The organism is Salinibacterium sp. NSLL17, from assembly GCF_015864935.1.
In the GTDB taxonomy this organism is placed as follows: Bacteria; Actinomycetota; Actinomycetes; order Actinomycetales; family Microbacteriaceae; genus Rhodoglobus.
Window position 1 is genome coordinate 513091 of sequence record NZ_JADYWH010000001.1, and the last position, 55841, is coordinate 568931.

The window sequence follows — 55841 nt, forward strand, 5'->3', positions numbered from 1 at the left end:
TCATGATGGGCGAGTGGGCTGCGATTGCGCCGGCACGCAGGTAGTCGCCGTAGCTGAACCCACCGGGCAGAACGATGGCATCCACGTTCTTGAGGTCGTGGTCGCCGTGCCACAGGGCTACCGGCTCACCGCCACCCAGCTTGACCGCGCGCTGAGCGTCACGGTCGTCGAGCGAACCCGGGAAGGTGATGACTCCGACGCGCACTATGCGCCCTGAGCGTCGTCGGCAGGGCGAGCCTCGCCGACATAAATCACGTCTTCGATCACCGTGTTGGCAAGAAGATCGTTGGCGATCTCGCGGGCCTCAGCCAGCAGTTCGTCAGTGATCGGGCCCTCAACGGTGAGCTCAAAACGCTTACCGATGCGCACCGCGCTGAACTCGCTCTTGTCGAGACGGACGAGGGCGCCGGCTACGGCCTTACCCTGAGGATCGAGGATTTCAGCCTTAGGCATTACCTCGACGACAATAATTGGCACCGAATCACTCCATGATTTCGCGCGGGCGGATTGCACCAAGTCTAGCGGAGGCTGGTGGTGCGCCAGACTGTACCCATGGACATTGACCGCGCAGTGCAATCTCGCATCGTCCGTACGCTCGTCGCGGGGCAAGTGCTCGCCGGGCTGGGTCTCGGAGCAACCGTTGCCGTCGGTGCGATTCTGGCTGCCGATCTGGGTGGCGAGACGCTCTCGGGCGCGGCAGCGACATCCAGCACTTTGGGTGCAGCACTCGTGTCGATTCCGCTGGCACGACTTGCTCAGCGCTGGGGGCGGCGGCCTGCGCTGGCTCTGGGCGCGGGCGTTGCGGCCGGCGGTTCGCTCATCACCGTGATCGCGGTGGGCGTCGCGTTCTTCCCGCTCCTCATTCTTGGATTTGCGATGCTCGGTGTCGGAACGGCGGTCGGCCTGCAGGCGCGCTTTGCGGCGACGGATGTCGCGGCTCCGGCACACCGCGGTCGTGACCTCTCGCTCGTTGTCTGGTCGACCACGATCGGTGCCGTCGCCGGCCCCAACCTGATTGGTCCCGGCGAAGCGATTGCGCAGTGGCTGTCGTTGCCCACCAACACCGGATCGTTTGTCTTCGCGATCGCCGCGCAGCTCGCAGCGATGGCGCTCTATCTCGTGGCGCTGCGACCCGATCCGCTCACTCTCGCTCGCAACCGCCCCGTCGATGCTGCGGTTGCTGCGGATGCCGGAATCGTGCGCGGTCGTGGCCCGTTGGTTTTCGCTATCGCTGCTATCGCGATCAGCCATGCGGTGATGGTCTCGATCATGGCAATGACGCCCGTGCACTTGAGCCACCACGGAGCGAGCCTCACAATCATCGGCTTCACCATCAGCCTGCACATCGCCGGTATGTACGCACTCTCGCCCGTATTCGGTTGGGCGAGTGACCGTTTCGGGCGCATCCCGACAATACTTATTGGGCAAGGGTTCTTCGCGGCATCCGTCGTGGTCGTTGCTCTGGGAGAGCTCAGCAACACGGCTGTCACCGTCGGGCTTGTGTTGCTCGGGCTCGGCTGGAGCGCATCAACCGTTGCGGGCTCGGCACTCGTCGCCGACCTTGCGACTGGAAAAACGAAGCTCCGCATTCAGGGTCGCAGTGACACCATCATGAGTCTCGCCGGTGCCTTTGGCGGAGGGTTTGCGGGGCCCATCCTCACTCAGGTTGGCTACGCCGGTCTCGCCTGGGGTGCCGGAATCCTGGTGCTGGTCGTTACGGTGGCCGCGCTCGTCGTCTGGCGAAGCGCTGCTGTTGCCGCAGCCGAAGAAGTATTGCTCGACGACAAAGTCACCTCATAACGAAGGCCTCTCCGCGCAGTGCGCAGAGAGGCCTCGTCAGGAAATCGCGAGAGCGCGACTACTGCTGGAGTGCAGCCTGAAGGTCAAAGGTGAGGGTCACGTCTTCGCCGAGAAGAACGCCGCCGGTTTCGAGAGCTGCGTTGTAGTTCACGCCGAAGTCGGTGCGGTTGATCACAGTGCTGGCGCTTGCCGCCGCAATGGTCTGGCCGTAGGGGTTCTGGGCGATGCCGCCGAACTCGCCCTTCAGGGTGACCGGCTTCGTGACGCCACGGAGGGTGAGGTCACCCTCGATGGTGAGGTCATCACCGTTGATTGCGACCGAGGTCGACGTGAAGGTGGCGGTGGGGAACTGCTCAACGTTGAAGAAGTCGTTGGTGCGCAGGTGACCGTCGCGGTCAGCCTGGTTGGTGTTGATCGTCGCCATGGCGATCTCTGCCGTCACCGAATTCTCGGCGGGCGTTTCGGAGGTGACGATCGTGCCCGAGAAACCATCGAAGGTTCCGCGAACCTTGCTGATCATGAGGTGCTTAACGGTGAAAGAAACCGTCGAGTGAGCGGCGTCAATCTGCCAGGTGCCGGTGGTGAAACTGGGGTGTTCAACGAGAGAAGTAGTCATGTAGATCGGCAACTCTCGGTAGCGTCGATTCATTCCGCGAACGCGGGTCTGTTCGCTGGGAGCGCTACTCGGTAATCATCGAGGCCACCCACAGCATCCGCTGCCCAATTGACGAGCGACAGTAGGTAGGCTCGCACTATGGACACCACGGGACTCGACGAATTTCTTGAGCACAACGACTTCTCTGGCACGGTCCTCATCAAGCGAGGCAACGCCACTATTTACGAGGCTGTCGCCGGCAAGGCCAGCCAGCGCTGGGATGTGCTGAATACGCCAGATACTCGCTTCGACTCGAGCTCGATCACGAAACTCTTCACGAGCGTGGCGGCGCTGCAGCAAGTGTCGAAGAATGACCTCGATCTCGAGACATCCATCCACCACTATGTTGACTTGGCCGACACTGAGATCGACCCGGCCGTGACGCTGTTGCATGTGCTCACCCACACGAGCGGCATTGCGGATGACGTAGATGAAGAGGAGGGCGAAAGCTACGCCGACCTCTGGGCAGAGTTCCCGACCTACACAATTCTAGAGCCCGCCGACCAGCTCCCCACCTTTGTGAACAAGGAGTCACTGGCCGAGCCCGGTGTCGAGTGCGTCTACACCAACGCGGGTTACGTTCTGGCGGGCCTTGCGCTCGAGAAGGTTACGAAGACCGACTACCGCCAGTACATTTTCGACGAGGTTTTCACGCCGGCCGGCATGGTCGACTCGGGGTTCTATGACCGTCGGGATGCCGCACCGCGCGTTGCCGAAGGCTGGGACTACATCGATGGCCGCTGGGTTTCCAATATCTATAGCGCCCCGCCCATTGGTCTGCCCGATGGCGGAGCTCACGTCACCGCCGCCGACCTCATTCGCTTCATTCAGGCTGTGCGCAACGGCGACCTCCTCGACACCGAATTCACGGAAGAGTTTCTCACCCCGCAGGTGCAGTACGACGAAGAGACCTGGTACGGCTTCGGTCTCGAGTTCGACATGAATGAAGACGGCACCGTGCGCAGCTACTTCGCCGACGGTGTGAGCCCCGGCGCCTCCGGAATCGTTCGCCACTACCTTGAGAACGGTCTCGACGTTGTCGTGCTCTCGAACTCCGAAGAGGGCGCGTGGCCGGTCATCCGCGAGATCGACGAACGCCTCGGCGGGTAACCTGTCGGTTCGCTAGCGCGCTACTGCGCGGTGCTGACGCGAATCGTGTTCGCCCACGGGTCATCGAAGCTGAGGGTCTGACCATCGTGGCGTAGCGGGATGCCGTGGTGGGTCATCCGTTCATCTAATGCTCCGAGGTCGTCGGCGCTCGGCACCGCAATGTCGACTTGGGCGAGTCCGAGTGCGGGCAGCCGCGGACCGGCGCCGCTCGAGTTCCACGTGTTCATGGCCATGTGGTGGTGGTAGCCGCCGGCGCTCACGAACACGGCGCTGCCGGGAATTTCGGTGGTCGCCTCGAAGCCGAGTTGGTTGACGTAAAACTCACGCGCGGTGGCAACGTCGCCGACTTGCAGGTGCACGTGGCCGACACGGGCGCCGCCGATCGCGGGCTGTTCGACTGCCGCCTCGGTGAGGTTCTCTTGCAAGAAGCCGTTGGGGTCGAGAAACAGGGTCGCCATTTCGACGGTGCCGTGTGTCCAGCTCCACTGGGTGCGGTCGCGATCCCAGTACAGTTCGACACCATTGCCTTCGGGATCGGTGAAGTAGAACGCCTTGCTCACGAGGTGGTCGGCGCTGCCGGTGAACGTCTTCGGGTAGCGAGTGGCGACCGAATAGACGGATGCCGCCAGGGCTTCTTCGGTGTCGAACAGGATGGCCGTGTGGAACAGCCCGGCATCGCGCGGGCTCGCGTGCTTGAGCGCGGGCGAATGCGTGAGGATCACGACGGGCGTGGTGCCGCGACCGAGAACGACCGTGTCAGAAGACTCGCTGAGCACGGTGAGTGCCACGGCATCCCGGTAGTACGCGGTGAGAGCGTCGAGGTTGGCAACGCTGAGCGTGACAGCGCCCATGGCGGTGTCGGCGGCGAGGAGATCGGTCATGACCGGTACAACCTTGCCGCCAACAGCGGTATTCCGAAAGCTCTGGGGGAGCGGGCGGGCAGAGCTAGGCGGCGGCGCTCACACCTTTAAATTCTGCAAGCTCGCGCAGGCCAGCAGCCAAGCGCGAGACGCCTTCCCGGAAGATTTCGTCGCGGCCGTTCGAGCCGTACATGACGCGAATGTAGCCTTCGCCGACGTTGCCGAACCAGTTGCCGGGCGAGACGCCGAGCTGCTGGGTCTCGACGAGGTGCTTGACGACTTCGAGCGAGGTGCCGAGTTCGGAGATGTTGACCCAGTGGTAGAAACCACCGGCCGGCATCGTGACGCCCACGCCGGGGATGCCCTGGAGTGCATCGAAGATGGCGTGGCGACGCTGGTCGTAGATCGTGAACCACTCATCCGTGTAGGCGGGGTTCTCGTAGGCGGCGGCAACACCGTATTGAGCGAAGGTGTTGGTGGGGCCGACGTAGTTGAACGTCGCGATCTTGAGCAGCGGCATGATCTCGGCCGGGGCTACAAGGTAACCAACACGGAAGCCGGTGAGCCCGAGGTCTTTCGAGGTGCCGAAGACGGTGAGGGTGCGTTCGCGCATTCCGGGCAGAGTCGCGAAGTTCACATACTCAGCTCCGTCGTAAACCTGGCGTTCGAAGTCCTGGTCAACGATCACTCCCAGGTCGAACTCTTCAGCCAACGCGGCGAGTTCCATCAGGTTCTCGCGGGTGTAGACGGTGCCGGTCGGGTTGTTGGGGTTGGTGATGACGATGGCGCGAGTGCGTTCCGTGATGCGCGAGCGGAACTCATCCATCCGCAGGGCGAAGCCATCCTCTTCGTAGGTCGGAACTTGCACGCACACCGCACCCATCTGGTGGATGTCGTTGATGTTCTCTGCGAAGCCGGGGCTTGTGACGAGAACCTCATCGCCCTGACCGGGGCGGATGCAGATGCGAATCGAGAGGAAGAGGGTGAATGCCGAGCTGGGGCCAACCATCAACTCCGTTTCGGGGTCGATCTCCATCCCGTTGAAGTCCCACAGCTTGTTGACGAGCGCCGTCTTCAGGCGAGGCTCGGCGTACCCGTTGTCGAGCGAGTAGTGCGTTTTGCCGTCATCGAGGGCTTGCTTGGTGGCATCGATCACGTGGTCGGGCAGGCACTTATCTGGCGCGAACGGATCCGCGCCCATCATCATGATCCGACGCTCGGGATCGAGCCCTGCATAGAGGGAAAAATCGGGAGCGGCGAGGTCTCGCCACGAATCATCAATGCGCACGGAGCTACTTTCTGTTGGAGCGGTTATTCGTCAATGCCAAGAATGTGAGTGAGCGGTGACGTGTCGTTGACCCGGCCGAGACTGATCATCGCTTCGACGCGCTGAAGGCCAGCGACGGCTCCCAGTTTTTCGAGTAGAAGGGTCTGCAGCTCGGCATGATCTTTCAGGCGGAAGCGCGCCATCATGTCGTAGGTACCGCTCAGGATAAGAATCTCAGTGAGGGAAGGAATTGCCTGCAGGGCCTCGATGACGGTCAGCATTTTGGCATCCGACGTGATCTTGATGGGGATCACGACGAGCATCGGGCGGCCCATCGCTGACCAGTCCATCTCGATGCTGCGGCGGCGAATGACACCCGTGCGTTCGAGGCGGGCAACGCGCTCGCCGACGCTCGGCGCCGACATCCCGACCAGCGCGCCGAGGCTGCGCAGCGAAACGCTGGCGTCTTCGTGCAGATGGCGGATCAGCTGAAGGTCAACCGTGTCGAGCTCGACCTTGGGTGTGCTCTCTTCGAGCAGGTCAATGATCGTGGAGGCTTCGGCTGCTGCGACGGGATCAGTCATTGTTCGCGAACCCGTTGGCCTCAAGGTTATTGAGCAGGTCGAGCGTGAACTGGATGTGGGTGAGGTAGTCCTCGAGGTAGCCGTGTTCGTTGTAGCCGTGCATGTTGCCCTCCGGTCGCAAAGTTCCGGTGGGTGAGATCAGGGGAGCCCCGAGATGTTCAAGGAAGAATGCTCCCGGTCCGGAACCAGTCATCACATCGTAGATGACGGGTTCTGCTTCGAAAGCTTTTGTTGCAGCTTCGAGAACCGAGACCGCGAACGGAGTGTCGACCGGAGAGAATGCAGGCTGCATGGTGCGGATGAGGTTGACTTGAATATCGGGAGCGGTGTCGCCGAGGAAGGTCTTCACGGCATCGAAGCACGCGTGCGGGTCCATTCCCGGAACGAGCCCGAAGCGCACCTTCGCGGTGCCCTTCGCCGGAACGCTGTGGCTGACGCTGGGATCGATATCGAAGCCCGAGAGGCTCATCGACGGGGTGAAGATAAAGCGTTCCTTCAGCTCTGCCTCGGGCAGATCCTTCAGCGGGCTGATGCCGGGGAGGCTGATGGCATCGCCGGGAAGCGAAAGCTCCTGCGTGCGAGCCTTGGCTGCGGCATCCGGACGCAACGCAGAATCCGTGAAACCGGGAACGGCGATGAGGCCGTCCTCGGTGACGAGAGACGTGATCGCCCGCATCAGCTCGAGCGGTGCGGAACGCAGAATCTGCGAGTACGAGGGGTGCTGATTGGAGGCCAGGATGTTCAGGCTCAGGCCGATCTCCATGCCGCCACGGCATCCGAAGCCGACGGCGGGGCGACCATCGTCTTCACGAAGGTAGCTCTCCCACAGCACTGCGTCGGAGCTGAGGCGTTCGGCATTCTCGGCCAAGACGGTTTCGAGTCCGGGGCTACCGATCTCTTCACAGGGGTCGGCGAGGTAGATCATGCTGTACGGCAAGCCGCCCGGGTGATCTTCGATGAACAGTTCGAGCGCGCGCAAGCGGCTCGTGACATCGGCCTTGTCGTCGCACGCACCGCGGGCCCACATGGCGCCGTCGCGGATTTCTGAGTCGAAGGGGCCAGAGACCCACTGCTCGAGGTCGCCGACGGGCTGCACGTCGTAGTGGTTGTAGAGCATGAGCGTTTTGTCGCTCGCTCCGGGGAAGTAGGCGACAACGACCGGCCCGTAAGCGGGAATCTCGATGCGTTCGACGCGCTCGCTGAGCCGGCGAAGCTTCTGCTCCAACCAGTCAGCGGCAGCCTCAATTGCAACACGATCACTCGCCACAGAGGGAAAGCGACAAAATTCCTGCCATTCGCGGATGCTCTGCTCGCGCTCGGCATCAATGCGGGGGTCGCGCACGATTAGACTCCTCGGGAAATCGCGACGGGGGTGAGCTCGTACGGGTAGTCCGTAATGCGCTCGGCGCCGTCTTCGGTCACGAGAACGATGTCTTCGAGGCGCACGCCGCCGAAGCCCTGGCGGTAGCAGCCGGGCTCGATCGCGATGACGTCACCGGCAACAAGCACGGCGTCGTTCTGGCCGAGGCCGGGAGCTTCGTGAACTTCGAGGCCGATTCCGTGGCCGAGGCTGTGGAAGTAGCCCTCGTTGAGAACCTCACCCGGCTTCTTGGTGAGCTGCGTGGGGTAACCAGCGTTGCTGATTGGCTCGCACGAAATGCGGTGCAGTTCGGCAACGGGGAGACCGGGGCGGATGGCCGCGAGTGTGTTGTCGAAGGATTCCTTCACGATGCGCCAGTACGTTGCGAGCTCTTCGTTGATCTCGCCCTTGACGAAGGTGCGGGTCATGTCGGAGTTTCCACCGGACTCGGTGTCGCGGGGGCAGATGTCGACCGTGACGGGCTCTTTCTCAAAGATTTGGCCCGAGCCAGCGTGGTGGCCGATGCAGGTTTGCTCGCCGTGAGCCACGATGAGGCCGGCGTCTTCGCAGCCGTTGCGCAAGAAGGCGGCGCGGATGCCCGTCTTCAAGTCTTCACACGTGAGGGGCTTGCCGTCGACGAGTAGTCCGCCATCGGTGTCGATCGTTGCGGCTTCCATCTGGGTGGCGACGTGGGCGACGCCTGCTTCGGCAGCGATCTGAGCGCGGCGCATGCCGGCGAGTTCGGCCGGCGACTTCACGCGGCGGCGCATCTCGAAGAGGTGGTTGTCGACGTTCAGCTCGATGCCAGCAGCACGCAAGTGATCGGCGACGCCGAGCGGGAAAGTGGAAGGAACGCTGGCGCTCGTCACGCCGGTGCGGGTGCAAGCCTCAACCAAGCAGTTGAGTTCGGCGAGGTCGGGGCCCTGTCCAGCGGCGCGGAAGTCATCGAAGCCGAGCTCTTCGAGCGGGAAGACGGTCATGTTGTCGACGTCGCGCATCCGGGCCGCTTCAAGCGACTTGATGGCGGTGTAACGCTTGCCATCAACCTCGATGTAGAGGAAGGGGTCGTGCACCTCGTGGGTGATTACGTGCCGCATGTCTGCGGACATCGTGCTCGAAAACATGAGGATAGGAGCGCTCGTCATCGTCTCTACTTCTTTCTTTGCTCGGTGCGGCTGAACGCCGTCATGGCGAAACCTTACGGTATCCGCATAAAGGCAATGATAGGCCATGTGACGGTTTTGTAAATTGTTTGTAAGGCAACTAGTCAATACAACCTAACAACGAGATAACATTATGACACTTTACGTTAGGTCGCTGTTTCATAGCCCTAAAGTAAATCCAACGCCCGGAGCCACTCACTGTTGGCACCGTAGGCGCTCACTGCACAGGAGGAAGCATGAAGACATCACGTTTCGGGTTGGGCGCTGTCGCGCTCGCCTCGGCGGTCTCGCTCACTCTCGCCGGCTGCGCTAGCAGCGATGGCGGAGATTCAGGCGACGTCAACCAGATCATCACCACCAATGGAAGCGAGCCGCTGGGCCCGCTCATCACCACGGGAACCACCGAAGTGGGTGGCGGCAAGATTCTGACCAACATCTACGCGGGTCTCGTTTCCTACAACGCCGATGGCAGCATCAGCAACGACGTCGCCGAGTCGATCGAATCGGAAGACGGCCAAAACTGGACCGTCACGCTCAACGACGGCTGGACCTTCACTAACGGTGAAGCAGTCACCTCACAGTCGTTCATTGATGCATGGAACTACGGCGCGACCTTCAGCAACGCGCAGGCGTCCTCCTACTTCTTCGACAACATCGAAGGCTTCAACTACGAAGAAGACGCGGAGCTCACCGGCCTCACCGCCGTTGATGACCTCACGTTCGAGGTTGCGCTCAACTCTCCTGAAGCTGACTGGCCGCTGCGCCTCGGCTACACCGCCTTCATGCCGCTGCCGACCGTAGCGTTCGAAGACATGGATGCGTACGGCGAAAGTCCCGTCGGTAACGGTCCGTACATGTTGGACGGTGACGACGCGTGGGAGCACGACGTTCAGATCGCTCTCGTCACTAACCCTGACTACGACGGTGTGCGCACCCCCGCCAATGGCGGAGTTACGTTCAAGTTCTACACCTCGCAAGAATCCGCTTACGCGGACGTTCTTGGTGGCAACCTCGACATCCTCGACGCTGTACCCGACTCGGCATTCGGAATCTTCGAAGACGAGTTCGGCGACCGCGCCATCAACCAGCCTGCAGCCATCTTCCAGGGCTTCAACATTCCCTTCTACCTCGAGCACTTCAGTGGGGAAGAGGGAGAGCTGCGTCGCGCCGCAATCTCGATGTCGATCAACCGTGACGAGATCACCGACGTGATCTTCCAAGGAACCCGCACTCCCGCAACCGACTTCACGTCGCCTGTTGTCGACGGCTACTCGGACTCGCTCGCCGGTGCTGAGGTGCTCCAATTCAACCCCGAAGAAGCTCAGAAGCTGTGGGCCGAAGCCGACGCCATCTCGCCCTACGGCGACACCGTGTTCGACATCGCCTACAACGCTGATGGTGGACACCAAGGTTGGGTGGATGCTGTAGCTAACAGCATCAAGAACACGCTCGACATTGAGGCTGTTGGAAAGTCGTACCCCGACTTCAAGTCGTCGCTCGAAGACCGTGTAGCGGGCACGCTTACCGGTGGAACTCGCGCCGGATGGCAGGCTGACTACCCGTCGCTGTACAACTTCCTTGCTCCCCTGTACCAGACCGGTGCCGGCTCGAACTTCGAGGGCTACAGCAGCGCCGAGTTCGATGCACTCATGAAGGAGGGTGCAGCAGCGGACTCGGTCGATGACGCAACTGCTCTCTACCAGCAGGCTCAGGAAGTTCTGCTCACGGATCTGCCCAGCATTCCGTTGTGGTACTCCAACGCCACTGGCGTCTCGGCTGACACCGTCGAGAACGTTGAGTTCGGCTGGGATTCAGTTCCGCTGTACTACGAAGTCACCAAGGGCTAATAGCTCTCACGTGAACTAGCACCAGGGATCAAGCCCGGGTCGACTTCGGTCGGCCCGGGCTTTCTTGTTGCCCGGGGCCGTTTCCCGGGCGCGCGCGGGGCGCGGGAGCTGTTTTCTGGGAGTGTGCTGGTGCGCTTGACCTAGAGTGCGCTCCAACTCTTAGAGTCACAAGCATGATCTCCCTCGAAGAAATGACCGCCCGCCAACAACCTCTCGAATCGATGTTTGGCTACCGCAGCACAGCATCCGAAGTGATTGCCGGATTCGACCTCGCCGGCAAAACCGCCGTCGTCACCGGTGGCTACTCGGGGCTCGGCTTCGAAACAGTGAAGGCGCTCGCCGAAGCGGGCATGACCGTGATTGTTCCCGCTCGTCGTCCAGACAAGGCCGCCGAAGTGCTCGCCGGTGTCACTGGTGTGCAGATTGAGGCGATGGACCTCGGCGACCTCGACTCCGTTGCCGCTTTCACCGCCGGGATGCGCGACGCTGGCACTCCCGTTGACCTCATGATCAATGCCGCCGGGGTCATGGCAACACCCGAGCTGCGCACGCCGCAGGGCTGGGACCTGCAGTTCGGCACCAACGTGCTCGGCCACTTTGCGCTCGTCGCCGGCCTCGAATCCCTGCTTCAGGATGGCGCGCGAATCGTGTCGTACTCGTCGGTTGGCCACTGGCGTTCGCCGGTGAACTTCGACGACATCAACTTCGACTCCACCGAGTACGAGCCCTGGGTCGCCTATGGTCAGTCGAAGTCAGCGGATGCCCTGCTCGCTGTTGCCCTGGATGCTCGCTTGGCTGGCCGCGGCATCCACGCGTTCTCGGTGCATCCCGGTGGCATCATGACCGACCTGCAGCGCAACATGCCCCGCGAAGAACTGCTTGCTCGTCAGTGGATTGACGAAGAAGGCAACCCCAACCCGCTCTTCAAAACGCCTGCTGAAGGTGCATCGACCGGACTCTGGGCGGCTACCGCTCCCGAACTGGCCGAGCGCGGCGGCGCATATTGCGAAGACTGCTCCATCAAGGGCATCGTTGCGGATGACCACGCCGACATGACGACCGGCGGCGCCAAGCAGTGGGCGGTTGACCCTGCTGCGGCCGAGAAGCTCTGGGCCGTAGCGGTGAAGGCGACCGGGCTGGAGCCGTTCACTAGCTAAGGCCGAAGGGTCTTTCGCATCTGTTGGGTGGTGACGGTGTAGCCCGACGACCCATAGAGCTCGACGGCGGGGGTGTTATGTCCGAAGACGTTCAGTTCTAAGGCGGGCACGCCGGCCTCCAACACAGCGGCTTCGACTGCGGCCAGAAGTGCGCGACCGAGACCGGTGCCTCGGCGACCTTCCACCACTTGGATGTCGAACAAAAATGCCAAGTCGGGTGACCCCTGCGGGTGGTCGAGGCTGACCCACGCGTGACCGATGGTCACGCCAGCGGCATCCATTCCTTGGAGGAACAGCATGCGTGGGGTGTCGAATCCCTCGGGCAGTAGCCGGGCATTGTCTTCGATCGCGCGGTCAACGGAGCCCTCGAGAGCCCAGCGCCCAATCGCCACTTGCTCAGCGGCAAACTCTGCCGTTGTTGCACGTTGCCAGGCCGCGAACTCGCTCGCAGTCATGGCGCGAACATTCACTGTCGTCATGTCTTCATGATCGCAGGATATCGGTGTGCAGCACAGCGGCGCTCGGTGTTTCGTCGTGGTTGTGGCCGAGCACCGCTGTGGCGACGCGCTAGCTCGGCTCGAAGGTCGGGTAGTCCGTGTAACCCTCGGGGCCGGAGCCGTAGAAGGTGGCGGCGTCGGGGGTGTTCAACGGCAGGTTTTCTTGCCAGCGGTAGACCAGGTCGGGGTTTGCGAGGGCCGGGCGGCCCACGACGACACCCTCGGCGTGACCGTCGCGCACGAGGCTGAGGGCCTCATCGCGAGTTGTCATCTGCTGGAAGCCACTGTTGAGCAATACCGGTCCGCCAAAGCGCGTGCGTAGTTCTTGCACGAAGGCGCCGGTGGGTTCGGCGTTCAGCACGCTGAGGTACGCAAGCCCTAGTGGGGCAAGGCCGTCGGCTAGCGCGCCGTAGGTCGCGAGGGCGTCTGCGTTGTCTGTCTCGAGGGCGTCTTGGATGTTGTGTTGCGGCGAGATGCGCAGGCCAACGCGGCCAGCCCCGATCGCCTCCGCTACCGCGGTTGCGACCTCGATCACGAAGCGAGCGCGGGTCTCGGGGGAGCCGCCGTACTGGCCCTCGCGCTGGTTGGAGGCGGGGGAGAGAAACTCGTGCAGCAGGTAGCCGTTGGCGGAGTGAAGCTCCACGCCGTCGAATCCCGCCGCGATGGCGTTGCGGGATGCTGTCACGAACTCGTCAATCACGCCGGTGAGTTCGCCGTCGGTGAGCGCATGCGGCACCGGGTAGGGCTGCTTACCGTCGTAAGTATGGGTCTGGCCGTTGATCGCGATCGCGCTCGGGGCTACGACGGTGTGTCCGCCGTTGGTGGCTTCGTGGGTCACTCGCCCGGCGTGCATCACTTGCGCGACGATCTGGCCGCCCGCCGCGTGCACCGCGTCGGTAACGTGCTTCCAGCCCTCGAGCTGCTCGGGCTCGACCAGACCGGGCTGGCCGGGGAAGCCCTGCCCGGCATGGCTCGGGTAGGTGCCCTCAGAAACGATCAGACCGAGCGAAGCGCGCTGGGCATAGTGTTCGGCAACCATCGGGCCGGGAACGCCGGCTTGGCCCGATCGGGTACGCGTGAGCGGTGCCATCACCAAGCGGTTGGTCAGGCTTAGCTCGCCGAGGGTCGTGGGGGAAAACAAGTTCACAGCAGATCTCTTTCTGTCGGTCGTATCAACTTCAACATCGACCGGCACGCACTATTCCTCCCTGAGAATGTGCTCGGTTTGCTGGCGGAACCTGCCCGCGCGTGGCTACAGCAACGGAGCTGCAGTTCGTTCACCGGCTAGGGCAGTCGACTCCAATCGGTCGGGATTCGGCGGCTGCCTCCCTGGGGCAGTTCGCGGATGGTGCCCACAATGGCGAGGGCTGAGACGGTGGCGATAATGATTGCGGTTAACATGGCACCAACGCTACGATCGTATAAATAGTGCCAACAGTGGCAGCCATGCCATCTATCTAACGAATACTGCCAACTTCGCATGCGGCGTATTCAGCGAAGAGTTGAGGTTCTCATGGAACGAGTAGCGGTCATCGTGCACGACGGGTTCACTCCGTTTGAGTTCGGGCTCGCCTGCGAAGCGTTCGGTCTCGATCGCACCGATGAGGGCATCCAGTCGTTCGATTTTCGGGTGCTCGCCGCAGACCCGGGCGCGATCCGCAGCAGCATCGGTTACACGATGAACGTCGACAACGACCTGTCGTTCGCTGATGAGGCAGACGTGATTGTGCTCACCCCGATTCCTCGTGCCATGTGGGGAACCGTGGATGCGCGGGTCTCCGCAGCGCTCGAACGGGCGGTCGCGCGCGGAGCCTGGGTGCTGGCCATCTGTAGCGGCTCGTTTACTTTGGCGGCATCCGGATTGCTGGATGGACGCCGTGCAACCACGCACTGGATGTACTCGCAAACCCTTGCCGAGATGTATCCCAAGATCGACGTCGACCCCGACGTTCTTTATGTGCAGGATGACCGCATCATCACGAGTGCCGGCACCGCCGCCGGCATCGACGCCTGCCTGCACCTCTTGCGGCAAGAACTCGGGGCTGAGGTGACGAATCGCATCGCGCGACGCATGGTGATTGCGCCGCAACGTGATGGCGGACAGGCGCAGTTCATCAGCAAGCCGCTGCCGGTCGTTCGGTCAGAGTCGTTCGCGGCCGTGACCGAGTGGATGTTGGAGAACCTGCGCGATGAACTTCCGGTGGATGAACTCGCGCGTCGAGCCCAAATGTCGCCGCGCACCTTCGCCCGTCGCTTCAAAACGGATCTCGGCACCACCCCCGCAGCCTGGCTCGCCCGCCAACGACTGCTGCACGCGCAACGGCTTCTCGAAGAGACCGAGCTCGATCTTGAGCAAGTGGCGGGAGAGAGCGGATTCGGCTCTGCCGCTGTGCTGCGCCAAAACTTTGCGCGCACGCTGGGAGTCACGCCCAGCGCCTATCGCAGCCACTTCAGTTGCGGAACGCACGAGCCTGTTTCGGCTTAGCGCAGCTGCTCTCCCCGATTCACCGCCAAATCTTACGGTTTTGACTCATCTCGAACCCTGCCGCCGTCTACACAGCAGCCGCGTCTAGGGTTAGTTGTGACTCCTGTTCCGGCGGTTCTGGAAGAGGATGTTCAAAGTCCAGCCCGGCGTCTAGACCCACGGTCTCTCGTCTTACTTAGGAAGAAGCGATTCGCCTGTGACCTCCACGACGAAGACTGCCCCGCCCACCGAACTGAGCGTGAAACGAATCCGCACCTGGTCGGCACTTCTTGGCGTGCTCAGTGCCGCCGTCGTGCTTGCTGTCGCCGAGTTCTTTGCTGTCTTCATCTCGCCCGCAAGCAGCCCCGTGCTTGCTGTCGGCTCCCTCGTCATCGACCTCGCACCGTCATGGTTGAAAGACCTCACTATTGCGCTGTTCGGAACCAACGACAAGATCGTGCTGTTGCTGTGTGTCGGGCTCCTGGTGCTGGTTCTCGCTGTGGCCATCGGTCTTGTTGAATATGCTCGGCCCAGCTGGGGCGTCATCCTGCTCGTCTTCGTTGGGGTGGTCGCGACGATCGCCGTCACGACGCGCGCCCAAGCGACCGCAAGCTGGCCGATGCCCACCGTTCTCGGCGTCGTCGCCGGCGTTCTCGTGTTGCGCCTCACCATGATTCGCTTGCGACGCTGGGTGAGTTCTGCCCCGGTCACGCCTGCTAAGACGCCCGCCGGTACCGCAGCGGCCGCGCGTGCCGCTAGCGCTCAACGTTCATCCGCCACTCCCAACCGTGTGCCGGCCGCTTCGCGCCGCGACTTCCTGCGCATCGTGGGGGTGGCATCCGTCGGTGCTGTTCTTGTCGGCGTTGGTGCGCGCGTCGTCAACGCCAGTGCCAGTGTCGTGGATGCCGTGCGCACGGCTCTCACGCTGCCGGCCGCGGCGTTCCCCGCTCCGGCAATCCCCGCCGGCGCGAGTCTCGATGTCGCAGGCATCTCGCCGATCATCACCCCCAACGCTGACTTCTATCGCATCGACACAGCGCTCGTCGTGCCCAACATCGATGCGGATGAGTGGAGCCTCAAGATCACCGGAATGGTCGAGAACGAGGTCGAAATCACGTTCGCCGAGCTGCTCGCCCTGCCCTTGGTCGAGACCGCCGCAACGCTGTCGTGCGTGTCGAATGTGGTGGGCGGCGACCTCGTCGACAACGCCATGTGGCTTGGCTACCCCATCCGTGAACTGCTCGCCCAAGCGAAGCCGCTCGCCGGGGCTGACATGGTGCTGTCGCGCAGCATCGACGGCTTTACCGCGAGCACCCCGATCGAGGCGTTGCAGGAAGAGTCTCGCGAGAGCATCCTTGCCGTCGGGATGAATGGAGAGCCGCTTCCGCGCGAACACGGCTTCCCGGTGCGCATGGTGGTTCCCGGACTCTACGGCTACGTCTCGGCAACCAAATGGGTTGTCGAGATGGAAGTCACCCGCTTCGCCGACGCCACGGCCTACTGGACCGATCGCGGATGGTCGGCAATCGGCCCCGTCAAGGTGCAGTCACGCATTGATGTTCCGTCCTCAGACGCATCGGTTGAGGCGGGCACTGTCGCCGTTGCTGGCGTCGCGTGGGCGCCTAACACCGGAATTGCCGGCGTCGAAGTGCGCGTCGATAGCGGCGACTGGGAAGCCGCAGAACTCGCCACCGCGATCTCCGCTGACACCTGGGTTCAGTGGGTTTATCAGTGGGAAGCCACGAGCGGCAACCACATCATCGAGGTGCGAGCAACGGATACCGAAGGCACAACGCAATCCGGTGACCCCGTGCCGGTCGTGCCCGACGGCGCCGAGGGCTGGCACCGAATCGGCGTGCAGGTCTCGTAGCTGACAAGTATCGAGGCTATCCAGCGCGGATCAGCGCTTATCAAGGCCTGCCCGCGCGCTACGCGCGATCGTGGAGCGTGATCTGGTAGCCGTCGAGGTCGGCGAACGTGAAGGTGCGCCCGAAGGGACCATCGACGGGAGCTGAGGTGATGATTATGCCATCGGCAGCGAGGGTGTCGTGGATAGCTTGGGCGTCGGGAGCGTGCATCCAAATGCCGACCCCGAGTCCGAGTTGTGTGACCGAGTCGAGGTCAACGCCGGGAGCTGCGGAGCGCACCGCGAATGCAGCCGGGGTCGTGCCGAAAACGATCGCGTGGGGTGGGCCTGGCTGGCGGGTCAAGCCGAGGTACTTTTCGTAGAAAGCGCCCGCGGCGTCGAAGTCGCGAACCTGCAGTGAGATGAAGCCGGGGCCGGATGCGCTGGTCATTATTTCTCCTCAATCGTCATGTCAATTAGTTGACATCCCACACTCTATGTCAGAATATTGACATGACGCAACGGCCGGCCGGAATCGATCTCGAAACCTCGCTGGGCTACCTTCTGAAGGAAGCCTCCAGCGCACTCCGGTCGTCGATGGAAGCCGTGCTGCGTCCGCTCGGGATGAACATCACGCACTACTCGTGCCTCGAACTGTTGGCCCAACGACCCGGCCTCTCGAACTCTGAGCTTGCCCGCGGAGCCTTCGTTACTCGCCAAGCCATGAACGTCTTGCTGCAATCCCTCGAGCGTGATGGTCTCATTACGCGGCCCGAGCAGCCCGTCGCTGGCCGCGTGCTCCCCGCCGAACTCACTGCGAGCGGGCGGCGCCAGTTGGCCTCCGCCAGCGCTGCGGTCAAAGACGTCGAGGACCGGATGAAGTCCACCCTCAGCGTGGGCGAGCAAGTGATGCTCGGCGATCTGCTGTCGCGGTGCGTGACGTCGCTGAGTGAGCCGAGTGCTGGGGTTGCCGGCGCCGCCGGTGGTGAGGAGCCCAGCCTGCCGGCGACCGAGCATCCGGCATCCACACGTCAGCAGGCGCAAGAGCAGGTGCAATCGTGACCGAGTCGGTCTACCGGCGAGTGCTCGGCGCCTCGCTCGATCTGCTGTCTCCCGAGCTTCGCCCCTACTTTGACGGTGGTGACCGCGTCGGCGTAGGCAGCGGGGTGTTCGACGTGGCGGGGTCACCGCTGCGCATCCTGAAACCGGTGCTGGCGTTTATGGCGTGGCAGCGCATCCTCTTTCCGGAGTACGCGCGCAACGTGCCCTTCGACGTCATCAATACCCCCACCGCGGATGGCGACCTCGGCGCTGTGCGCACCTTCCACTTCCCCGGTCGCGACCGCGCCTTGCAGGATGAGATGCGCGTCGTCGACGGCCGCCTGCACGACTTCTTGGGCAGGCGCGGCGGCTTCGAGGTGCGCCTGGAGCTCACGGTCACGGATGGCCGCATGCGGTTGCGCTCCGACCGCCAATGGCTGCATCTGGCTGGCCTCCGCCTCCGCATCCCCGCGCTCGCCACAGTCACCGTCGACGAGTCGTGGGCCGACGGACGACAGCACGTGGACGTTCGGCTCCACACTCCGCTACTCGGCGACTGGTTCCGCTACGTCGGGTACTTCGCTTACGGCTACAACTAGCTCCGCCGCAGGGTTCCCCTGACGACCCGTTTACAACGGCGCGCTTGAGGCGCACTATGGGACGCATGAACGCACAACGCGAGTTGCTCCGTATCGAAGTCGAAGACGTCGAAATCTCAAAACTGGCGAGATTGCTTACCTCGTACACAACAGGAGTGTTCAACCGAACGCTGCGCTTTGTCGGCAAGGTAGATGGCGACACTCGCTACGAAAGTGGAACCTTCTCGTCAAATCACATGTTCGATCCGATGAATCCGGATGAAGCGTACGCGCCGCGCATGGCCGAGCACCTTGCGAAGATCCGCCACGACATCGAAGCGGATGGCTGGGTCGAGACCGAACAGGGAGCCCGGTCGTGGGCGCTCACTTTCGCGCGGCCCGAAAGCGCTTAGCTTTAGCCGCGTTGTGCCTGGCGTAGCTTATTTCCAGAGGTGGAAGGTTTGCCAGTCTTCGGTCGTACCGAGAGCACCAAAGTTAAGTCCGCTGTCGAGCGGGAATGAGGATACGGCAGCAGGAAGCAATCGCTGATTGTGCCCCTGAGTTTGTGAGCCAAGGTGCTGGATAAGGGACAGCATCCCAAAGGTGCTGTGCTTCGAGACGGCGATCTCGTCGAGAGCAAGGTTCTCACCAGGTCTTGTGAGCTTCGGCGACATGGCGTAGCGGCGATTGAAAAACGCGAGTGATGAGCGCAAGCGTTTCTTACGGTGTTGAGGGCGCGAAGCCATGAGAAGAGCTGAGCCGCGCTGAGCGCGAAATGCGCTGCCACGGCCTCGCGTTCGCGAATGGGCATAAAGCTATAGAGGTACGAAAGTCCGCCCCAGTCGAGAACATCAACGGCAACCCATTCGGGAATCACATTCTCACGATTGTCGCGATGGTGGATCACAAAGTCCTCGCGCGAGTCTTCTACTTTTCTTGCCAGCTTTGCGGACCACAAGCCGTAGTCCTGCATCCTCGAGATCGATAGCAGCTCGGGCTTCACGTGGATGAGTGGATCCACCGCTCCCAACGAGTATCCGATGAGGGCTCTCAGATGGGTTTCCACTGTCTGTACTGAGGCAAAAGTAGCTGCTCGAAGTCGATTGTCGAATGACCAAAGAGCCTGAACGTATGCGAGTAGCCGCTTAGCGTGAGAGTAGGCCCATTCCGCGAGCATAGCGCGTAGTCGTCATCTCGTGGCAGGCAGCAGACGCCGTCCCCGCCTGGCCAGTGAAAACACAGCCCAGGCGGGGACAGCTTTCGCTGCCTCTAGCAGTCCGGCAACTCGTCAAGGTTGTTCCGCGCGGTCGCATCGCGATCCGTGCGAAGGTACTTTCCGCCTTGCCCCGGAACTACCCGAATGGGCGTGTGGCCCGATTCCCACGGCACGTAATAAGAATGCGTGCCGCGCTCAATATCAAAAATCACATCAGCACTAGAACGAGGAGACCAAACGGCTCCCTCGTCGCCGAGTGCAGTGATGTTTCCGTAGTTATCTTTACGGCTTTGGCGAACGGGACGAACTGACATTAGTAATGTCCTAACCGCAACGTAGCTCTGGAGAAAACAATTTTGTCTCCTCCAGTGTTTAGCGATACGCTCAAACAATTCCGTCTCAAGGAAACTGCTCAAGCCTCGTATAGCCACTGCCCTTCACCGGGTAGCTAGTTGCTATCCGGGGCTTGCTGCTTTTCTTCTGAAAGTATATCGACTTCTGCCGACAAAGAGGGCTTAGATGCCCCGCTGACGGACTTTCATAGCTGTTAGTAGTTGGTTTCCCGCTAGTGGCGCCGCGCAGCGCGAGGGGTGCCGTGTAGGGCCTCTACACCCGCTATTTTCCGCGTACTTACGGGGGAACTCGCAAGGATTCAACCCGTACGAGTTTACAAAATCCGAGCCGGTCCCCCTTAAGGGGGACATCGAGAAATACATTTGACTAATTATGAATGGGCGTGTTGCTCACACGGTTATCCCCCATTTATCGCCACTTATCCCCAAGTTATCCCCAGACACGGAGACCTCGGAATTCTCCGCACACAGCGATCCGACTGGGGAAAGCCTCAATCTGACTACAACTACAATTGCCCGCCGCTAGACGTCATCGCATGCGGCGGAGTTGTTCCAGTCCTCGCTCGATATCCGCTTTAGTTTGCTCGTTTGCGAGGTTGCGGGAGGTTGAAGCGGTCAGATTCTCCATGCCGACTTGGAGTTCCGTCTGCGCCAGCTGAGCTTCTGCAATCATGATCATGGCTTCGCTACGCTGCTCACCGAGACCCTCCAGCGCTTCCTCGGCTTTGAGTAGAAACCGCCGGAAAGCCTCGATCCGCACAGTCTCCGTCTCGTCAATTGCTTTGAGCTGCACTTCACATTCGTTCTTCTGGGCTGTTGCTTCCGCGATCATCGAATCGACAGACTCAAGAAGGCTGACGCTCCGCGCTTCAAGTGCTGCTGCGGCTGCGATCACTTTCCTCGCTGTTCGTTTTTTGAACCAAAAGAGCGAGCGAATCGTCGCCCAAGCACTGATCCCCACCACTGGTGTCGTTGCAATTGAATTGATGTGAATCAACGGATAACCGACCACCACCGCCATCACTATGGTCATAACGGTAGCCGCCGCGAGCACGTCTCCGGATGAGAAGGTGGGTGTGATTATGTAGTAGAAAGCACCGACTTCGAGCGCGATTAGCAAAACCCCGCCGGAAAGAATGACGGCGCCCTGCACGAACGCCCACCAACGGCGCTCGTAGGACCACGTAGACGCAATGCTTCGAGCCTCCAATATGTAGGCCAACGCAATGACCGGGACAATTGTCGCGAGGGGTACCCAAAAGTGACCGACTAGTCGCAAGGATTCTTCATGGTTCACAGTGAGCACTGTACTGGCTCCCCGCCAATTCAGCGCCAAACGTCGAGGCGAGCGTCTTTCGGTCGATAGCTCGTTCCGCACTGACCGCACCACCAAGCTCCGACAGTTTCAATCATGCGCTGAAGACAGCCCGCACAGTTCGGGGCAGCGGCAAACGCCAATTCGTCGCACTCCCACTCATGATGATTCGAGATCGAATTCATGTACTTATTGCGTTTTGCTCTGTAGTAGCCAGCCCGCTGGAGGAGTGCCAGAGCGGCAGCAGCATCTTCAACCGACATGCCGCGACGTTTAAGCACCGCTAACTGCTCGGCGTACGTCTTGTGCGGCTTTGGGTCCACGGGCTAAGACCTGTCTGGGCAAAGTAAAGACCGGCCCTGGACCCCCTGAGGGGCGGAACCGGTCGTGTTGTTGCTAATTTAGCAGATCCCAACGAGCGCAGCAGAGTTTTCCATATGGTTGAGCTGCGCCCTGAATTGGGTTTCCGCGCTACGGGCGAAGCAGGATTGAACGCCGTCGCTAAATCCACCCCTGCTGCCACGCCTTATCGGCGGCATCGTGCCGCGAGCGAGCGTCGAGCTTGGTCATCGCCGATGACAAGTAGTTGCGCACGGTTCCCGGCGCGAGGTGCAGAGCGTCAGCGATTTGCTGCACGCTCATCGTGGAGCGGCTGAACCGCAGCGCGTCGAGCTCGCGATCAGTAAGAGGGCAGCGGTCGGCGGTGAGAGCCGTCGCCGCGATTTCGGCATCGATGTAGCGTTTGCCGGCCACAACATCCCGAATCACGGCGGCCAAGTCTTCGGCGGGCGTCGACTTGGGCACAAAGCCGGAGACGCGGGCGGCGAGTGCCCGGCGCAGCACGCCTGGCCGCGCGTGGCGGGTCACGATAACGACCTTCGTTGCGACGGTGGCGAGGATGCGCGTGGCGGCCTCGATGCCATCGGCCTGCGGCATTTCGAGATCGAGCAGACACACATCCGGCTGCAGCTCGAGCGCTTGCTCCGTCGCCGCAACACCGTTGTCGACGCTCGCGACGACCTCGATATCGGCTTCCAGGTTGAGCAGCGCACTCAAGGCCCCGCGAATGAGGTGTTCGTCGTCAGCGATGAGAAGGCGGATGACGCGCGGCGCTTCGCCGGCTGCACTCACGCCAGCGTCGCTCACGCTGTCACTCTCGCTCGCGACGGAATTCGCACGCTCAGCTCGAAGCGATCTCCGGCGTCATCGACGGCGGTATCAAGTGTTCCGCCGAGGGTGGCGACGCGGCTTCGGAGTCCCACTAGCCCACTACCGAGAACTTCGCCCGCCGAGGCTGAGCTTCGCAGTTCGTTGTTGCTGATCACCAACGTGCTCTCGCTGTCGTTGCTGTCGAGCTGGATCGACACTTGGGTTGCTTCACTGTGTCGCAGGATATTCGTCGTGGCCTCGCGCACGGCGAGCCCCAATGCACGCCGCACCTCAGCGTCGGCGGGCATCGTGCCGACGGCCAGATCACACTGAGCACCAGCAGCCGCGAGAACTTCGCGCGCGTTCTCGAGTTCGTTGTCGAGCTCAACTTCGCGATACCCGGCCACGAGTGACCGGGTCTCTTCGAGGGCTTGTTTGGCGATCATCCGAGTTTCGTGAATGTGTTCGCGGGCTGCCTCGGGGTCGATGGCGAGCATCCGTTCGGCCAGCTCAGATTTGAGGGCGATCACTTGCAGGTGGTGTCCCTGAATGTCGTGCAGGTCAGAGGCGAATCGCAGGCGTTCTTCGGTGACAGCGAGTTCGGCCGCGCTCGAACGCAGACGGTCGAGGGTGACGACAATGTCCCACCACCACAGGGCAGAAAGCACCATAAGTGGCAGCAGGATGCCATAGAACAACACCAGCCAGGCGTCCCCAATCGCAGCAGGGCTGATGGGGTTGCCGAAGATCATGGTCGCGAGCACAGGGTGGGCGATGGACGCGGCAAGCCCGAGGGCCAGCAGTGTCCAGAGTTGGCGACGCGGAAAGAGGGGAGCAACCACGCACACGGCCATCCACAGCGGAACAGCGGAAAGAAAGCCCACCTCGGGCCTGAAAAGTCCGATCACCCAGACCGCAATGGCGGGGGCGAGAAGCGCGATGAGCCACGCAATGTTCGGGATGCCCTGCCCGCGCTCCGTGCGAAGGAACCAGCATCCGCGCACTTGGGCTGCCACCGCAACCACCGTCAGCGCGATGAGAAGGCCATCGAGAGGCGAGCCTGATGCCGCGAAGATGGCGAGCATATTTAGGATCACGACTGCGTTCAACACGATGTAGAAGAACACGATGGAGCCGAGGGTGTAGTTCCACGTGGCGCGCACTCCGCGCACGCCGCGAGCCTGTTCGCCGTCGCGGGGCGTCGCGGGCGTAGTGGATTCGAGCATGGCCTCCAGCGTAGAGCAGTGACATTTGTCACTGTCGCGGGTGCGAAAGTGCACTGGATGCCGTGACGCGGCGGCACTGTCCGGCGCGATCATCCGCGGCGAGGATTGATTCATCGCCGGCACCCCAGCCAGTGACATGCCAGACGATTCTCGTCATCCTCATCAGAAAGGCACACCATGTACGACGCTTTCACTTCCTTCACTTCAGGACTCCCCGAACTGCTGCAGTGGGTGGGTGTGATGTTGATCGCGGCGATTCCGTATGTGGAGTCGTACGGCGGTTCGGTGATCGGGATCGTCGCCGGCGTCAACCCCGTGGTCGTGATCATCGCTGCAATCGTGGGCAACGTGATATCGATGCTGATCTTCGTTTTCGCAGCCCACGGAGTTCGTTCCAAGGTGGCAGCGGGCCGCGAGCCCAAGCCCGAAACGCCCCGTCGCCAAAAGCTGCGCGAACGGTTCGATCGCTACGGAGTCGCGGGAGTCAGCCTGCTCGGCCAGACGCTCCTGCCCAGCCAGGTCACCTCGGCTGCGATGGTGTCATTCGGGGCTTCGCGCAACGCCGTCATCGTGTGGCAGATCATCTCGATCATCATCTGGGGCGTTCTGTTCGGTGTGCTCGCGACCTTCGGGATCACGGCTCTGCGCTGAGTGTTGGTGCGGTGAGCCGCTCGCTTTGCCTCTGTGCGTTGCGCGGGCGCTTCCAGCCCGCAACTACAATCGTCGGATGTCGACCCGTCTGCTGAAGGAATCCGACCGGCCAGTCCTGAGAGAAGCGACGCTCGCCAACATGAACTGGTGTGGGCAACGTTTCAGCTTCGCTGACCTCGACCAGACAGAAGAGCTCGCCCACTACTACTCCAACTTCCCCACAGGCAATGACTTCGGGATGCTGGATGAGACCGGCGGCGACATCCGTGCTGTCGCGTGGCTGGTTTTCTTCTCCGCCGAGCACCCCGGCTATGGCTTCGTCGAAGAAGCAATCCCGGAACTCAGCATCACCACGTTCGCGGGCTTTCGTGGCCAAGGCATCGGGTCCGAGCTTCTGCAGAAGCTCATCGCGGCCGCGGCTGTGCGCGGTCTGCCCGGCATCAGCCTGAGCGTTGAGGACGGCAACCGTGCGCGATCGTTGTATTCACGATTCGGATTTCAGGTTGTCGGCCGCTCTGGTGGCTCCGACACGATGCTGTTCCGGTTGCCGACTTCTTGAATGCACACCAATCAACAAAGGTGAAAAATTCAGCCAGATTCATCCAGCGTGGGCTATCATCGTCATATAACCACCCGGATGCTTCGGCTACCGGGCGCGGCCCTCGAGGAATCGGGGGCCTGCTTTATTTCACGGCCAAGTAGGCGGCTTCCGTATGGTCCGCCCATCGGCGTCGCTTATGGCTACTGGGAATTGCGATGAGGCGAGAGTGCCGCGGCGGATCTGTCGAATCGTTCGGAGCCCCACATTGGCGAATGCTTTGTTGTACTTTTCATTCGCTACGGATACGAGCGTCAGGTCTTTCCCTCGCGCGCTGAGCAATTGCAGCGGCGGAACTAGGTCCGAGTCATTTGTGATGAGAGCGTATGAGTCCGCTCGATTCTCTAGGGCATCGACGAGTAGATGAGAGGCGAGCGCCACATCGCTGCCTTTCTCTTCCGGACGGTTGACCCGCACCGTTTTTACTCGGCCGGTTTCATCCAATTCTTCGGGATGCAGAGGCAGGTACTGTTTCGCGAAATTAAACTTTCCCTCGATGATTTCGACGCGTGTCGTACGCAGGGCGCGCCAGTAAACTTGCTGCCGCTGTCCGACGCCGGGGTCGTTGGTCAGCGGCTTCAATGGGGCCGTAAAGAACTTCACAGCGACGACGTCGCGTCGTGGGAAGAGTCGCTCTGACAGAGACTCTAGGTCGAGCCACTTGTATTCAGGAAACGTGCGTTGGAGCATCCCCTTGTACAAAGAGAACCCGTCGATGTAAACCATCACGGTTTTGCGCGGATGCATTTATAGAGAGTAATGAACTGCGAATTTCAACTCTCCTAATATCCACAGCTGTCTGGCGATTCCGCAGTGAGCACGAAGCTGCGCGGCAAGCCGCTCAATCAGCTCGCCGCGCAAGAACTGCGCCGCCGATGAGCACCCCACCTCCTATCCACGTGAGCGCGATTCCGAATATCGCGGGGACGGTGCCTTGGTCAAGGAAGACAGTCGCGGACTCCTCGGAGGGTGGGTAGGGAGAGTATTCGCAGTTGAAGCCGAGCGGGAACAAGGAAAACGACGGGATAATTCGGTACTCGATCGACTCTCCCAATCCATCAGGTCGAGACGTGTGGTCCGTGCAAGCTCTCCATTGCCCCTCGTAATTGTTTGAAGCTAGATTCAGCAGGACGCCGCCCATCACCAGCATGCCCAAGACGATCAGCACAAAGCCTTCGATCAACGTCGCTCGCTTCATGATCCCCCGATCAGCGAATCGGAACACCCGACTCATAGCTGAAGATTACTTCCTGAATCGAGGGCGCTGGCTTTTCGTGCATCTCCGAATACGATGAGGCCATGTCTCAGCCGGTCTCCCTCATTCGCTCAGCTGATCTTTCCGATACGGCCGAGTACGCCTATGCAGCAACAGCCCCTGTTGGCGCACGTCTCATTTTCCTCGCGGGAGCGTGCCCGTTGAACCTCGACGGAACTACTGCGGGAGTGGGAGATTACGCCGCGCAGGCAAGCAAAGCGATTGAGAATCTACTGATCGCTCTGCGGGCGGCGGGGGCTGAACTCAACAACGTCTTGAGCACCCGAATTCTCGTGGTTTCAGCCAGTCAAAGCGATCTTGTTGAAGCCTGGAATGTCATTCGCGAGGCGTTCGGCGATCACGATGCGCCGAGCACGCTCATGGGGGTGACTGCGCTTGGCTACACCGACCAGCTCGTTGAGATTGAAGCGGTTGCCGCCGTTATCGACAAGTAGCAACAGCGCTTCGGCACGTATGCGATCTACTTTGTAAGCCGCTCAATCAGCTCGCGATACCGCGCCGCGGTCTGCTCCACGATGTCGGCGGGAAGCTCGGGCGGAACGCCCTGCTTGTCCCAGTTGGCAGAGAGCCAGTTGCGCACGATTTGCTTGTCGAAGCTAGCTAGACGACCAGGGCCACCGGCGGCATAAAGTTCAGCATCCCAGTAGCGGCTCGAGTCGCTCGTCAGCACTTCGTCGGCCAGCACAAGAGCACCGGTCTCCGGGTCGGCACCGAACTCGAACTTGGTATCCGCGAGAATCACGCCACGAGTTTCCGCGATGGCTGAGGCTCGGGCGAAGATGTCGAGCGAAGCATCCCGAAGCGCGGTCGCAACCTCAGAACCCACGAGTTCGACGGTGCGCTCAAAACTGATGTTTTCGTCGTGCTCGCCCATCGGCGCTTTCCACGCCGGGGTGTAAATCGGTTCGGGCAGGCGGTCGCCATCGCTCAAACCAGCAGGCAGCGCAATGCCGCACACGCTCTGCGACTCCTGATATTCGAGCCAGCCACTGCCCGACAGGTAGCCGCGAACGACACACTCCACCGGATACATCTCCAGGCGCTTCACGATCATCGAACGGTCAGCAAGCTCAGCCGGCGCGTCAACACCAGCGGCATCCGCCAAATGGTTCGGCATGTCAGCCAGCTGCGCGAACCACCACTTGCTCAGTTGCGTCAGCAGCGCGCCCTTGCTCGGGATGCCCGGCTCCAGCACGTGGTCGAACGCACTCACGCGATCACTGGCAACCATGAGCACAAGCTGTGGCTCGTCGGCGCGCACATAGAGGTCGCGGACCTTGCCGGAATACGTCAGCGTCCACACGCCAGCAGCAGCATCCGCCCCGGCAATAGCATCCGCACCAGCAGCGTCGTTCACAACGTCGCTCATTTCGCGACGCGCAAAGCGATATCGCTGCGGAAGTGTGAGCCCTCAAGGTGAATGTGCCCGAGCGCTTCATAGGCACGTTCGCGGGCGACGGCGAAGGTCTCGCCGGTCGCGACAACGCTGAGCACGCGTCCGCCGGTGGCGACAAACTCGTCACCCTTTTTGGCGGTGGCCGCGTGGGCGATGGTGATTCCGGGAACGGCGAGGGCGGCATCCAGTCCGGTAATCGGGCGACCGATCTTGGGGTTCTCGGGGTAGCCCTCGCTCGCGAGAACAACCGTCACGGCAACGTCGTCGCTGAAGATGGGCGCTGCGTGGTCGGCAAGGCCGCCAGTTGCTGCGGCGTAGAGCAGCGAGCTGAGCGGGGTGACCAAGCGGGGGAGCACAACTTGCGTCTCGGGGTCACCGAAGCGAGCGTTGAATTCGATGACGCGGATGCCGTCCCGAGTGACAATGAGGCCGCAGTAGAGCAGTCCGATAAATGGTGTCTGTTCTTCGGCGAGCTGGCGGATCGTGGGCAGCGCGATGGTGTTGATCACTTCGTCAACGAATCCGTCGGGGAGCCAGTTGAGCGGCGAGTACGCACCCATGCCGCCCGTGTTGGGTCCGTCATCGCCGTCGTAGGCGCGTTTGTAGTCCTGCGCCGGCGAGAGCGGAACAACGTTGTGGCCATCGCTCAGCAGGAAGAGGGAAACTTCTTCGCCGGCGAGGTATTCCTCGACGAGCACGCTGCCGTAGGTGAGCCAGTGCTTGGCGTGATCGACGGCGGCGTTGCGGTCGCCCGTGACAAGAACGCCCTTGCCAGCTGCGAGGCCGTCGGCCTTCACTACGTAAGGGGCGCCGAACTCGTCGAGAGCCGCAGTGGCTTCTTCGAGAGAGCCGGCGCGGTGGGCGCGACCGGTGGGCACGTTGGCGGCATCCATGATGCGCTTGGCGAAAGTTTTGCTGCCCTCAAGAGCAGCGGCAGCCTTGCCGGGGCCGAACACGGCGATGCCGCGGCGGCGAAGAGCATCAGCGACGCCCTCAACCAGGGGAGCCTCGGGCCCGATGATGACCAGTTCGATGTCATTATCGAGGGCGTATTCGGTAACGACGCTTCCCCGAGTGGGGTCAAGCGCGACCGTCTCCACGACCGATGCAATACCGGCATTGCCGGGCGCAGCCGTGATTTCGTGCGTCTCCTCCTCACTGAGAAGTGACGTCACAATGGCGTGCTCGCGGGCACCGGATCCAAGAACAAGAATTCGCACAAGCACAGCCTAACCAAGCCCACAGCCACAGTTGTTAGCGTTAAGCTATGGCACAGCTGAAAATAGCCCCCATTGCTGGTGAAGCGAGCATCCGGATGGTGCGCGACGGTAGAGCAGACCGCGACGCCACCGCAACCGCAGTGCGCTACCTCTTGCAGGTGCTCGCGAAGAATGCCGAAGGCAACTCGGTTGAAGTGCGAGTGCCGCCGTTCGGAGCCGTTCAAGCCATCGAAGGCCCCAACCACACGCGCGGCACCCCGCCCAATGTTGTTGAGATGGATGCCGCGACCTGGATTGCCCTTGCCACGGGAACACGAGAGTGGGCCGAAGCCCTCGACTCCGGCGACATCAGTGCCTCAGGGTCGCGTGCCGACCTCAGCGAATACCTCCCAGTTGTGTGGGAGAGAATAGTGCCGTGAGTATTACGCCAGAACACGAGCCCGCGGCATCCGCCCCGCAGCAGCCTGCGATGAAGACCACGGTCGAATCAACGGGCGTGAGCATTCGCCGTGCGCCTAAGTACGGCGCGTTCATGATCGTCGGTGGTGGGCTCGGTGCCGCCGCCACGTTCATTCTCACGATGTCGTTCCCCGCTGACCCTTCGGTCGGATTCGGGGCTCTCTTTGGCTACTTCAGCCTCTTTGGAATTCCTGCCGGTGTTGCCGTCGGAGCTCTCGTTGCGCTGATCGCCGACCGTTCCTCGCGCCGTCGTGCCAAGATCGGCACGGCCGAGCACGAGATCTCAGAACCAGAAGCGTACGAGGGCACGCTCGAGTAACAACGAGCTGCACCCCGCGGAAGTTCACCCCGAGAAACGCGCCGCGCTAGCTCAGTTGCGTGAGCTCAAGCCAGTCGAGGTATTCGGGCGTGATGTTGCCCGAAACGTATTCGCCCGTGAAGCAGCTCATTTCGAGAGCTGACACGTCGGATCCTTCAGTGATCGCAGCCTGCATGTCGGCGACCTCTTGGTAGATGAGAGCGTCAGCGCCCATCTCTAGAGCGATCTCGGGAATCTTGCGCCCGTGGGCAACGAGTTCAGCGCGCGTCGGCATGTTGATGCCGTACACGTGTGGGTAGCGCACGGGAGGTGCAGCGGAGGTGAAGGTGACCTTGTTGGCGCCGGCTTCACGAGCCATCTGCACGATCTCTTTCGAGGTGGTGCCACGCACGATGGAGTCATCCACGATCAGGATGTTCTTGCCCTTGAACTCGGTGCCCATGGCGTTCAGCTTCTGCTTCACGCTCTTCTTGCGCTCGGCCTGGCCGGGCATGATGAAGGTGCGGCCAACGTAGCGGTTCTTGTAGAAACCTTCGCGGTATTCGACGCCAAGCTTCTGGGCGACCTGCATTGCGGCGGGGCGCGAGGAGTCGGGAATGGGCATCACAACGTCGATGTCGCCCATGGGGGTGAACTTCGAGATGGTGTCGGCCAGTTTGTCGCCCAAGCGCAGACGAGCTTCATAAACGGAGATGCCGTTCATGATCGAGTCCGGTCGGGCCAGGTATACGTATTCGAACGAGCACGGAATCAGCACTGGTGCTTTGGCGCACTGCTTGGAGAACATTTCGCCGTCGGGCGTGATGAAGATCGCTTCGCCGGGGGCAACATCCCGCACCAGTTCGTATCCGGCGCTTTCCAGCACGAGAGATTCGGATGCCACGATCCACTCGTAGCCGACGAGACCGGTTTGGCGGCGGCCCAACACCAGCGGGCGGATGCCGAAGGGGTCGCGGAACGCGAGCAGACCGTGCCCGGCGATCAGTGCGATCGCGGCGTAGGAGCCCTCAACGCGGTCGTGCACGCGCTCGATGGCAGTGAAAACTTGCTCGGGGTCGAGGTCGAGCCCCGACACTTGCTCTTGAAGTTCGTTGGCCAACACGTTGACGAGCAGTTCAGTGTCGCTCGTGGTGTTGAGGTGGCGACGGTCGATGCGGAACAGCTCATCAGTGAGCTGCTGCGTGTTCGTCAAGTTGCCGTTGTGAACAAGGATGATGCCGTAGGGCGCGTTCACATAGAACGGCTGGGCTTCATTTTCATTGAAAGCGTTGCCTTTGGTGGCGTAGCGCACGTGGCCGAGGCCGGAGGTGCCGACAAGGTTGCGCATGTCGCGAGTGCGGTATGCCTCACGCACTTGCCCGTTGGCCTTCTGCAAGTGCAGAGTGCTGCCGTCGGCGGTGGCAATTCCTGTGGAGTCTTGACCGCGGTGCTGCAGGAGCAGCAGGGCGTCATAAACCTGCTGGTTGACGGGCTGAGAAGAGACGATACCGACAATGCCGCACATGCTTTCGCGTGGCTCCCTGAGGTCGTAGAGCGCGTACCCGGTGTGAGTACGGTCTAGCTTCTCACATTCGGCCGTGCTGTTGCTGCGGGGAAGCGGGGGTGCTGCTGCGTGTAAAACCCGCAGACCGGTACGCTTGAGCCGTGACCGAGAACTCTTCTTCCAGCTATGCCGCAGCCGGTGTCGATACCGCTGCTGGTGACCGCGCCGTCGAACTCATGAAGGCGGCCGTCAGTGCCACTCATGGGCCCAACGTGGTCGGAGGGTTCGGCGGTTTCGCTGGCCTCTATGACGCCTCGTTCTTCAAGGACTACAAGCACCCGCTGATGGCAACATCGACGGATGGCGTGGGCACGAAGGTCGCGATCGCTCAGGCTCTCGACAAGCACGACACCATCGGCCAAGACCTCGTCGGCATGGTTGTTGACGACATCATCGTCGTGGGCGCCAAGCCCCTCTTTATGACGGACTACATCGCGTGCGGCAAGGTCGTTCCCTCGCGTATCGCCGACATCGTTGCCGGTATTGCTCGTGGATGCTCGGCTACCGGCACTGCGCTGGTAGGCGGCGAAACGGCAGAACACCCCGGTCTTCTCGGCCCAGACGACTACGACGTTGCTGGTGCAGCAACCGGCGTGGTTGAAGCCGGATCGCAGCTTGGCCCACACCTTGTTGCCGATGGCGATGTTGTGATCGCGATGGAGTCCTCGGGCATCCACTCCAACGGTTTCTCGCTTGTTCGCCACATTCTGGCCAACAACAAGGTCGGCTACAGCGACCACCTCAACGAACTCGGCGGAGTCGTCGGTGAAGTTCTCCTCGAGCCGACCCGCCTCTACACAATGCCGCTACTCAACCTGCTCGACGCCCAGCCCGGCGCCGTGCATTCGCTCAGTCACGTCACTGGTGGTGGCATCGCCGCCAACCTCGCGCGCGTGCTGCCTGTCGGCTCGTGGGTTGAAGTTGAGCGCTCGACCTGGTCGCCGCCCACCGTATTCCGCGTGCTGTCTGATCTGGCTGGTTCCAGCCTCGAAAGTGCCGAAGGAACCTGGAACCTCGGCATCGGCATGATCGCGATTGTGGCGGCGGATGCTGCCGACGCGACAATCGCAGCACTCACCGCCGACGGCATCCCCTCGTGGGAAGTCGGTCGTGTTTCGATGGCCGCCCATGATCTTTCTGGCTTCGAACAGGGAGCCAAGGGCGTCAACGGCGGCGCAGTGCGCCTGAGCGGTTCGTACGCGAACTAGCTCTATCGTTCCGTTGAGCGCGAGCCGCGTTCTTTCCGGTCGTGATCCCGGTCCCTATCTGAGGCGTTGAACTATGCCCATCCGTTCCATTCTCGCCGCGGTGCTCGTCGCCATCATTTGGGGGCTCAACTTCGTCGTTATCGATGTTGGTCTCGAGGGGATGCCACCCACGCTGTTTCTAGCGTTGCGCTTCATGGTGGTGATTGTTCCCGCTATCTTCTTCGTGCCGCGGCCGAAGTCGAGGTTTCGCGACGTAGTGCTCATCGGCTCGTTCATGAGCCTCGGGCAGTTCGGCCTGCTCTACACCGCGCTCGCCATCGGCATGCCGCCCGGCCTCGCCTCACTGGTGTTGCAAGCGCAGGTGGTGCTGACGGTGGTGTTCGCCGCCCTCGCGCTGCGTGAAACCCCCACGCGCAGTCAACTGGTCGGAGTCGTGCTCGGTGCCGCGGGCCTGGTCGTGGTGGGGAGTGGGCGCGGGGTAGAAACTCCCGTGCTGGCCTTCTTCGTGACCCTGGCCGCTGCTGCATCGTGGGCCATCGGCAATGTCATCGCACGCCGGGTCGGGCGCATCGGCACCACGTCCTCGCCACTGGCCGGACTCTCGCTCACGGTCTGGTCGGCCCTGGTCGTACCGATCCCGATGCTCGGACTCGCCTTCGCGATCAATGGGGCGGATGCTGTCGGCTTCGCCCTCACGCACCTCACCGTTCCGCAGCTGCTCTCGACCGCTTACACCGCGTGGCTCGCCAGCCTTGTTGGGTACGGCATCTGGAACACGTTGCTCGCCCGCCATGCGGCATCCGCTGTCGTGCCCTTCACGATGCTCGTTCCGCCGATCGGCATGACCACCGCGTGGTTGGCGCTCGGCGAGGTGCCGACGGTGATCGAAGTTATTGGTGGAGTGATGCTGCTTCTTGGCGTCGCCATCACCACCGGGTTGCTGCGCCGTCGCCGCGGGCGCGCTCTCACCTAGGCGACGCCTTGACCGCAGCAGTGTTTTCGCTGCGCCCCGGGTGCCACCGAAGCGAATCCGGTGCCGTGCGCTTGAATGGGCGCTATGGCAACTAAGCAGCCCGACAACTCGGTTGACGTCGACAACGACGAGCAACTCGCAGAACCCGAACACGAGCACACCGTGGTGGATGAGCAGCACGACGACGCTGAGGATCAAGCACAGGGCACGCAACGCCCCGAACCGCTGCTGACCCGCGATGGTTCTCCCGCCGCCGCGCTGTGGAGTCTGAACTCCCGCTGGCGCCATATCAACCACGGCTCCTTCGGAGCAGTCCCTGTCTTTGCCCAACTGCGTCGCCTCGCCTACCTGCAAGACACCGAGAGTGCACCGCAGCGTTGGTTCATGGCCGCACCTGAGCGTCTTGCTCAGGCCCGCGCCAACCTTGCCGACTTCATCGGTGTGGATGCCGACCGTTTCGCTTTCGTTCCCAACGCCAGCGCCGGAATGACGGCCGCCATCCGCGCCCTCATGCTCAACGCCGGTGACGAGGTGCTCATCACCGACCACGCTTACGGGGCAGTCGCCTTCTCGGCCCGCCGCGAGGCCCGCCAGCACGGAGCCAAAGTGCGCACCGTGCCCATCGCTCTCGACGCCACGCCCGAGCACATCCTCACCGTTCTTGGCAAAGCACTCGCCAAGAAGCCTGCAGGCCTCATCATCGACGCCTCAACCTCGGCCACTGCGCGCGAGTTTCCGGTCGCGGCGCTCGCCGAGTTGGCCACGAAGCACGGGGTGCCTCTGCTCGTGGATGCAGCTCATGCCCCGGGAATTCAGCACCGCCCGGCAGAGGGCGTTGCGGCATCCGCTTGGGTGGGCAATTTGCACAAGTTTGCGTGCGGTTTCCGCGGAACCGCAGTGCTAGTGGCAGAAAAGAAATTCGCCAAGAACCTGTATCCGGTGATTGATTCGTGGGGAATGGATGAGCCGTTCCCCGGTCGTTTCGACGACCAGGGCACCCTCGACTACACGCCCTATCTCGCGACCGTCGATGCAATCACGGGCCTCGAAGACCGTATTGGCTGGGATTCCATTCGCAGCTACATCGACTCGTTGCTTGACTACTCCACCGACGTTGTCGCCGACGCGCTCGATGCTGCGTCTGGCGAAGAGTCGCGAGTGGATGTCGGAGCCCCCGCTCCGGGAATGCGTCTCCTGCGGCTCCCCGGCGCTCTCGGCACGAGCCATGACGATGCGCAAGCTGTTCGTCAACGCATCACGGACGAACTCGGATTCGAAACTCAAGTCACCAGCTTCCGGGACATCGGCTACTTAAGGCTCTCCGCGCACGCCTATAACACCGCAGACGACTATGAGCGCTTCGCCGAAGACGCGGTGCCTACTCTCGTGGAGTGGTCGCGCGAGCGCTAGCCCGGCGTCACGTTAACGCACGAAGCGAGCATCCGACCCCGGAGGGTCTGGTGCTCGCCTTGTGATTAGAAGGTGACTATCAGGCGCTACGAGTTTCCTCGTTGTCGTCTTCGTCGTCCTCTTCGTCGACGTCGTACTTATCGCTGTAGGCACTACCAGCGGAGTACTCCGGCCACTTTTCGCTGTCTTCCGACACCGGAGCAGCGCTTTCTGACCCGCTCAACTCGCGAGCGAGTGCACCATAGTTGGTGTCTGGGCTGAAGTACTTCAAATCCCGAGCAACCTTGGTGTGCTTTGCCTTTTGACGGCCGCGTCCCATTCGAGACCCCCTCATGCTTCTGTCCCGGTGCACTGACGGTGGCCAGCGAACGAGCGAACAGGGATGGATGAAAACTAACCTGAAGTTTAGCACGGTGGACAGAAAGGTCTTCGTGGGCGGTGCACAGGTGGGGTGTTCACGGGTAACGTTAGCCCGTGACATCCACCACTGAAACCGACACCTCTGTTGTCGTTATTGGTGCTGGCCAAGCGGGCCTCTCTGTTGCCTACTATTTGCAGAGACTAGGTCTCGACGCCGGCAACGACTTTGTGCTGCTCGACCGCGGCCCCAATACAGGCGGCGCGTGGCAGTTTCGTTGGGAAGCGTTGCGCATTGGTTCCGCCCACCGCATCAATGATCTTCCCGGTCTCGACGAGCTGGGGCTCAGCTTTGAGACCGCCGACAAACACATGCCGGCCAAGAAAGTTGTCGCCGACTACTACCGCGCCTACGAAGAGCACTACGGACTGCAGGTCGTGCGCAATGCGGATGTCATCGCCGTCGATAACCTCGGCGAACATCTGAACGTGACCTTCACCCTCGATGGCGAAGAAACAAAAACTGTCAGCACGATGCTCGTCATCAACGCCACGGGCACCTGGGGTGCACCGTTTATTCCGTGGTACCCGGGGCTCAAGTCGTTTGAGGGCCGCCACCTTCACACGAGCGAATACCGCAGCGCCCGCGAGTTCACCGACCAGAGTGTTGTCGTGGTCGGCGGAGGAACGTCAGCGATCGGGTTCCTGCTCGAACTCGAAAACATCGCCAGCAATCTCACATGGGTGAGCCGCCGCCCCATCGACTTCCTCGAAGACGGCGGCCTCAACCTTGAAGCGCGCAAAGAAGCTGTGCTGGTGCAGGATGAGGCGGCGCGGGCAGGCCGAGCCCTCCCCAGCATCGTCAGCGGCACGGGCGTTCCGCGCACCCGCCGCATCCAAGCCGGCATCGAGCGGGGCGTTTTGACGCCGCGGCCCATGTTCTCCAGCATCGAACCCGGTGGGGTGCGCTGGAAAGATGGTGCCTTCCAGCAGGCGGATGCCATCATCTGGTCCACCGGTTTCCGCCCAGAACTGCGCCACCTTGCTCCGCTGAAACTGCGCGAGAAAGAGGGCGGCGTAGCCGTCGGGCAGGGCGTCGCGTGGAAAGACCCCCGCATCTTCTTCGCCGGGTACGGACCGCAGGCATCCACTATCGGTGCCAACCGTGCGGGGCGGATGATCGCCCGCCAGGCCATCGCGACGCTCAGCAAGATTCAAGCCATGAAGAACGGTCGCTAGCGCTTTCGCAACCGCGAGCTGTCGGGAACGCGCTCGTCGCTAGCCGGCGGATGCCACATCGCGAATCAGTGCGCGAAGTGCGGCAAGCTGGGGCCGGCTGTCGCTCGTGCGCCACTGCATTTCGAGAGGCAGAGTTGCCGGCCGGGCCAGCGGAATGGCAACGAGATCCTCGGGCAGGTGGCCGATGAGGGCGGCGGAGACGAGCGAGAACGCGCGCGACTCCGAGAGTAGATAGAGCCGCGAACCCACGATTCGGGGCGGGCTCACCAGAAGCAGCGGGCTCAATCCGCGCGAGGTGCAAATCTCGAGCAAGTAGTCGAAGTAGGCGGGATTCTGTTCGCGCGGCCACAGCAACAGGGGAAGATCGCCGAGCTCCGGGAGCTCGAGGTGGGCGGCATCCGCCAGGGGGTGTTTGCGGCTGATCGCGACAAAGACTTGTTCTTCGGCGAGCACCTCAACGCTGTAGCCGTCGAGGTCGTCAAGGAAGCGGCCAAGCCCGACATCGGCCTGTTCGGTGACGAGGTGGGCCGACACTCCTCCGGTGTCTACAGGAATGTCTTCGATGCGAGTCGAGGCCAGGGACTGCTCCGCTTTGCTGATCACGGCGGGGAGCAGCCGGTTCACGACGCTTGGCGAGGCAACGACGCGCACGGTGCGCAGGCGGCTCGGCTCGTGCAGCTTCACATCGAGCACGACCTGAGTTGCGTGAGCGAGCAAACTTTTACCCTCGAGGGCCATCGCCTCGCCTGCCGGGGTGAGCGTGGCTGATCGCCCAGACCGATCGAGCAGTGCGATGTCGAGAGCGCGTTCCAGCCGACTGACTTCTTGGCTCACCGTCGGTTGAGAGATGTGGAGCGCTTCGGCTGCGCGACCGAAATGCCCGAACTCGGCAACGGCGACAAAGATCTCCACTTGCCGCAGTGTGATTTGCATAGGTTAAACCTATCGAAACTCTCGTGACTCTTTCTGGATTCTTGGTAATCGACTGGTTACGGTGGGGAGAGAGGTACGCCTCCGGCCGAGCATCAGTGAAGAAGCGCAGCGAAGAAAGAGATTGACTATGTCTGAACCCGTCATCCATGTTTCCCAAGAAGTGCAAGACGCTGTGCGTGAAAACCGCCCCGTTGTCGCTCTCGAATCCACAATCTTCACCCACGGGCTTCCTCGCCCGCGCAACCTCGACGTTGCTCTTGAAGCCGAAGCCGGTCTTCGCGCGCAGGGCGTCACGCCCGCCACGATCGGTGTCTTCAACGGTGTGCCAACTGTCGGCCTCAGCACCGAACAGATCACTGAACTTTCCAACACTGACAATATTGCCAAGGCCAGCCTTCGCGACCTTCCTGTTGTTCGCGCGCTCGGCATCCACGGTGGCACCACCGTCGCAGCGACCGCGTTCCTCGCGCACCACGCAGGCGTCAAGGTCTTCTCCACCGGCGGTCTCGGTGGCGTTCACCACGGTGCCTCCGAAACTTTCGACGAGTCGGCCGACATGACCACGTTGGCGCAGATCCCCATCCTCGTCATCAGCGCCGGAGTGAAGTCGATTCTCGACATCCCCGCAACCCTCGAACGCTTCGAGACCCTCAACATCCCCGTCATCGGCTACGGCACCACCAAGTACCCGGGCTTCTATGTCACTGACTCAGGCTTCAGCATCGGCTACTCGGTCGATACTCCCGAAGAGGTCGCCGCCGTTGTCACCGCACGCGATGAACTCGGACTCCCGCAGTCGGTATTGCTCGCCAACCCCGTCGCCGCCGACAAGCAGCTTCCGCCGGAACAGCTCGACGACATCCTCGCTCGGGCCTGGGCTGAGGCCGAGAAGCAGGGCATCAGTGGCAACGCCTCGACCCCGTTCCTGCTCGACTTCATCCAGAAGGACACCAAGGGCGTCAGCCTCGACGTCAACGTCGAGGTCTACCGCGGCAACGTCTCGCTCGGTGGACTCGTCGCCACGGCGCTCACGCGCTAGCGGCAGTCGACACGTGCTCGGAATCATCGGCGACCTCGTTGAAGACGTGGTCGTCTGGCTGGCTGAACCGCTGAGGCATGGCACCGATACGGCGGCGGAGATCTTCCACACCCGCGGCGGTAGCGGTGCGAACGTTGCCAGCTTCGCCGGCCGCCTCGGCCCCACGCGCTTCATCGGCTGTGTCGGCAACGACCACCTCGGCTCCCTGCTTGTTGAGGGTCTCGAGGCGGAAGGTGTTGACGTACGCGTGCAGCGCAAACACGTCACCGGCACCGTCATCATCCTGATCGACCAAGACGGCGAACGCAGCATGGTGCCGAACCGGGCGGCAGCAACAATGCTCGATGAGGTTCCGGATGAGTGGCTCGACGGCCTCGAGCTGCTGCACGTCTCGGCCTATTCCTTCAACGGAGCGCCCGTTGGCGAAACCGTGATTGATGTGATTCGTCGTGCCAAGCAGCGCGGGATTCTCGTGTCGATCGACGTCTCCTCCACAGGGATGCTCGCCCAGTACGGCATCGACCGTTTCCTTGATCTCATGGCTGACCTCAGCCCCGACTTCTTGATCGGCAACGCGAGCGAGATGGAATGTCTCGGAGTCGTCGTCGATGGGCAGCCGGGTGCTGTCGCTGCGAGACTCGCCAATACCATCATCGTGACGAAGGCGGGAGCGGATCCCACCCTCGTTCACGAGCCTGGTCGGGAGCCGCTGACGGTTGCGGTGCCACCGGTTCCCGAGGTCCGAGACCTCACCGGTGCCGGTGATGCCTTCGCTGCGGGATTCCTGACGTCGTACTTGGCTAGCCGCGACCTGCAGAAGGCGTGCGTGGGCGGTCACGCCTCCGCGGCGCTCGTGCTGGCATCGCCGGGAGCATCCTCCGGAGCAGCGTCGAAGTGACTCGCCTCTTCGTGAAAATCTGCGGCATCAGCACTGCGGATGCCGCAGCGGCGGTCGCCGACAGCGGCGCCGACGCGATCGGGTTCGTTTTCGCTCCCGGCAGCCCCCGTGAGGTCAGTGCCGAGCACGCGCGTTCCCTCATCGCGGGCCTTCCGTCCGCGTTGGAAACGGTGGGCGTTTTTCGCAACCAGTCGATCGATACGGTGCTCCGCACCGCGAGCGCTGCAGGCGTAGCGACAGTGCAGTTGCACGGTGATGAAACTGAGGCAGAATTTGACCGGCTGCGGGCTGAGGGCTTTGGCACCATCCGCGCCCTGTCGATTGATGATTACCGCCGGCTCAGTCGTGACGGAGCGTTGCGCGCCGACGACCGATTGCTGATCGACGCGGTGACGCCGGGCGGCGGAGCAGCCTTCGACCCCACCCTGCTGTCGGATGCTGCGCCTGACGGCTTCTGGATTCTGGCCGGTGGCCTCACCCCGCAGAATGTGGCGGAGCTGGTCGGCATCATGCAGCCGGGAGGCGTTGATGTGTCGAGCGGCGTCGAAGTGAGCCGAGGCGTGAAGGATCCCGAACTGATTCATGCTTTCGTGGCGGCTGTTCGCGACGCCTGAGCGGCGGGGTAAACCCCACTGGCGACGCAGCCGAGCGATGAGGCTAAGTCGCGAGCGCGATGAGGCCGAAGTAGGTCGCGGCGGCGACGCCGATGCCGAGCACGAGGTTGGCGGCAACGCTAGCGACGGCGGTCTGGAGTCGCTTCATAGTGGCGATCTGCATTGTTTCAACGCTGAGGGTGCTGAAGGTGGTGAGTCCGCCGCAAAGTCCGGTGAGTAGCACGAGCTCGAGGTTAGGGTCGATCGTGCCAATGTGCGCCATGCCAGCCAAGGTGCCGCCGAGGGCAGAGCCGATGACGTTGACGACGAGCACGGCCCACGGGAACCGCTTGTTCGGAACAAACGCGCGTGCGGTGAGGTAGCGCAAGACGGCCCCGGCGGCTCCGGCGCCCAGGATCGCAAACACCACGCCCGCGGTCATTCGTTCACCAGGTCAGGGCGGCGTGCGCGAGCGAAACCGAGGCGCAGGCCCAGTGCGGCTGCGGCGAGTCCGAGCACCAAGGTGGCCGCGAGGTAAATGAGGGCGGGGACGAGCTGGTCGGCACCAATGAGTTGCACGACGGCGACGGCCAAAGCGGAGAACGTCGTGAAGGAACCGAGAAGACCGGCGCCTAAGCCGGCGCGGGCCCAGACCGGAGCGGGTGTCCATAGCTCGGCGACGACGAGCGCCAGCACGAAACTGCCGACGATATTGGCGATCAGAGTGGAGAGGGGAAACAGCCCATCGTCGGTGGCAAAGGCAAGATCGAGAGCGAACCGCATTCCGGTGCCGATAGCACCGCCAACGGCAACGGCAGCGAGTTCACGGATCATGCGCTGCCTTTCAGATGCCAGTTCTGGGGGCTGTACTGCCTACCAGTCACCTTATGGCAACCGGGCGCGGACCTGTGCCACGCGCGCAGTCCTAGACTGAAGCCATGACCCGAACTGCTGCGCGCCGCCGCCGTTGGCCGTGGATCGTGCTCGCCGTAGTTGTGGTGTTGCTCGTGCCCATCGCCATCATCGTCGTGCCGATTCTCACGCACGAGAGCGCGGGCCAGTCGAGCCAGCAGCTCGTCGATGGAGAATGGCCGCTCTCGGTCACCGCCGAGGGGGATGACGGTCGCACCCGCACGCTCAGCCTCGCCGGTGAAAACGGCGAACCCATCGACACCGAAGCACTCGTTCGTGACGAACGGGTGGTCGTGACGGGAACCGGCTACGACGGCACGCAGGGTGTGTACGTTGCCGTGTGCGTCATCCCAGAAACACCCGCAGACAAGCCAGGGCCCTGCATCGGCGGAGTGCCGTCGCAGCAGCAAGAAAACGTGGCCGAAGGCACCGTGCAGTGGGCCCCGAGCAACTGGATCAACGCCGATTGGGCGTGGCGGCTCTTCGGCGCTCGCAGTTATGACGACACCGCCACCGGCACCTTTACGGCCTACCTCGAGCTCGGTGACCCGCTCGGCGAGGACGCTGACTGCATCACGAACGAGTGCGGCATTTTCACCCGCAACGACCACACGGCGCTCAATGACCGGGTGCAGGATGTCTACGTACCGGTGAAATTCACCGAATAGCCCGGTTGTTCGGATAGTGCGGTTCGCCGGAAAAGGCGCGTGCTTGACATTGACGTAGCGTCAACCTCTACCGTCGAGGTATGGCCCACGACACCCCACCACTCGCCGACCGCTCGATCAACGATGTCGCCCGCATCACCGGAACGACATCGCGCACGCTGCGGCACTACGACGACACCGGGCTGCTGAAACCGAGCCGAGTGGGCACCAACGGCTACCGCTATTACGACGCGGATGCTCTCGCTCGCCTTCAGCGCATTCTGCTGTTGCGCGAACTCGGGCTCGGCCTTCCGGCCATTGCCGAGGTTCTCGCCGGGCAGCGGGATGACACCGCCGCGCTCAGAGACCACGTGCACCTGCTCGAAAGTGAGAAGCAGCGCATCGATCGGCTCATTGCTTCGGTGACCAGCACCATCCATAAACTCGCAGAAGGAGAGCCACTCATGGCTGAAGAAATGTTCGACGGATTCGACCACACCGCTCACAAAGACGAAGTGGAGCAGCGCTGGGGTTCCGACTCGTACGCCGCGAGCAACACCTGGTGGAAGGCAATGAGCGCCGCCGAACGCGCCGAGTTCACTGCGCGCCAGAAACAGTTGGCGGCCGACTGGACCGCTGCTGCCGAGCGCGGCGATGACCCCGAGAGCGACGCCGCTCAGGTGCTCGCACAGCGTCAGTTCGAGGGCCTTGTCGGCATCCCCGGCACTCCGAGCGAAGCAAAAGCGGGGCCGCCCCGGGAGTATTACCTCGGGCTTGCCGACCTGTATGTCGCTGACCCCCGCTTCGCTCGTAACTACGGCGGGCAGGCGGGCGCCGAGTTCGTGCGCGCGGCCATGGTTGCATTTGCGGCCACACGCTGGAGCTAGTTCGCGCCGCTGATCTGTCGCACGCGGGCGGGTTGCGGCCGGTTGCGGCGGTTGCTCGTGCTGCGAGGGTGCGGCGCCGCTACGGGACGGTGACGTCGGGGCTCGGCTCCGGCGTCTCCACGCTCTCGCCAGAGACGGCGGCCGGCACCATGAGGCGCGGAATCGTGAAGTGCACAATCGGGCCGATCAAGAGCGCGAACGCGAGCGTGCCCCAGCCGAGGTTTCCGCCGAGGATCGCGCCGATCGTCAGTACGACGAGTTCGATACTGCTGCGCACGATCCATATCTTGCCGCCATAGCGGTGGTGGATGCCGGTCATGAGGCCATCGCGCGGGCCGGGCCCAAAGCGTGCTCCGAGGTAGAGGCCGGTCGCGATTCCGAGCAGCAGCAGGCCAGCGACGAAGACGAGGATGCGCAGGGCAAGTCCCTCAATCTCGGGCAGCATCCACAATCCAAGTTGGGCACTGGGGCCGACGAGCGCCACGTTGAAGACGGTTCCGATGCCGGGCTTCTGGCGGATCGGGATCCACAGCAGCAACACGATGAGGCCAATGATGTTGGTGACAAAGCCAAAGGGGATACCAGTGCTGAGCGAGACGCCCTGCCCGAGGACGTCCCACGGGGCGACCCCGACCTCCGCACGAATCATCAGCGCAATGGCGAAGCCGTAGAGGAACAGGCCGGTGCCGAGCTGAACGATGCGTCGTGTCATGGTGAGGCGGGGAGTCATGTAAGTATCCAATTACGGAATTGGACTCGGAACAAGGGGCCAATCGAGGTATTCTGGCCTCATGAATAGCCTTTCTGCCCGTGCATTGGTCGTGATGATGGGCGAGTGGCGTGCGAGTGGATCGAACGCTGCCTATCTGGCCGTCTCTGACCGCATCCGACTTCTCATCATGGATGGCCGCATTCTGACCTCGACGCGCCTGCCAGCCGAGCGCGAGTTGGCGCTCGCTCTCGGCGTGAGCCGCACCACGGTGACGGCGGCCTATTCGGCGCTCCGCGAGGGCGGTTACGTCGAGAGCACGCGGGGGTCGGGCAGTGTTGCCCAGTTGCCGCATCGCGCAAGCCTGATCCCCGATTCGGCTGCCCCGCAGATGCTCGATTTCAGCAAGTCGACCATTTCGGCCGCTCCCGAGGTGATTGAGGCATCCCGTCGTGCTGCCGAACAACTGCCGGCCTACCTGGGGGAGTCGGGCTTCGACCCGGTAGGGATCCCGGTGCTACGTGAGGCAATCGCCCAGCGCTATGCCGACCGCGGTCTGCCGACGAGCCCCGACCAAATCATGGTGACGCTCGGCGCCCAGCACGCCATAGCGCTGATTTCTCGCACCCTCATGTCACGCGGTGACCGTGCCCTCATGGAAAACCCGAGCTACCCGCACGCCCTCGACGCGCTCCGGGCAGCTGGCGCGCGACTCGTGCCGGTGGGAGTCTCGACCGAAACCGGCTGGGATGCCATCGCTGTTGAGCAGGCAATCCAACGCACGAGCCCCTCGCTCGCGTACCTCATGCCTGACTTCCACAACCCGACCGGTCAGTCGATGCCCGAAGAGTTGCGCGAAAAAATACTGACCCTCGCGGAACGCCACGGCACCGCAGTCATCGCCGACGAGACAATGGCCGAACTCGACTTGGATGGCAACGGCATCCGACTGCCCTTCGCCGCTCACGGCAACGCGATCTCCGTGGGTTCGGTCGGCAAGACAGTGTGGGGCGGTTTGCGCACAGGCTGGATCCGCGCCGACCACGCCACCATCCGCCAACTCGTTCGTGCTCGCTCAGCCGGTGACCTCGGCACGCCCCTGCTCGAACAACTCGTCGTTACCAACATCCTCGAAACTTTCCCGTCGATTCTGGATGCTCGACGCACCTCCCTGCGCGCTGGCCGCGAGCACCTCTCCGCTCTGCTCGCCGAGCAACTGCCGTCCTGGCAGGTGCCGCATACCCCCGGCGGAATGACCGCGTGGATCGGCCTCGGCCAACCCGTGAGCTCGCAGCTCGTGCTCGCCGCCCGCAACGAAGGTCTTGTGATTGCCGCCGGGCCACGCTTCGGAATGGATGGCGCGTTCGAACGCTTCCTGCGCATCCCCTTCAGCGGGGGCGCCGCCGACCTGGAACAGGGCGTCTCGGCGCTCGCCGCAGCGTGGTCGACGGTGATGCGGCATCCGTTCTCGCCAGCGAGCAGTGAATTCGCGAACGTCGTCTAAACCGCGCTGCGGAGAACGCGCCGACCGCGGTTGCAGCGCTACGGGTTTAACGCAGATGTAATCTCGCGAGAGTACGCGGAATACTCAGCGTGCTGAGAGAATTGACCTAACCAAGAAGTGGTTTTTGCGACCGCGCCCGCGTTTAACAGCAACGAAAGTTCCCTCGTGCATCTGCTTTCTGTCTTCTCCCTGCGTAACCGAGCGCTCATCGCCCTCGTGACAATTGTCATCGGAATCTTCGGTGGCGTTGCGCTGACATCGCTCAAGCAAGAACTCATTCCGTCGCTGTCGCTGCCGCAGATCTTCATCGTCTCTACCTACCCGGGCGCATCGCCGGCGGTTGTCGATAAGGACTTGGCTGGCCCGCTTGAGGCAGCCATCCAGGGCGTCGAGGGTCTTGAGTCGACGACCGCAACCTCGAACTCGAACTTCGCCAACATTTCGGCATCCTTCGCATACGGCACCAACATCGCCACTGCTGAGCAGAAGATTCAGCTCGCCATCAACCGCATCTCTGGCCAGCTTCCCGACTCCGCCGACACTCAAGTGTTCACCTTCAACTTCACCGATCTTCCGGTCGTGCAGATCGCGGTCTCGAGCGACCTCGACCCTCTCGAGCTCTCCAGCAAGCTCGAAGCATCCACTCTCGTTGAACTCAATAAGTTGGATGGCGTCAGTGACGCAAGCCTGCTGGGCACGTCTACTCAGCGCCTGGTTATCACTCCCGACCAAGACGAACTGTTCCTCAACGGTCTGAACAACCAGGACATCATTTCTGCGCTCGACGACAACGGCGTGCTGTTGCCGGCCGGTGAGATCACCGAAGATGGCCAGACCCTCACGGTGCAGGCGGGGCAGCGCATCACGACGGCAGACGGCATTGCCGAACTGCCGTTGCTCGGCGGTTCGAACACCGACGTCGTCACCATCTCAGACGTAGCGACAGTCGACGTCATCGACGATCCCGCCACCGGAATCTCGCGCGTTGACGGTGAGCCTTCGCTCACGATCGCGATCACGAAGAGCCCCGCGGGCAACACCGTCGCTGTGTCCCAAGCCGTTCTCGAAGCGATCCCCGACCTCGAGAGTGCCCTCGGCAACAACACCAAGTTCACGGTTGTCTTCGACCAGGCCCCCTTCATCCAAGAGTCAATCGACAGCCTTACCACCGAGGGATTGCTCGGTCTCGTCTTCGCCGTGATCGTGATTCTGGTGTTCTTGCTGTCGATTCGATCGACGCTGGTGACCGCGATCTCGATTCCGGCATCCGTTCTCATCACCTTTATCGGTATGCAGGTCTCGGGCTACACCCTCAACATCATCACCCTCGGAGCCCTCACGATCTCGATTGGTCGAGTGGTGGATGACTCGATTGTGGTTATCGAGAACATCAAGAGACACGTCTCAATGGGAGAGCCCAAGCTTCAGGCCATTCAGACCGCAGTGAAGGAAGTTGCGGGAGCCATCACGGCCTCCACCGTGACGACCATTGCCGTGTTCTTGCCTCTGGCCCTTGTCGGCGACATCACGGGAGAGTTGTTCCGCCCGTTCGCGTTGACGACCGCCATCGCGCTCGCCGCATCACTCTTCGTGTCGCTCACGATCGTGCCGGTGCTCGCCTACTGGTTCCTCGGCAACAAGGCTGTGCCGCGCCACACCGAAGACGCTGTCGAGCACGCGCACGCAGCGGGTATGCCTCAGGAAGAGAAGACCAACGCCCTGCAGCGTGGCTACCTGCCCGTAATCAAGTGGACGCTCAAGCGCCCCGTTGCCACACTCATGACTGCTGTTCTCCTGCTCGGTGGAACCGTGGCACTCGTGCCGTTCATGAAGACCAACTTCATTGGCGACAGCGGACAGAACACTCTGACCGTCAACCAGTCGCTGCCACTCGGTGCGAGCCTCGAAGCTCGTGACGAAGCCGCCAAGAAGGTTGAAGCGGTTCTCATGGACCTCGACGGCATCGAGACCGTGCAGCTCTCCATCGGTTCCAGCGGCGGCTCGCTGCGGGCCGCGTTCACCGGCAGCGGAGCGAACGCGTTCTCGCTCACCACCGACCCCGACCTCGATCAGACCGAGCTGCAAGAAGACGTGCGCGAGGCTGTTGCCGACATCGAGGATGCGGGCGAGATCACGCTTGCCGCGGCATCGAGCGGCTTCGCTTCGAGCGACATCGAGATCAACCTCACCGCCACCAGCGATTCTGAACTGCGCGAAGCATCGGATGCCCTGCTCGAGCAGGTGCGCGACCTCGACGTCGTCGCCGAAGCCACGAGCAACCTGTCTGAACAGCAGCCGTTCATCTCGATCGTTGTTGACCGTGACAAGGCCGCGAAGGTCGGACTGAGCGAAATTGCAGTTGGCGGAATCGTCACCGGTGCAATGAACCCGAATGCGGTCGGTAGCGCCGTCATCGACGAATCGACGCTCTCGATTTACATTCTCAATGACCTTGCGCCGACCACGATTGAAGAGTTGGAAGACTTCGAGATCCCGGGTGCCACCGGACTCATCCCGCTGACGGATGTCGCCACAGTGTCCGTCGATGACGGCCCCGCGAGCATCACCTCGGTTAAGGGCGTACGCAGTGCGACCCTGAGCGTGACGCCGAGCAGTGACGACGTGGGAACGGCATCCGCCCTGGTTGCTGCCGCTGTTGATGAAGCAGAATTGCCCGCGGGCGCTTCGGCTGAACTGGGCGGTGTCGCTACGGAGCAGACGGATGCGTTCCAGCAGCTCGGCCTCGCGCTCCTGGTCGCAATTCTCATCGTGTACGTCGTGATGGTGGCAACCTTCAAGAGCCTGCGCCAGCCGTTGCTGCTGCTGGTCTCGGTGCCCTTCGCGGCAACCGGTGCCATTGCGCTTCAGGTGATCTCGGGCATCCCGCTCGGTGTCGCTTCGCTCATCGGTGTGCTCATGCTCATCGGTATCGTCGTGACGAACGCGATCGTGCTCGTCGACCTCATCAACCAGTACCGCGTGAAGGGCATGCGCGCTCGCGAAGCCATCATCGAGGGTGCATCGCGTCGACTTCGCCCCATCCTGATGACCGCTGCGGCCACGATCTTCGCGCTCCTTCCGCTGGGCATTGGTGTCACCGGCCAGGGCGGATTCATCTCCCAGCCGCTCGCCATCATCGTGATCGGTGGACTCGTCTCCTCGACAGTTCTCACCCTCGTGGTGCTTCCCGTTCTCTACTACCTCGTTGAGGGCGCCAAGGAACGTCGCGAAGACAAGAAGGCAGCCGGCACTGATCGCAAGAGTCGTCGTGCGGCCAAGAAGGCCGGTCGCGAGACTCCGGTGGTTGCCACCGCAGAGTAATCCCTGAATGGTCTAGTTTCCCCACGCCGGTTCAGCTGCCGTGGGGAAACAGAATTTCTGTCACTATTGCAGAAAGTGTGCCGCGCAGAGAAAAGGAGCACCCATGCTCGACAACATGTCATCGATCACGACTATCGCCATACTGGTGCCCGTTGTGCTGCTTCTTGTGGGTGTACTGTTGGTTTACGGCATCATTCGAGCCGCCGTAGTCGGAGCACTGCGCGATCACCACAAGTGGCTCGAGCGTCGCGAGTCGAAGGTGAATTCGCAACCGCAGCCTGTTCAGCAGACTGACCTCCGGGACTTCCCCTACAACCACAACGTTTAGTGAGCCGCCGAAGCTGCCAGTAGCGGCATCCGCTCGGCCCTCGCTATTAGGGGCTCGATCGAGTAACGTAGTCAAGTCGGCTCAAGACAGCGCGAAATCTCGCGTATGGGTTTGTAAGTCTTGCGGGCCGGTTTGCCAGTCCATCCAACTGGTGACAATCACACGAATGTATGTGACGGCCTCGGTCAAAGACTGCCCGGGTTCAGTAGTGCAGCGTACGAATACTCAAGCTAATTAGAAGACAGCCAATCGGTTTCTAACCAATCGGTGTCTCGCTAACTAAATGGTGAGTGTTGGCGTGCGCGCGTGCTCCACGCACTAGATGTGTTCCATCTAAGAACAACCCGGAAAGAACAATGCCTAATTTCAATAAGCCTGCCACTGGTCGTGGCAACAAAAACTTCAACTCGGGAGCGCCCAAACGTGGCGGTTCACGCAGCGAAGGTCACCGCGGATTCCGTGCCGATGAGGGCGATGCCCCCAAGCGTCGCTGGAGCGCGGATGACCGTGCCGCTCGCACCGGAGACCGCAAGCCCGGAGCCGCTCGTGGCGGACGCGACGAGCGTCGCCCCGACTGGACTCCCCGCGAGAAGCCTGCCCGTGGTGGACGCCCCGAGGCAGGCGGCCGCGGAGATCGCCCCTCGTATGGTGACCGCCCGCAGCGCAACGAACGTGGCGCCTACGGCGACCGTCCCCAGCGCAGCAACGATCGTCCCTCGTCGGGTGACCGCCCCGAGCGCGGTGGACGCCCCACGTATGGCGACCGCAACGAGCGCCCGCAGCGTAGCAACGATCGCCCGTCATACGGCGACCGTCCTGACCGTGGTGGACGTCCGTCGTACAACGACCGCAACGACCGCAACGAGCGCCCGCAGCGCAGCAATGACCGTCCTTCGTATGGTGACCGCCCCGACCGTGGCGGCAACGCCGGTCGCAGCGAGCGCCCGTCGTACAACGACCGCAACTCGAGCGGCCGTAACGAGCGCCCCTCGTACAACGACCGCAATGCTGGTGGCCGTTCAGAACGTCCCTCCTACGGTGACCGCCCCGACCGCGGTGGCCGTCCCTCCTACAACGACCGCACCGAGCGTCCGTCGTACAACGACCGCAACGCTGGCCGCACTGAGCGTCCCTCGTACGGTGACCGTGGCGCATCCGCTGGTCGCACCGAGCGTCCGTCGTACAACGACCGTGCTCAGCGCACCGAGCGCCCCGCGTACGGTGACCGTCCCGACCGCGGTGCACGCCCCGAGCGTTCCGAGCGTCCCGCCTACAACGAGCGCCCGCAGCGTTCAGAGCGTCCCGCGTATGGCGACCGTCCCGACCGTGGTTCGCGCCCGTCGTACAACGACCGCAATGACCGCAACGATCGTCCGCAGCGTTCCGAGCCGCGCGAAAGCGCCTACTACCCGGCCCGCGATGGCAAGTCGTCGCACTCGCAGCAAGAAGACGTTGTACTTGAGCGTCTCGTAGCCAAGACCGTTACCGCCAGCGATGTTGAAGGCAAGTCCTTCATCGACCTCGGTATCGGTTCGAACATTTCGCGTCAGCTCGCATCCATGGGTGCAGAGTCGCCGTTCCCCATCCAGGCAGCAACCATCCCCGACGTTCTTGCCGGCAAGGATGTTCTTGGCCGCGGAAAGACCGGATCGGGCAAGACCATTGCTTTCGGTGCGCCTCTCGTTGAGCGTCTGATGGAAAACAACGGTGGCAAGGACCGTCAGATGGGCCGCAAGCCGCGCGCCCTCATCCTCGCTCCGACTCGTGAGCTTGCTCAGCAGATCGACCGCACCATCCAGCCCATCGCTCGCAGCGTTGGTCTGTTCACCACGACCATCGTGGGTGGCGTTCCTCAGTACAAGCAGGTTGCAGCTCTCACCCGTGGCGTCGATGTCATCATCGCGACCCCCGGCCGTGTTGAAGACCTCATCGAGCAGGGTCGTCTCGACCTCAGCCAGGTGAAGGTTACTGTTCTCGACGAAGCAGACCACATGTGCGACCTCGGGTTCCTTGAGCCTGTTCAGCGCATCCTGCGTGAGACCAGCGAGGGCGGCCAGAAGCTGCTGTTCTCGGCAACCCTCGACAAGGGTGTTGCCACTCTCGTCAAGGAGTTCCTTGTTGATCCGGCCGTGCACGAGGTTGCTGGTGAAGACCAGGCTTCTTCCACGATCGACCACAAGGTTCTGCTCATCGAACAGCGCGACAAGCGTGCGATCATCAAGCAGCTCTCTGCAGGCACGGGCAAGACTCTTGTCTTCACCCGCACGCGTGCGTTTGCTGAAGAGATGGCCGAATTCTTGAGCATGGGTGGAACCCCAGCCACGAGCCTTCACGGTGACCTCAACCAGTCGCGTCGTACCCGCAACCTGCAGATGCTCACGAGCGGCAAGGTCAACGTGCTTGTCGCGACAGACGTTGCAGCCCGCGGCATCCACGTAGATGACATCAGCCTCGTTATTCAGGCCGATGCCCCCGAGGAGTACAAGACGTACCTGCACCGCGCTGGCCGTACCGGTCGTGCAGGCAAGGCCGGAACTGTTGTCACGCTCATCCCGCGCAACCGTCGTCGCAAGATGGACGAACTCCTCGGCCGCGCCGAGATCGATGCAGAGTCGGTCGACGTAGCGCCTGGCGATTCGTTCGTCGACAAGCTGGCTGCGCTCTAACAAGCACCCCGCTCACTCGAGCATAAGAAAGCCCCGGATGCCCCACTCACGTGGTCGGCAGCCGGGGCTTTCTGCGTGTGCCCGCTGTGGTTGACGCCGACTAGCGCGGCGCTACGGCTTTCAGCACGGCGGCCAGCCGGCCGGGGAAGTTGGTGGGCACCTCGGCGGGGAGAGCGTTCGTGGCGAACCAGCGCACGTCTTCGCTTTCGTCGCTGGCCGCGAAGTCGACATCTGCCGCCGCGAGTGCGACAAAGCCGACATCCCAGTGTGCTGCGCACGCGAAGCCACCGTGCAGCTCGTGGCGGTCGAGGTCGACTATCGAGTCCGAGAGGAGGGAGAGGCGGGCAATGCCCGACTCCTCGCGAGCCTCGCGCAACGCGGCATCTGCAATCGACGCATCCTGCGGCTCGATGTGGCCGCCGAACTGCACCCAAAACTGTCCCTTGCGGTGAAAGCACAACAGCACGCGCTCGAAGTCGGGGGAGAACACGAAGCAGGATGCGGTGACGTGTTCGGGGCCGCCGTCGCGCTTGAGTGCACTCCTGTTTCCAGCGCTGGCGAATGAAAGAAAAGAGTCGCGTGTATTGGAGGAGGGAAGGGCGGCAAGTTGGGTAAGTAAGTCATGGGCGATCACTCAATAATTATCCGATGGGAAGGGCGCCGTGCGCGCTCGTGCAACCCTAGGCTGAACCACAAGCCAATAATTACGCACCGGAGGAATTCTGCGTTCAGGCGTATAGCAAGTGCGATGCCGAGCAGAATAGTTTCGCCAATCCGCGCGAACCCCAAGGCAAATCGGGTCTGCCGAGGGACCGACGCATTCGTCGGTGGTTCAGCGGTCATATTAGGTGTGCTGCCGATCCCCGGTTTGCCGAGACCCTCACGGCTGGCTCGTAAACTTCGGTGCGGAGTTTGAGCCGACGCAGCCCACCGGCACAAAAAGAAGGGCGCTCGCCCGTAAGGCGTGCGCGGCGGTGAACGAGTGAAGAGAGCAGCGTGTGCGTGTGCGTGTGCCTTATGAAAAGGAGATCTTGGATGATATGTTCGGTGACCTGGAAACCCAACTCGATCCGCAGCTAGAGATAGAAATTATCGTGTCGGTGGGAGACTTTAGGTGAAGCCTTTCGCTGGGTTCAACTTCGCGTAGTGCCATATACGGTGCAAGATGAATATCGATACGGAGCGAGTTTCCGAGGGCTTCGGGTCTGAGCGCTAGAGACTTCCACTCAGTTCTTCGCGGGCGGCTTTCCTATCGCGATGCACGAGTACCCCATATCGCACTATGACCGCCGCGACGATTGCGGTTGCTTTTACGCCGTAAACCGCGAGTTGGGCGGTCAGTTCCGCTTGATCCAACGTCTTGATGCCTCCTTCAACTCCGCGCCCACCGGCGGACTTCGCGCCGCCGCCCGCCGCCGCGTGAGTTGCGTCCGTCTGGGCAACACCACGAAGCAACGGAATCGGAGTGCCGGTGCTGGCCTTCTGGGATCCTGCCTGAACCAGGAGGGCCTGTCGAACCTCAACTCCAGTTTTCGAGGCTGACCCGCTTGAGGCGATAGTTTGCAGATTCTCTCCCGAGAGCACGTCGCCGATGGCTATAAGTAAACGGGGGTCCATGGGTTTCCTTCGGTTCAGTGAGGGAGTCTCATCCAGCGGTGCTGCTCTTCGAACAATAGCAACTAGCTGAGTCCCAGAGGTTGAGCGCGGCACGCAAATTCTCTTTCCGAGTGAACTTAGCGGGGTTTTAGCTCGCGCGGTGCCGAACAGGCGGTGTCTATTCTCTCCTTATCGAACACCGATCTCTCTGGAGGGGTCTATCTTGTCCGGCGCGCAACTCAAGTCCTTCGCGCACGTGTATCGATCCCGGTACTTCGGGTCCTTTTGCGGAAAATGGAACCGTCTAAATGTCAAACAAAACAGACTCCCGACGCGTCCCTGCAAGCGTTGCTTTAGTTGCTGTTCCCGAAGAAGTAATCAGTTGCTTTCGAGACAACCAACTTTTGGAGAAGGTGGGTCATTGGCAGTTTCATGCTGAAGGGACAAGTGGAGATTTCAACTAGATTGAACGATTTCCGCGGGTGGAGTGCCAGCTGCGGCAGCCGGAATATCTTGCAAACGGATTACTGCTGGAATGCACTGCACAAACCGCTGCGCTGAGATAAATCGCTGCTGGACCTCTTTCGCAGATAAGGAGGGCGAATGAGAAGCGAAGTCACCGTGCACAAGTTCGTTTCGGGCTCGTCCGAGCTTCAGAAAGTCAGAAGCGGCGGGTCCGACCCAATCAGTATCTTGTACGAGTGCCTTATAGTGCTTCGTCCGCTCTTCACCGAACACGGCGAAGAATCCGTTTGCAGAATTCCCTTTCCATTCGAAAAGGGTGTGGTAGTTCCGGAATAATGCCTTCCGCTTCATGAATTCCAAAACCGCGGGATTCTCTTGACTTGTTTCGGAAAAAAAATCGTGAATATAGTCGGTTACCACAGTCTCGAAATGGCTTGCTGCCGCGACGATAAAAACTCTAGGTAAGTCGGTGGCGAAAGTATTGATCATTGAAAGATCACCGCCCTCGTCGAGAGACTCAGCGATCAGAAGGCGATCCTCAAAGAAGTTAGTCAACTGCATCCGATCGTCTCCTAAGCAGACCGGAAAGCGTCAGCAGCGAGATTGATCCGGCGATCGACATTTCGAGTATCAGTTGTCTTGTTCGATGAGGCGGCGATGAATTCGGAGTCTGTAACTAGATCGCTGAGCGCTTCATCGCGGAGTATTGGCGTCGTTCCGGTCTCCATTTTGGCTTTTGCGAAGCCTGCGTATACGGCTTCGAACACGGGGACGCTGAATCTTCCAGAAGCAAGGAAATGGTCTCGTTTCCAAAGCGCTGAACATCTTAGGAACTCTTTGAAGAGCTCGACTCGCTCCTGTGTCGTATTCAAAGAAAAACTACGTGTCTCGTCGGCGTACTCATTCAGAAACCGAACCATTGATGGTTTGTAGTCCACCGTTCCGTCTGCCATCGCGAATGCTCTCAGAAGAATCTCTAGATCCTTGAGCCGCGGATCCGGCGACTCCATGCCTAGCAGAGTTCGCCATTCAGGCATGTCATTTATCTCGAATAGCATCTCCATGAAAGCCGAACTGGCTAAACTCACTCTAATTTCCTGCGGTGTCAGGTTGACACCAGTTGTATTCAGGCGATTAAAGATCTCGTATACCGCGCCACGACCGGCCGGACTGACCTGCTTGATGATGACGTTTCGTAGCGGACGCATCGAGAGCTGAACCTGGCGCTCTCCCAGAGTCTCAAAATTCTCGCCATTCAGAGAATTTTCGGGTCGCCCATCCGTCGTTTTGAGGCTTAGCTTGAACGGCTCAAAGTATGCGTCGTCGAACAACACCTCTGCAGGGATCGCGCCTTTTTCCCCCCAAAAACTGCGAAGAAGGGGTCTTACTTTCTTGCGGGGAAAGCGTCCTACAAGGAAAAAGTAGATGGACATGAGGCGCTGCTGACCGTCAATTATCTGAAAGGAATTGCGCGCGTCCTCATAAAGAAAAACTTGAGGGACAGGAAGTCCCAAGATCAGGGATTCGATTAGCTTGGAAGATCTAGCTCGGTCCCACACAAAGTTTCGTTGATATCGCGGAATCTTGACTGCGCCCGACTCTAGAAAGCTCTTGATCGTCATGACATTGAAGTCGTTCGGGGTAGAAACAAGATCGTATTCCGTGAGGGGCGTGGAATCCTCGATCTCATCGTTATCGGGGTCGAAGAGTCTATCTTCGTGTGCGGGCGTGAGTTCCATTGCAGTCCTTTCGAGTCTGCAGCGAGAGTATCTCAATTTTTACGAGAATTGGACTCGCTTGCCATGTCTGACACAGCCTCGTCACGAGGGGTGAACTGAGTAGACGGACGGATTCCCGGCGTTCACGCTGAACGCCGGGTGCTAGCAAGACCGTTTAAGGGCCCCGGCGACGGCGTCGGCGAATTCTTGACTCGATGTTGCGCTCGACCACGACTAAAGCGCACAGTGTCGATTGCGCAAGGAACTGGCCTCGGGCTGCGTCGACAGCGCGGGCTCTCCGGCTCAAAAGGAGTAATAAATTCATCTCCACTTTGTTGACAGGGAAACGACTGAAGCTCTGGCTGGTCGGCAATAATGCTTTGCTCGCCAGTGCGACGCGCTCTGAACGAAGGAGACAACAGGCGATCAGGAACACAAATGTGGCGGCCGTCGCAAAAGTGCAATAGGGTATCGGCATGTCTGATAACCACAGCGAACGTGCCCTGGAAGACGAGATTGTCACCGACTTTAGTAAGAGGATGTCGTACGGCTCGTATCTGGAACTCGACACGCTGCTGAGCGCGCAGACTCCGCAAAGCACCCCTGAGCATCACGACGAGATGTTGTTCATCATCCAGCATCAGACCACCGAGCTGTGGCTCAAGCTCGTGATCCACGAACTCACCTCGGCCCGCGATCTCATTGCGAGCGACAACCTCTCTATTGCGCTCAAGCGCATTGCACGCGTCAAGCACATCCAGCGCACCCTCACCGAGCAGTGGTCAGTGCTCGCGACGCTGACGCCGAGCGAGTATTCGCAGTTTCGCGACTACTTGGGCAGCTCATCCGGATTCCAGTCGTACCAGTACCGCGCTGTCGAGTTTTTGCTCGGCAACAAGAACGCCGGCATGCTGAAAGTGTTCGAATCGCAGCCTGAAGCCCACGCCCTGCTCAGTAAGCTGCTCGCCGAGCCCAGCGTCTACGACGAGTTCTTGCGTTACCTCAGCCGCCACGGCTACGAGATTCCCGACGCCGTGCTGGGCCGTGACGTGACTCGCGGCTATGAGCAAAACGACGAGCTCATCGACACTTTCCGCCACATCTACGACAACGAAAGCGAACACTGGCTCGCCTATGAAGCCTGCGAAGAGTTCGTCGACCTCGAAGACAACTTCCAACTGTGGCGTTTCCGCCACATGAAAACAGTCATGCGCATCATCGGCACGAAACGCGGCACCGGCGGCTCGAGCGGCGTCGGCTTTCTGCAGAAGGCACTCGACCTCACCTTCTTCCCGGAACTCTTTGCCGTGCGCACTGAGATCGGCCGCTCGTGACCGAACAACCGAACCCAGCTCCGCAGCTCCCTGCGGCGACCGGACCAACCACCGAGTCAGCGCTCACCGTCGACTACGCCGTCGACGGCTATTGGCTGCGTGAATGGCACGGCCCGGCCACAGTGCGGGTCAGCCCCCACGGCATTCGAGCGAT

Annotated in this window: 59 protein-coding genes and 2 pseudogenes (2 of these 61 only partly in view); 29 read left to right on the forward strand and 32 right to left on the reverse strand. The window is 61.7% G+C overall.

Annotated elements, in window-relative coordinates; genetic code table 11:
- On the reverse strand, window positions 1-205 hold the 5' portion of the coding sequence (gene purQ, locus I6E51_RS02450; RefSeq protein ID WP_197106663.1) for a phosphoribosylformylglycinamidine synthase subunit PurQ. Its footprint begins 494 nt before the window's first position; only the first 205 of its 699 coding nucleotides appear in the window; it begins with the start codon at window positions 203-205; its stop codon lies beyond the left edge, outside the window.
- Entirely contained in the window at window positions 205-477 is a 273-nt protein-coding gene (gene purS / locus I6E51_RS02455; protein ID WP_010204162.1) for a phosphoribosylformylglycinamidine synthase subunit PurS, read from the reverse strand. Before purS ends, purQ begins: the two co-directional genes overlap by 1 nt.
- Window positions 478-552: 75 nt before the next feature.
- Between purS and I6E51_RS02460 the strand changes: the two genes are divergently transcribed.
- Window positions 553-1800 carry an MFS transporter gene (locus tag I6E51_RS02460; RefSeq protein ID WP_231599631.1) on the forward strand — a complete coding sequence of 416 codons (1248 nt, stop codon included), beginning with the start codon at window positions 553-555 and terminating at the stop codon, window positions 1798-1800.
- A gap of 58 nt (window positions 1801-1858) precedes the next feature.
- Here I6E51_RS02460 and I6E51_RS02465 read toward each other — a convergent pair whose 3' ends face one another.
- A complete protein-coding gene (locus I6E51_RS02465; RefSeq protein WP_197106660.1) occupies window positions 1859-2416 on the reverse strand; it encodes a YceI family protein in 558 nt (185 codons plus the stop codon).
- 138 nt (window positions 2417-2554) lie between these two features.
- On the opposite strand from I6E51_RS02465, the gene I6E51_RS02470 reads away from it, so the two are divergent.
- Window positions 2555-3565 (forward strand): serine hydrolase, encoded by a 1011-nt coding sequence (locus I6E51_RS02470; protein ID WP_197109335.1) that lies wholly within the window; start codon window positions 2555-2557, stop codon window positions 3563-3565.
- 20 nt (window positions 3566-3585) lie between these two features.
- Here I6E51_RS02470 and I6E51_RS02475 read toward each other — a convergent pair whose 3' ends face one another.
- The 5 genes from I6E51_RS02475 to I6E51_RS02495 form a co-directional block, all read right to left on the reverse strand.
- Window positions 3586-4446, reverse strand: coding sequence for a VOC family protein (locus I6E51_RS02475; protein ID WP_197109336.1), 861 nt, complete (start codon window positions 4444-4446; stop codon window positions 3586-3588).
- Between the two features lie 64 nt (window positions 4447-4510).
- Complete coding sequence (locus I6E51_RS02480) at window positions 4511-5713, reverse strand: pyridoxal phosphate-dependent aminotransferase (RefSeq protein ID WP_197109337.1); 1203 nt, start codon at window positions 5711-5713, stop codon at window positions 4511-4513.
- Window positions 5714-5736: 23 nt separating this feature from the next.
- Window positions 5737-6276: an Lrp/AsnC family transcriptional regulator gene (locus tag I6E51_RS02485; RefSeq protein WP_197109338.1), complete on the reverse strand. Its 540-nt coding sequence runs from the start codon at window positions 6274-6276 to the stop codon at window positions 5737-5739.
- Complete coding sequence (locus I6E51_RS02490) at window positions 6269-7618, reverse strand: M20/M25/M40 family metallo-hydrolase (RefSeq protein ID WP_197109339.1); 1350 nt, start codon at window positions 7616-7618, stop codon at window positions 6269-6271. The genes I6E51_RS02485 and I6E51_RS02490 overlap by 8 nt, the downstream gene beginning before the upstream one ends.
- Window positions 7619-7620: 2 nt before the next feature.
- A complete protein-coding gene (locus tag I6E51_RS02495) occupies window positions 7621-8781 on the reverse strand; it encodes a Xaa-Pro peptidase family protein (RefSeq protein ID WP_197109340.1) in 1161 nt (386 codons plus the stop codon).
- Between the two features lie 254 nt (window positions 8782-9035).
- Here I6E51_RS02495 and I6E51_RS02500 point away from each other — a divergent pair, with 254 nt between their 5' ends.
- Both I6E51_RS02500 and I6E51_RS02505 read left to right on the forward strand, forming a co-directional pair.
- Window positions 9036-10646, forward strand: a complete 1611-nt coding sequence (locus I6E51_RS02500; RefSeq protein ID WP_197109341.1) for an ABC transporter substrate-binding protein — start codon at window positions 9036-9038, stop codon at window positions 10644-10646.
- Between the two features lie 173 nt (window positions 10647-10819).
- The gene (locus I6E51_RS02505) at window positions 10820-11803 is read left to right on the forward strand and encodes an oxidoreductase (protein WP_197109342.1); all 984 of its coding nucleotides are present in this window, start codon (window positions 10820-10822) and stop codon (window positions 11801-11803) included.
- Here the strand turns inward: I6E51_RS02505 and I6E51_RS02510 are convergent.
- The gene (locus I6E51_RS02510; RefSeq protein WP_197109343.1) at window positions 11800-12282 is read right to left on the reverse strand and encodes a GNAT family N-acetyltransferase; all 483 of its coding nucleotides are present in this window, start codon (window positions 12280-12282) and stop codon (window positions 11800-11802) included. The two genes, I6E51_RS02505 and I6E51_RS02510, sit on opposite strands and share 4 nt — an antisense overlap.
- 88 nt (window positions 12283-12370) lie before the next feature.
- On the reverse strand, window positions 12371-13447 hold the full coding sequence (locus tag I6E51_RS02515) for an alkene reductase (protein WP_197109344.1): 1077 nt from the start codon (window positions 13445-13447) through the stop codon (window positions 12371-12373).
- A gap of 366 nt (window positions 13448-13813) precedes the next feature.
- Here I6E51_RS02515 and I6E51_RS02520 point away from each other — a divergent pair, with 366 nt between their 5' ends.
- Together I6E51_RS02520 and I6E51_RS02525 are read left to right on the forward strand one after the other, a co-directional pair.
- Window positions 13814-14785 carry a GlxA family transcriptional regulator gene (locus I6E51_RS02520; protein ID WP_197109345.1) on the forward strand — a complete coding sequence of 324 codons (972 nt, stop codon included), beginning with the start codon at window positions 13814-13816 and terminating at the stop codon, window positions 14783-14785.
- Window positions 14786-14981: 196 nt separating this feature from the next.
- Window positions 14982-16634 (forward strand): molybdopterin-dependent oxidoreductase, encoded by a 1653-nt coding sequence (locus I6E51_RS02525; protein ID WP_197109346.1) that lies wholly within the window; start codon window positions 14982-14984, stop codon window positions 16632-16634.
- 58 nt (window positions 16635-16692) lie between these two features.
- Here the strand turns inward: I6E51_RS02525 and I6E51_RS02530 are convergent, their stop codons facing one another.
- Complete coding sequence (locus tag I6E51_RS02530; protein WP_197109347.1) at window positions 16693-17061, reverse strand: VOC family protein; 369 nt, start codon at window positions 17059-17061, stop codon at window positions 16693-16695.
- Between the two features lie 62 nt (window positions 17062-17123).
- Between I6E51_RS02530 and I6E51_RS02535 the strand changes: the two are divergent.
- From I6E51_RS02535 to I6E51_RS02545, 3 genes and pseudogenes are all read left to right on the forward strand, one after another.
- Window positions 17124-17516 (forward strand): annotated as a pseudogene (locus I6E51_RS02535) (MarR family winged helix-turn-helix transcriptional regulator); the annotation flags it as partial.
- A gap of 152 nt (window positions 17517-17668) precedes the next feature.
- Window positions 17669-18250, forward strand: coding sequence for a DUF4166 domain-containing protein (locus I6E51_RS02540; protein ID WP_197109349.1), 582 nt, complete (start codon window positions 17669-17671; stop codon window positions 18248-18250).
- A 65-nt stretch (window positions 18251-18315) separates the two neighbouring features.
- The gene (locus I6E51_RS02545; protein WP_197109350.1) at window positions 18316-18642 is read left to right on the forward strand and encodes a hypothetical protein; all 327 of its coding nucleotides are present in this window, start codon (window positions 18316-18318) and stop codon (window positions 18640-18642) included.
- A gap of 27 nt (window positions 18643-18669) precedes the next feature.
- On the opposite strand, the gene I6E51_RS14145 is transcribed toward I6E51_RS02545, so the two are convergent.
- The 7 genes and pseudogenes from I6E51_RS14145 to I6E51_RS14360 all read right to left on the reverse strand — a co-directional run bounded on the left by I6E51_RS14145 (window position 18670) and on the right by I6E51_RS14360 (window position 23645).
- A complete protein-coding gene (locus I6E51_RS14145) occupies window positions 18670-18975 on the reverse strand; it encodes a hypothetical protein (protein WP_231599632.1) in 306 nt (101 codons plus the stop codon).
- 5 nt (window positions 18976-18980) lie between these two features.
- Window positions 18981-19406, reverse strand: a pseudogene (locus I6E51_RS14625) (Abi family protein); the annotation flags it as partial.
- A gap of 92 nt (window positions 19407-19498) precedes the next feature.
- Window positions 19499-19759, reverse strand: coding sequence for a DUF3892 domain-containing protein (locus I6E51_RS02555; RefSeq protein ID WP_197109352.1), 261 nt, complete (start codon window positions 19757-19759; stop codon window positions 19499-19501).
- 568 nt (window positions 19760-20327) lie between these two features.
- Window positions 20328-21095 (reverse strand): hypothetical protein, encoded by a 768-nt coding sequence (locus I6E51_RS02560; protein WP_197109353.1) that lies wholly within the window; start codon window positions 21093-21095, stop codon window positions 20328-20330.
- Between the two features lie 519 nt (window positions 21096-21614).
- The gene (locus I6E51_RS02565) at window positions 21615-22259 is read right to left on the reverse strand and encodes a DNA-binding response regulator (RefSeq protein ID WP_197109354.1); all 645 of its coding nucleotides are present in this window, start codon (window positions 22257-22259) and stop codon (window positions 21615-21617) included.
- Complete coding sequence (locus I6E51_RS02570; protein WP_197109355.1) at window positions 22256-23488, reverse strand: sensor histidine kinase; 1233 nt, start codon at window positions 23486-23488, stop codon at window positions 22256-22258. Before I6E51_RS02570 ends, I6E51_RS02565 begins: the two co-directional genes overlap by 4 nt.
- A 28-nt stretch (window positions 23489-23516) precedes the next feature.
- On the reverse strand, window positions 23517-23645 hold the full coding sequence (locus tag I6E51_RS14360) for a hypothetical protein (protein ID WP_255528578.1): 129 nt from the start codon (window positions 23643-23645) through the stop codon (window positions 23517-23519).
- A gap of 20 nt (window positions 23646-23665) precedes the next feature.
- Here I6E51_RS14360 and I6E51_RS02575 point away from each other — a divergent pair, with 20 nt between their 5' ends.
- Together I6E51_RS02575 and I6E51_RS02580 are read left to right on the forward strand one after the other, a co-directional pair.
- Window positions 23666-24139 (forward strand): hypothetical protein, encoded by a 474-nt coding sequence (locus I6E51_RS02575; protein ID WP_197109356.1) that lies wholly within the window; start codon window positions 23666-23668, stop codon window positions 24137-24139.
- Between the two features lie 76 nt (window positions 24140-24215).
- On the forward strand, window positions 24216-24698 hold the full coding sequence (locus I6E51_RS02580) for a GNAT family N-acetyltransferase (RefSeq protein WP_197109357.1): 483 nt from the start codon (window positions 24216-24218) through the stop codon (window positions 24696-24698).
- A gap of 129 nt (window positions 24699-24827) precedes the next feature.
- Here the strand turns inward: I6E51_RS02580 and I6E51_RS02585 are convergent, their stop codons facing one another.
- A complete protein-coding gene (locus tag I6E51_RS02585) occupies window positions 24828-25484 on the reverse strand; it encodes an NYN domain-containing protein (RefSeq protein ID WP_197109358.1) in 657 nt (218 codons plus the stop codon).
- Window positions 25485-25578: 94 nt separating this feature from the next.
- Window positions 25579-25971 carry a hypothetical protein gene (locus tag I6E51_RS02590; RefSeq protein WP_197109359.1) on the reverse strand — a complete coding sequence of 131 codons (393 nt, stop codon included), beginning with the start codon at window positions 25969-25971 and terminating at the stop codon, window positions 25579-25581.
- Between the two features lie 65 nt (window positions 25972-26036).
- Here I6E51_RS02590 and I6E51_RS02595 point away from each other — a divergent pair, with 65 nt between their 5' ends.
- Window positions 26037-26447, forward strand: a complete 411-nt coding sequence (locus tag I6E51_RS02595) for a RidA family protein (RefSeq protein WP_197109360.1) — start codon at window positions 26037-26039, stop codon at window positions 26445-26447.
- 26 nt (window positions 26448-26473) lie between these two features.
- Here the strand turns inward: I6E51_RS02595 and I6E51_RS02600 are convergent, their stop codons facing one another.
- Both I6E51_RS02600 and purD read right to left on the reverse strand, forming a co-directional pair.
- Window positions 26474-27382 carry a phosphoribosylaminoimidazolesuccinocarboxamide synthase gene (locus I6E51_RS02600; RefSeq protein WP_231599633.1) on the reverse strand — a complete coding sequence of 303 codons (909 nt, stop codon included), beginning with the start codon at window positions 27380-27382 and terminating at the stop codon, window positions 26474-26476.
- On the reverse strand, window positions 27379-28629 hold the full coding sequence (purD, locus tag I6E51_RS02605; RefSeq protein WP_197106632.1) for a phosphoribosylamine--glycine ligase: 1251 nt from the start codon (window positions 28627-28629) through the stop codon (window positions 27379-27381). The genes I6E51_RS02600 and purD overlap by 4 nt, the downstream gene beginning before the upstream one ends.
- Window positions 28630-28676: 47 nt before the next feature.
- Between purD and I6E51_RS02610 the strand changes: the two genes are divergently transcribed.
- Window positions 28677-29048: a sterol carrier family protein gene (locus I6E51_RS02610; RefSeq protein WP_197106631.1), complete on the forward strand. Its 372-nt coding sequence runs from the start codon at window positions 28677-28679 to the stop codon at window positions 29046-29048.
- Window positions 29045-29407 carry a hypothetical protein gene (locus I6E51_RS02615; RefSeq protein WP_197106630.1) on the forward strand — a complete coding sequence of 121 codons (363 nt, stop codon included), beginning with the start codon at window positions 29045-29047 and terminating at the stop codon, window positions 29405-29407. The genes I6E51_RS02610 and I6E51_RS02615 overlap by 4 nt, the downstream gene beginning before the upstream one ends.
- Before the next feature lie 46 nt (window positions 29408-29453).
- Here the strand turns inward: I6E51_RS02615 and purF are convergent, their stop codons facing one another.
- Window positions 29454-30911 carry an amidophosphoribosyltransferase gene (purF, locus tag I6E51_RS02620; protein WP_197109361.1) on the reverse strand — a complete coding sequence of 486 codons (1458 nt, stop codon included), beginning with the start codon at window positions 30909-30911 and terminating at the stop codon, window positions 29454-29456.
- Window positions 30912-31051: 140 nt separating this feature from the next.
- On the opposite strand from purF, the gene purM reads away from it, so the two are divergent.
- The 3 genes from purM (at window position 31052) to I6E51_RS02635 (ending at window position 34541) form a co-directional block, all read left to right on the forward strand.
- On the forward strand, window positions 31052-32158 hold the full coding sequence (purM, locus tag I6E51_RS02625) for a phosphoribosylformylglycinamidine cyclo-ligase (protein ID WP_197106628.1): 1107 nt from the start codon (window positions 31052-31054) through the stop codon (window positions 32156-32158).
- 73 nt (window positions 32159-32231) lie between these two features.
- Entirely contained in the window at window positions 32232-33131 is a 900-nt protein-coding gene (locus tag I6E51_RS02630; RefSeq protein ID WP_197109362.1) for an EamA family transporter, read from the forward strand.
- An 84-nt stretch (window positions 33132-33215) separates the two neighbouring features.
- Window positions 33216-34541 (forward strand): aminotransferase class V-fold PLP-dependent enzyme, encoded by a 1326-nt coding sequence (locus I6E51_RS02635; RefSeq protein ID WP_197109363.1) that lies wholly within the window; start codon window positions 33216-33218, stop codon window positions 34539-34541.
- Between the two features lie 79 nt (window positions 34542-34620).
- Here I6E51_RS02635 and I6E51_RS02640 read toward each other — a convergent pair whose 3' ends face one another.
- Window positions 34621-34860, reverse strand: a complete 240-nt coding sequence (locus I6E51_RS02640) for a DUF3073 domain-containing protein (protein WP_197109364.1) — start codon at window positions 34858-34860, stop codon at window positions 34621-34623.
- 155 nt (window positions 34861-35015) lie between these two features.
- Between I6E51_RS02640 and I6E51_RS02645 the strand changes: the two genes are divergently transcribed.
- Window positions 35016-36137 carry an NAD(P)-binding domain-containing protein gene (locus tag I6E51_RS02645; RefSeq protein ID WP_197109365.1) on the forward strand — a complete coding sequence of 374 codons (1122 nt, stop codon included), beginning with the start codon at window positions 35016-35018 and terminating at the stop codon, window positions 36135-36137.
- A gap of 39 nt (window positions 36138-36176) precedes the next feature.
- On the opposite strand, the gene I6E51_RS02650 is transcribed toward I6E51_RS02645, so the two are convergent.
- Window positions 36177-37070, reverse strand: coding sequence for a LysR family transcriptional regulator (locus tag I6E51_RS02650; RefSeq protein WP_197109366.1), 894 nt, complete (start codon window positions 37068-37070; stop codon window positions 36177-36179).
- Between the two features lie 127 nt (window positions 37071-37197).
- Between I6E51_RS02650 and I6E51_RS02655 the strand changes: the two genes are divergently transcribed.
- The 3 genes from I6E51_RS02655 to I6E51_RS02665 are packed head-to-tail and all read left to right on the forward strand — an operon-like array spanning window position 37198 to window position 39621.
- Window positions 37198-38109, forward strand: coding sequence for a pseudouridine-5'-phosphate glycosidase (locus tag I6E51_RS02655; protein ID WP_197106623.1), 912 nt, complete (start codon window positions 37198-37200; stop codon window positions 38107-38109).
- Between the two features lie 13 nt (window positions 38110-38122).
- A complete protein-coding gene (locus I6E51_RS02660) occupies window positions 38123-39007 on the forward strand; it encodes a carbohydrate kinase family protein (protein WP_197109367.1) in 885 nt (294 codons plus the stop codon).
- Window positions 39004-39621, forward strand: a complete 618-nt coding sequence (locus tag I6E51_RS02665; protein ID WP_197109368.1) for a phosphoribosylanthranilate isomerase — start codon at window positions 39004-39006, stop codon at window positions 39619-39621. Before I6E51_RS02660 ends, I6E51_RS02665 begins: the two co-directional genes overlap by 4 nt.
- Before the next feature lie 43 nt (window positions 39622-39664).
- Here the strand turns inward: I6E51_RS02665 and I6E51_RS02670 are convergent, their stop codons facing one another.
- Window positions 39665-40042 (reverse strand): CrcB family protein, encoded by a 378-nt coding sequence (locus I6E51_RS02670; protein ID WP_197106620.1) that lies wholly within the window; start codon window positions 40040-40042, stop codon window positions 39665-39667.
- On the reverse strand, window positions 40039-40434 hold the full coding sequence (locus tag I6E51_RS02675) for a CrcB family protein (RefSeq protein ID WP_197109369.1): 396 nt from the start codon (window positions 40432-40434) through the stop codon (window positions 40039-40041). Before I6E51_RS02675 ends, I6E51_RS02670 begins: the two co-directional genes overlap by 4 nt.
- Before the next feature lie 104 nt (window positions 40435-40538).
- Between I6E51_RS02675 and I6E51_RS02680 the strand changes: the two genes are divergently transcribed.
- Together I6E51_RS02680 and I6E51_RS02685 are read left to right on the forward strand one after the other, a co-directional pair.
- The gene (locus I6E51_RS02680; RefSeq protein WP_197106618.1) at window positions 40539-41180 is read left to right on the forward strand and encodes a hypothetical protein; all 642 of its coding nucleotides are present in this window, start codon (window positions 40539-40541) and stop codon (window positions 41178-41180) included.
- An 80-nt stretch (window positions 41181-41260) separates the two neighbouring features.
- A complete protein-coding gene (locus I6E51_RS02685) occupies window positions 41261-42046 on the forward strand; it encodes a MerR family transcriptional regulator (protein ID WP_197109370.1) in 786 nt (261 codons plus the stop codon).
- A gap of 79 nt (window positions 42047-42125) precedes the next feature.
- Here the strand turns inward: I6E51_RS02685 and I6E51_RS02690 are convergent, their stop codons facing one another.
- Window positions 42126-42776: a YitT family protein gene (locus I6E51_RS02690; protein ID WP_197106616.1), complete on the reverse strand. Its 651-nt coding sequence runs from the start codon at window positions 42774-42776 to the stop codon at window positions 42126-42128.
- Between the two features lie 61 nt (window positions 42777-42837).
- On the opposite strand from I6E51_RS02690, the gene I6E51_RS02695 reads away from it, so the two are divergent.
- The 4 genes from I6E51_RS02695 to I6E51_RS02710 all read left to right on the forward strand — a co-directional run bounded on the left by I6E51_RS02695 (window position 42838) and on the right by I6E51_RS02710 (window position 50574).
- Window positions 42838-44259 carry a PLP-dependent aminotransferase family protein gene (locus I6E51_RS02695; protein ID WP_197106615.1) on the forward strand — a complete coding sequence of 474 codons (1422 nt, stop codon included), beginning with the start codon at window positions 42838-42840 and terminating at the stop codon, window positions 44257-44259.
- Window positions 44260-44424: 165 nt separating this feature from the next.
- Window positions 44425-47580, forward strand: a complete 3156-nt coding sequence (locus I6E51_RS02700; protein ID WP_197106614.1) for an efflux RND transporter permease subunit — start codon at window positions 44425-44427, stop codon at window positions 47578-47580.
- Between the two features lie 103 nt (window positions 47581-47683).
- Complete coding sequence (locus tag I6E51_RS02705; protein WP_197109371.1) at window positions 47684-47908, forward strand: hypothetical protein; 225 nt, start codon at window positions 47684-47686, stop codon at window positions 47906-47908.
- Between the two features lie 356 nt (window positions 47909-48264).
- Window positions 48265-50574, forward strand: coding sequence for a DEAD/DEAH box helicase (locus I6E51_RS02710; RefSeq protein ID WP_197109372.1), 2310 nt, complete (start codon window positions 48265-48267; stop codon window positions 50572-50574).
- A gap of 100 nt (window positions 50575-50674) precedes the next feature.
- On the opposite strand, the gene I6E51_RS02715 is transcribed toward I6E51_RS02710, so the two are convergent.
- The 4 genes from I6E51_RS02715 to I6E51_RS02730 all read right to left on the reverse strand — a co-directional run bounded on the left by I6E51_RS02715 (window position 50675) and on the right by I6E51_RS02730 (window position 54374).
- Complete coding sequence (locus I6E51_RS02715) at window positions 50675-51208, reverse strand: NUDIX hydrolase (protein ID WP_197109373.1); 534 nt, start codon at window positions 51206-51208, stop codon at window positions 50675-50677.
- A 578-nt stretch (window positions 51209-51786) separates the two neighbouring features.
- Window positions 51787-52191: a hypothetical protein gene (locus I6E51_RS02720; RefSeq protein ID WP_197109374.1), complete on the reverse strand. Its 405-nt coding sequence runs from the start codon at window positions 52189-52191 to the stop codon at window positions 51787-51789.
- 435 nt (window positions 52192-52626) lie between these two features.
- Complete coding sequence (locus I6E51_RS02725; RefSeq protein WP_197109375.1) at window positions 52627-53196, reverse strand: HEPN domain-containing protein; 570 nt, start codon at window positions 53194-53196, stop codon at window positions 52627-52629.
- A gap of 11 nt (window positions 53197-53207) precedes the next feature.
- Window positions 53208-54374, reverse strand: a complete 1167-nt coding sequence (locus I6E51_RS02730; protein ID WP_197109376.1) for a DUF262 domain-containing protein — start codon at window positions 54372-54374, stop codon at window positions 53208-53210.
- Between the two features lie 455 nt (window positions 54375-54829).
- Here I6E51_RS02730 and kynA point away from each other — a divergent pair, with 455 nt between their 5' ends.
- Window positions 54830-55687: a tryptophan 2,3-dioxygenase gene (kynA, locus tag I6E51_RS02735; protein ID WP_197109377.1), complete on the forward strand. Its 858-nt coding sequence runs from the start codon at window positions 54830-54832 to the stop codon at window positions 55685-55687.
- Window positions 55684-55841: the beginning of an amidohydrolase family protein gene (locus I6E51_RS02740; protein ID WP_197109378.1), read on the forward strand. The gene runs 1024 nt beyond the window's last position; 158 of the gene's 1182 nt are visible here — the first part of the coding sequence; it begins with the start codon at window positions 55684-55686; the stop codon falls past the right edge of the window. Before kynA ends, I6E51_RS02740 begins: the two co-directional genes overlap by 4 nt.

Coding starts and splice junctions, on each gene's coding strand:
- I6E51_RS02460 (WP_231599631.1), top strand. CDS start 553: ATGGACATTGACCGCGCAGTGCAATCTCGCATCGTCCGTACGCTCGTC.
- I6E51_RS02465 (WP_197106660.1), bottom strand. CDS start 2,416: ATGACTACTTCTCTCGTTGAACACCCCAGTTTCACCACCGGCACCTGG.
- I6E51_RS02470 (WP_197109335.1), top strand. CDS start 2,555: ATGGACACCACGGGACTCGACGAATTTCTTGAGCACAACGACTTCTCT.
- I6E51_RS02475 (WP_197109336.1), bottom strand. CDS start 4,446: ATGACCGATCTCCTCGCCGCCGACACCGCCATGGGCGCTGTCACGCTC.
- I6E51_RS02485 (WP_197109338.1), bottom strand. CDS start 6,276: ATGACTGATCCCGTCGCAGCAGCCGAAGCCTCCACGATCATTGACCTG.
- I6E51_RS02495 (WP_197109340.1), bottom strand. CDS start 8,781: ATGACGAGCGCTCCTATCCTCATGTTTTCGAGCACGATGTCCGCAGAC.
- I6E51_RS02500 (WP_197109341.1), top strand. CDS start 9,036: ATGAAGACATCACGTTTCGGGTTGGGCGCTGTCGCGCTCGCCTCGGCG.
- I6E51_RS02505 (WP_197109342.1), top strand. CDS start 10,820: ATGATCTCCCTCGAAGAAATGACCGCCCGCCAACAACCTCTCGAATCG.
- I6E51_RS02510 (WP_197109343.1), bottom strand. CDS start 12,282: ATGACGACAGTGAATGTTCGCGCCATGACTGCGAGCGAGTTCGCGGCC.
- I6E51_RS02520 (WP_197109345.1), top strand. CDS start 13,814: ATGGAACGAGTAGCGGTCATCGTGCACGACGGGTTCACTCCGTTTGAG.
- I6E51_RS02530 (WP_197109347.1), bottom strand. CDS start 17,061: ATGACCAGCGCATCCGGCCCCGGCTTCATCTCACTGCAGGTTCGCGAC.
- I6E51_RS02545 (WP_197109350.1), top strand. CDS start 18,316: ATGAACGCACAACGCGAGTTGCTCCGTATCGAAGTCGAAGACGTCGAA.
- I6E51_RS14145 (WP_231599632.1), bottom strand. CDS start 18,975: ATGGCTTCGCGCCCTCAACACCGTAAGAAACGCTTGCGCTCATCACTC.
- I6E51_RS02555 (WP_197109352.1), bottom strand. CDS start 19,759: ATGTCAGTTCGTCCCGTTCGCCAAAGCCGTAAAGATAACTACGGAAAC.
- I6E51_RS02570 (WP_197109355.1), bottom strand. CDS start 23,488: ATGCTCGAATCCACTACGCCCGCGACGCCCCGCGACGGCGAACAGGCT.
- I6E51_RS14360 (WP_255528578.1), bottom strand. CDS start 23,645: ATGACGAGAATCGTCTGGCATGTCACTGGCTGGGGTGCCGGCGATGAA.
- I6E51_RS02575 (WP_197109356.1), top strand. CDS start 23,666: ATGTACGACGCTTTCACTTCCTTCACTTCAGGACTCCCCGAACTGCTG.
- I6E51_RS02580 (WP_197109357.1), top strand. CDS start 24,216: ATGTCGACCCGTCTGCTGAAGGAATCCGACCGGCCAGTCCTGAGAGAA.
- I6E51_RS02585 (WP_197109358.1), bottom strand. CDS start 25,484: ATGCATCCGCGCAAAACCGTGATGGTTTACATCGACGGGTTCTCTTTG.
- I6E51_RS02590 (WP_197109359.1), bottom strand. CDS start 25,971: ATGAGTCGGGTGTTCCGATTCGCTGATCGGGGGATCATGAAGCGAGCG.
- I6E51_RS02595 (WP_197109360.1), top strand. CDS start 26,037: ATGTCTCAGCCGGTCTCCCTCATTCGCTCAGCTGATCTTTCCGATACG.
- I6E51_RS02600 (WP_231599633.1), bottom strand. CDS start 27,382: ATGAGCGACGTTGTGAACGACGCTGCTGGTGCGGATGCTATTGCCGGG.
- I6E51_RS02610 (WP_197106631.1), top strand. CDS start 28,677: ATGGCACAGCTGAAAATAGCCCCCATTGCTGGTGAAGCGAGCATCCGG.
- purF (WP_197109361.1), bottom strand. CDS start 30,911: ATGTGCGGCATTGTCGGTATCGTCTCTTCTCAGCCCGTCAACCAGCAG.
- I6E51_RS02630 (WP_197109362.1), top strand. CDS start 32,232: ATGCCCATCCGTTCCATTCTCGCCGCGGTGCTCGTCGCCATCATTTGG.
- I6E51_RS02635 (WP_197109363.1), top strand. CDS start 33,216: ATGGCAACTAAGCAGCCCGACAACTCGGTTGACGTCGACAACGACGAG.
- I6E51_RS02640 (WP_197109364.1), bottom strand. CDS start 34,860: ATGGGACGCGGCCGTCAAAAGGCAAAGCACACCAAGGTTGCTCGGGAT.
- I6E51_RS02650 (WP_197109366.1), bottom strand. CDS start 37,070: ATGCAAATCACACTGCGGCAAGTGGAGATCTTTGTCGCCGTTGCCGAG.
- I6E51_RS02655 (WP_197106623.1), top strand. CDS start 37,198: ATGTCTGAACCCGTCATCCATGTTTCCCAAGAAGTGCAAGACGCTGTG.
- I6E51_RS02670 (WP_197106620.1), bottom strand. CDS start 40,042: ATGACCGCGGGCGTGGTGTTTGCGATCCTGGGCGCCGGAGCCGCCGGG.
- I6E51_RS02675 (WP_197109369.1), bottom strand. CDS start 40,434: ATGATCCGTGAACTCGCTGCCGTTGCCGTTGGCGGTGCTATCGGCACC.
- I6E51_RS02680 (WP_197106618.1), top strand. CDS start 40,539: ATGACCCGAACTGCTGCGCGCCGCCGCCGTTGGCCGTGGATCGTGCTC.
- I6E51_RS02685 (WP_197109370.1), top strand. CDS start 41,261: ATGGCCCACGACACCCCACCACTCGCCGACCGCTCGATCAACGATGTC.
- I6E51_RS02690 (WP_197106616.1), bottom strand. CDS start 42,776: ATGACTCCCCGCCTCACCATGACACGACGCATCGTTCAGCTCGGCACC.
- I6E51_RS02695 (WP_197106615.1), top strand. CDS start 42,838: ATGAATAGCCTTTCTGCCCGTGCATTGGTCGTGATGATGGGCGAGTGG.
- I6E51_RS02705 (WP_197109371.1), top strand. CDS start 47,684: ATGCTCGACAACATGTCATCGATCACGACTATCGCCATACTGGTGCCC.
- I6E51_RS02710 (WP_197109372.1), top strand. CDS start 48,265: ATGCCTAATTTCAATAAGCCTGCCACTGGTCGTGGCAACAAAAACTTC.
- I6E51_RS02720 (WP_197109374.1), bottom strand. CDS start 52,191: ATGGACCCCCGTTTACTTATAGCCATCGGCGACGTGCTCTCGGGAGAG.
- I6E51_RS02725 (WP_197109375.1), bottom strand. CDS start 53,196: ATGCAGTTGACTAACTTCTTTGAGGATCGCCTTCTGATCGCTGAGTCT.
- I6E51_RS02730 (WP_197109376.1), bottom strand. CDS start 54,374: ATGGAACTCACGCCCGCACACGAAGATAGACTCTTCGACCCCGATAAC.
- kynA (WP_197109377.1), top strand. CDS start 54,830: ATGTCTGATAACCACAGCGAACGTGCCCTGGAAGACGAGATTGTCACC.